The organism is Streptomyces silvae (assembly GCF_016745505.1).
Taxonomy (GTDB): Bacteria; Actinomycetota; Actinomycetes; order Streptomycetales; family Streptomycetaceae; genus Streptomyces; species Streptomyces silvae.
The window spans coordinates 1-43,957 of record NZ_JAERUC010000201.1 but is presented as its reverse complement, the minus strand read 5'-3'; the positions used below and the strand labels follow the sequence as shown (position 1 = coordinate 43,957).

Genomic DNA, 43,957 nt, shown 5'->3' with positions numbered 1-43,957 from the left:
AGGGCACGCCTGTGCAAGGGGTCAGAGACCCATACCCTGCATCGTCCGTTCCAGCGAGTCCGCGTACAGCCGGGCTCCGCCCACCTTCGGGTGGAAGGACTGCGCGGAGGCGCCGAGTTGAAGAATCGGCCAGTCGATCGCCGGCTCGTCGCTCTCCACCAGGTCCAGCACGATGCCGTGGACCTGCTCGGGGTCACCGCAGACGGCCTTGCCCGCGAAGTTCTGCGCGGGGTTGGAGTACCAGGCCTTGGTGCCGGCGGCCTTGGCGTCGTCCACGGCGCCCTGCATCTCGGTGGCGAGAGTGCCGGCCATGCTGTTCAGCCAGGGAGCCTCCGAGGTACCGATGCCGGGAATGCACTGCCCCGCGCCCTCCAGCAGCGGCGGGTAGCCCATCAGGACGATCTTGGCGTTGGGGGCCTTCGCCTGGATCTTCTTCAGCGCGGTCGTGATGGCCGGACGCACGCGCTCCTTGGCGAGACGCTCGGCCGCCACGCCGATGTCCAGGCCCTGGTAGGCCGCGTCGTCCACATGGGAGTCGTCGTCCTCGAACTTCTGGTCCTGGCACAGCGTCGGCCAGCCTATACCGCCGAAGATGCACTTCTGGATGATGTAGGCGAACCGTGCGTCGTTGCCGCCGATGGAGAGGGTCACCAGGGTGGTGTTCTGGTCGAGGTAGCCCTTGGACAGCTGGGGCAGCTCGCCGTTCTCGCCGACGTCGGCGATGTTGTAGGTGCGAGCACCGGAGCAGGCGATGAGGTGGTAGTCCATGGCCGCGGAGCGGTTGTCGTCCATCGAGCCCACGGACGCCGAGCGCCCCGGGATCGTGGCCTGGCGGGACCATGCCTGCTTCGAGCGGTGGCAGGCGTTCCGGGTCGAAGGGTTGCTGGTGTCCCGGTAGTTGGTCTCCTTGTAGTAGTCGACGCCGCCGGCGGCCGAGGCGCCCTCACCCGAGGAGTAGGAGTCGCCCATCGCGACCACCATGTCCTTGGGCTTGCCCGACAACGGCTGGAAGCCCGCCGCGTCCCACGCGACGTCCTCGGACCCGCTGCCGTCGGCCGCGTGCGTGGAGAGCGAGATCTTCGGTGTGGAGGTGAACTGGAACACCCCGAGGGAGACCCACTTGTTCTCCCCGACGCGCTGCGGGGTCACGCGGACCGGGCTGGTGCTGTTGGTCCCCGAGATGGTGTACGAAGCCTGCCGGGTGTGCGCCCCGTGGTCGGGGAGGTGTACCCAGACACGGGCCCAGCCGGTCATGCCGTTGGTGAGGGTCCAGGTGCCGGTGGTCTTCATCCGGGCGCCCTCGGCGGACGTCTGGTTCCGGGTGTGACCGAACCAGAAGTGGTTGCCGTAGCCGGCTCCGATCTGGTGGGTGTCGATCTTGCCCGGGTAGTTGGCGCCGTCCGCGGTGAAGGTGAAGCCGAAGGTCCCCGGAGAGGACGTCGACCCGCAGCTCCGGCCCGAGGAACCGGCGGGGGTGACCCCGGAGGCCACGTCGTCGATCACATAGGTTCCGGAGGGCAGTCCGCTGGAGCACCGGGGCGGGTAGGCGCTGCCGTCGGGTTGTTCGGGATAGGTGGCGTCGAAGCGGTGCAGGGCGAATCCGCACGTCGCCGCGGACGCGCAGTTCTTCCAGGTGGCCTTCTTGTTCCACCAGCAGTGCAGGAAGAACTCGTCGGAGGGGTTGTTGAGCTGGCAGGCACCGTTGGTGGAGGTGTCGTTCTCGGTGATCTTGCTGGGATCGCAGTTGTTGGAGCTGTCGCAGAACGTCCCGACCGGCGGCTTGGCCGACGTCCGGTAGAGCGGGTCGGTCCACCAGGCGGCGCGGTAGCCGGGCTGGAAGTCACCCGGGGAGAACATCGCGGAGATCGGACGGGCCGCCCAGCCGATCACCTTCTCCTGGTAGGGCCAGTCCTGGGGGTGGGCGGCGTGGGAGTAGTCGTCCCCGCCCGCCGCGTTCTCGAGGAACGGGGTGCGGTTGGCCTTCCAGAGGGCGTTGGCCGGGTTGTTGGTGAAGCCGACGCCCCAGTGACCGCCGTGCGAACCGGCGCTGGACTGGGGGTAGAAGCCGGAGTTGTACGCCCAGAGCGCGAAGAACCAGTTCTCGATGTACTCGGGGCCGCCGTCGTTGACGGTCATACCGGCGCTGTACGTCTGGTTCCACTTGTCCACGAGGATGTTGACACCCGCCGCGATGTTGGCGGTGTAGTCCAGGGCGACGGCCTCCTGCTTCTGCACGGAGAGCGCTGTCTCGCCCGGCTTCTCGTGACCGGCCTTGCGCATGCCGTCGGTCACCTGGACGATGCCGTAACCGCAGTCCGCGTCAGCCCAGTTGACCGCCCACGGGTCCGGGGTCTGGCCGTCGGAACCGTGACTGATGCCGTAGTAGTTGCCGATCAGCGTGTTCGCCGTGACCCCCGGCACCGCGAAGCGGGTGGCCTGCCACATGTTGGATTCCTGGGCGGTGACGCCCAGCATCACCTGTGCGGGGATGTGGTACCCGTCGGCCGCGTCAGGCGTCCCGTTGGGGTCGCCCGCCATGGTCTTGAGAGGGAAGAGGGACTGCGGCTGGTAGGCCGACATCCCGGTGTTCTTCCAGTTGGCGGCCCGCGAGACGTGGGCGTTGAGCTTCCCGACCACGGCCTGGTCCACCGCCCACTCGACCTGGCGGGGCGTCGGCTGGAACGCCTGCTTCTTCACGTCTCCGCGGGGCACCGAGCAGTAGCGCTCGTCCTCGACCGGGTTCGTCGGTGAAGCGGCGGCGAGCTTCGGCGCGGCCGCTGCCGAGCCACCGGTGAGCGCGGGCGAGGTGGCGAGCCCGTCCGCCGTCCGGGCGACGGAGCCGACCGTCGTGCCCGGCCGGGCGTCCAGGGTGACCTTGCGCCCGGTCCTGAGGATCTTCATCTCGGTCCGGGCGGTCCGTGCCGAGGCGGCTTCCTGGGGAGAGATCCTGGAGTCCTTGCCGTCGGCCCACGCCGTGGTGACGGCTGCCTCGCCCTTCGTGGACAGGACGGCGTCCTTGGCCACCCCCGACGGCATACGTACGGAGGCGGGCAGGGAGCCGGCGGCCTCGGCCGTGCCGGTGACGTAGACCGCGCCGGTACGGGCCGCGCGGGCCAGGTCGAAGTCGGTGAGCGCGCCGGTGGCCAGGCGCTGGGTGGCGCCGGCGGCCCCCGTGGCCCCGAGGAGAGCGGCCGGGGCCCGGCGGACCTCGGCCCGCTCGGTCGTGGCTTCGGTCTTCGACGCCTTCATGGCGGCACCGGGCCGGTCGATGTAGACGACCGAGCCGTCACCTGCCGCGGTGAGCTGGAAGGGGATACCGGCGGTGCGTGCCGCGACGCGTACGTCGCCGGTGGAACCGACCCGGACCAGCCGGGCACCCTGCGCGGCGGCGTATCCGTCCGCGACGGGGACGGCGGAGGTGACCTGGCCGGGCAGCTTCAGCGGCTTCGCGGCCTTGCCGCTCGCCGTGTCCACACCGATCAGACGCGTCTCGTTGCGCTTCGAGTCGTCGTCGGAGAACTGGGAGAACACCGCCTTCTCGGCGGTGCCGCAGCCCGGTGAGAAGTAGCTCAGGCTGGACTGGACGGGCAGCTTCGTGACCGCGCCGGTCGTCAGGTCGACGACCGCGGTGAAGGCACCACGGGTCATGAGCGCGGGCTTGTTGGTGAAGGTGCGGGGAGCGTACGTGACGGCGGCACGCTTGCCGGAGGCGGTGAGGCAGGCGTTCCCGATCCAGGTGTCGGTGTCGAAGCCGGGTTCGGACAGGGTCGCCGCGGTCCGCCAGCGGTAACCGTCGTCGGCGGCGGCCACCATCACGTGGAAACCGGTCGCGTCACCCGAGGTGGTCCACGCCAGGTCGTCCGAGGCACGGTGACCCGAGCCCAGGACGGCGGCGCGGTCCTCGGCGGGTACGGCCTCCGGCAGTTCGGCCGGGCCGGGCTTCTCGGCCTTCGCCTCGTCCTTCTGGGACCAGCCCTGCGCGGCACCGGGGGGAGGGGAGGGGGCCTTGGCCACCGACAGCGACGGGTAGCCCGCCAGGAGCGCTGTGGCGGCGACGGTTATGACAGGAATACGCCATCTATATCTTCGGGACACGTTCTGCTCGCCTCTCGTGCGTACGCCCCCCGCGTCGCGCGTCGGAGGAAGCGGACGTCCGCTTCGCGCGTGGGGGGACGCGAGCACATCACCCGGGGCTCTTCCTCCCCTCTCACCCTCCTCTTCGCTATACCGACCGGCCGCGGGCTATGCGCCCGTGCCCCCGCACACGGCCCGGAAGCCCCGGACGCCCGCAGAATGACGCGGAAATCACCGCGAGAAGGGCTGGGACATGGAGACCGAACAGTCGGGCACCACCGGCTTCGACGCCGCAGTCGACGGCGTGGTCGCCCCGACCGACAAGCTGGGCGGGACCCTCCGCCTGGTGCGCACCGACGACTTCGACTCGCTCGACCCCGGCAACACGTACTACGCCTACACCTGGAACTTCTTGCGCCTGATCGGCCGAACCCTGGTCACCTTCGACACCGCGCCGGGCAAGGCGGGCCAGAAGCTCGTACCCGATCTGGCGGAGTCGCTCGGCGAGAGCTCGGACGGCGGAAGGACCTGGACCTACCGGCTGCGTCCCGGGCTGCTCTACGAGGACGGCACCCCCGTCGTCTCCGCGGACGTCAAGTACGCGATCGCCAGGAGCAATTACGGTACGGACGTGCTGGGCGTCGGGCCCACCTACTTCCGCCACCTGCTGGGTACCGACTACGGAGGCCCGTGGCGCGAGCCCGAGGTGGACGGGCCGGTCACCGTCGAGACCCCCGACGACCGCACCCTCGTGCTCAGGCTGGCCGAACCCTTCGCCGGGATGGACCTGCTGGCCACCATGCCGAGCACCACGCCGGTTCCCCGCGACCGGGACACCGGCATCGGATACCGGCTCGGCCCCGTGGCCACCGGGCCGTACCGCGTCGCGTCGTACGAGCGTGGGCGTCTCGTGGTCCTGGAGCGCAACCCGCACTGGGACCCGGAGACCGACCCCGTGCGCCGGCAGCGGGCCGAACGCGTCGAGGTGCACCTGGGCAAGGACCCGCACGAGGTGGACCTGATGCTCCTCTCCGGCGAGGCGCACATCGACCTGGCGGGCTTCGGGGTCCAGCCCGCGGTCCAGGAACGCATCCTGGCCGACCCCGCGCTGCGGGCCAACGCGGACAACCCGCTGACCGGCTTCACCTGGATCTACTGCCTGTCCAGCCGGATCAAGCCGTTCGACAACGTGCACTGCCGGCGTGCGGTGCAGTTCGCCACGGACAAGGCCGCCATGCAGAAGGCGTACGGAGGGCCCGTCGGCGGCGACATCGCCACCACGATCCTCCCGCCCACCATCGACGGCTACCAGCCCTTCGACCGTTACCCGGTCGGCGAGGACGGCACCGGGGACCTGGAAGCGGCACGCGCCGAACTGGCCCTGGCCGGGATGCCGGACGGGTTCCGCACGAAGATCGCCGCCCGCAAGGACCGCCTCAAGGAGTACCGGGCGGCCGAGGCGCTGTCGGCGGGGCTCGCCCGTGTGGGCATCGAGGCCGAGGTGCTCGACTTCCCGTCGGGCGACTACTTCGACCGTTACGGCGGCAGCCCCGAGTACCTGCGCGACCACGGCATCGGGATCATCATGTTCGGGTGGGGGGCGGACTTCCCCGACGGGTACGGCTTCTTCCAGCAGATCGTCGACGGACGCGCGATCAAGGAGCGCGGCAACCAGAACATGGGCGAGCTGGACGATCCGGAGATCAACGGTCTCCTCGACCGGGGAGCCGTCAGCGCGGACCCCGCGGAACGTGCTGCCATCTGGCACCGGATCGACCGGCTCACCATGGACCACGCCGTGATCGTCCCGTACCTCTACCCCCGGTCGCTCCTCTACCGTCACCCCGACGCCCGCAACGTGTTCGTCACCGGATCCTTCGGGATGTACGACTACGTGGCGCTGGGCGCCGAGTGACCGGCCGGCGGGGCGGCGTGCGGGACTCCGTCCGGCGCCCCGCCGCCCCGCCGGCGTCAGCTCCTTCCGGCGACGGCACGACGTGCCGGGCCACGCCCGTCCCGCCCCGGCCGTTCCACGCCTGCCCGGTGTCCACGACGCTGCGGGCTGCCGCCCGGCTCCTTCGGCGGTACGGTCTCCCCCCGGCCCATGAGGCCTGCCGCCTGCAGCTCGGCCTCGAAGGCCGCCAGCCTGCCCAGGAACTGCCGGGTCGGCGCCGTCAGCTCCGTACCCCGTGAGCTGCGCAACAACAGCCGCGCCCCGAGCCGGAGTTCGAGCCGGTGGATACGCCGGGTGAGAGCGGACTGGCTGATCGAGAGAACCGCCGCGGCGCGGTTGATGCTGCCGTGGTCCGCCACGGCCCGCAACAGCCGGAGATCCTCGACGTCGACCTGGGCCGACTCGGCAGGGAGGGCCGGCGGGGTACGGAGACTGTGTGCGGCGTCCTCGGTGCGCCGGGCCAGCTCCGCCCGCTGCCCGCGCAGCCAGTCCGCCCACCACGGATCGCGCAGCATGTCCCCGTGGCGCTCGGTGAACCTGCTCAGGCAGCGGTCCGTCAGCAGCGCGGCCAGCTGCAGGGCCAGAGCGCCGGGGACGACGGCGGGATCGACCAGCAGGCCGGCCACCCTTCGGGGCCGTTCCCTCAGCGAGCGGCGCACCAGGGACGGGGCGAACACGGCCGGGCAGGCCGGGGAGCCCAGCCCGACGGCGTCACCGCGGCGCAGCATCCCGCGCGCCACCGACGCCTCGGCCACCTGGATGCGGTCGGGGGGAGTGAGCCCCGCCGACCGGTAGACCTGGCTCACCAGCACCTCCCCGCCGGGGCCGGCCTCCGAGACCCAGTTCTCGTCGCGCAGGTCGGAGAGGGAGACGGTGTCGCGGCCCGCCAGCGGATGCCCGAGCGGCAGGATCACCCAGAGCGGGTCGTCGAGGACGTCGTAGGCACGCACGGTGCGGTCGACCGTGTGCGACAGAGGCGCCAGGCCCCAGGTGTGCGCGGCGTCCACCCGGTAACCGTCGAGCTGCCTGAGCACCCGTAGAGGCGTGTCGTGACTGACCGACAGAAGGATGCCCAGGGTGTCGGCCGCGTCCTCGACCAGATCCTCGATCAGCGGTTCGGCGGTGGCGATGTCCAGGATGCGGGGCGCGTTGAGCGCCTCGGTGCCACGCCCGTATATCTCGGTCTGGACCGCGTGGTCGACCTGCCGGAAGAAGCGCCGCACCGCCACGAGCACCCGGGCACCGTCCGCGCTGAGACGGGCGGTGCGCGCGTCCCGGAGTGCCAGCCGCAACCCGGTCACCTGGTCCAGCCGGTCGAGCCGCCGCTCGGCGGCCGGTGCGCGCAGCCCCGCCCGGCGGGCCGCCTCGGCGAGGTCGCCGCACTGCCCGATCGCGTCGAGCAGCCGAAGGTCCGGACGTGTCAGGGGCAAGCGCTTCAACCGGTCGGGGGCGGAGGGCACATGTATCGCAGAAGGCACGGACGGCTTCCTTACGGTTATGGATGACGCCTCTTCTTCACCTGTGACGGCCTGATGCGGGTCACGTTAGGCAGGCGTTCTCTTCGCTCACTCCTCTCGCCCGGCGCGCACCCGGACAGCACGACGGCGGGCACTCCACTCGGGGGGTGCCCGCCGGACGGACGGCTCAGGCCTGGTCGGTGGGGCGGATGAGGATCTCGTTGACCGTCGCGTGCGGGGGAGCGGTCACCGCGTACAGCACCGCGGCGGCGATGTCCTCGCTCTGCAACTGCCGTATCTTCGCCACGCGTTCCGTGATCGCGGCCTTGGACTGCGCGTGCGTGATGTGTTCACGCAGTTCGGTCTCCACGGTGCCCGGCTCGATGACCACCACGCGCACCCCGCGCTCGGTCACCTCCTGGCGCAGCCCCTCGCTGAACCCGTTCACCGCGAACTTCGCCGCGTTGTAGACGGCGCTGCCGCGTCCGACGACCCGGGCGGCGACGGACGAGATCTGGACGACGGTCCCCTGGTTCCTGATCAGTTCGGGGAGGGCCGCGTGGGTCATGTACATCAGACCCATGACATTGGTGTCCATCATCCGGGTCCAGTCCGTGGTGTCGGCGTTCTCCACCGGCCCCAGCAGCATCAGCCCCGCGTTGTTCACCAGGATGTCGAGCCGGCCCAGCTGCTCCGTGGTGGACCGTACGGCGGCGGCCACGGCCCGCTCGTCGGTGACGTCCAACTCGAGTACGAGGATCTTGCGGCCCTCGGCCTCCAGCTCGTCGCGCAGTTCCTCCAGCCGGCCGAGGCGCCGCCCGGCGACGGCGACCGAGGCCCCTGCCTCGGCCAGGGCGCGTGCGGTGGCCCGGCCGATTCCTGAACCGGCTCCTGTGACGAGTGCGACGTGTCCCTCTAGCGATGAACTCATGTGGTCCTCGTTCCCGGGGTGGTGGGCCGGACCCGCAAATCCGGCCGGAAGGGCGTCCGACGGTACGGCGCGCCGAACGTATCAGCCGGTCCGACGGCCGGTGAACGGCTTCCGGGGCCGCGGTTATGTGCGTTCGTGGCTGGTTATGCGGGTCGGGCCGCGCCCGGCAGGAGGGCACGGGAAGGGCGGTGAGGATGGGGCCGCTACTTCACGTCGGCATGCCCGTGCAGCGATAGGTGGGACCCCATGACGCAGGACGCAGCATCCCCGAAGGTGACCGCCGCGCCGTCCTATCCGATGGAGCGCGTTTCCCCGATCGACCCTCCGCCGCCGCTCGCCCTGCTGAGGTCCGGTCCGGCCGCGAGCCGCATCACCATGTGGGACGGCAGCCCGGTCTGGCTGGTCACGGCGCATCCGCACGTCCGTTCGGTGCTCGGCGACCGCAGGTTCACCGCGGTGACCAGCGCGCCGGGCTTCCCGATGATGACGACCACGTCCGTCCTGGTCCGGGACAAGCCCCACACCGCGTCCTTCATCCGCATGGACGATCCCGACCACTCCCGGCTGCGCTCCATGCTCACCCGTGACTTCCTGCACGGCAGGGCCGAAGCCATGCGGCCCGTGCTGCGGGAGCACCTGGACGAGATGCTCGGCCGGCTGACCGCGGGCGAGCGCCCGGTGGATCTGGTGCGCGGGCTGACGATCCCCGTCCCCTCCCGGGTGATCGCCCTGCTCTTCGGTGTCTCCGACGAGCAGCGCGAGCTGATCGAGAACCGGGCCGGGATCCTCATCGACCGCGGCTACCGCCCCGAACAGGTCGCTGCCGCCCGCGACGAGCTGGACGGGCTGCTGCGCGAGGTGGTCGAGGAGCGCATGCGGATGTCCGAGCCGGGCGAGGACCTGCTGAGCCGTCTGGTCACCGACCAGGTGCGCACCGGGAAGCTGACCGTCGAGGAGATGGTCCCGATGTGCAGGCTGCTGCTCGTCGCGGGCCACGGGACGACGACCAGCCAGGCCAGTCTCAGTCTGCTGAGCCTGGTCACCGACCGGGACCTGGCCGACACGCTGGCCAAGGACCCCGAGCTGCTGCCGAAGGCCGTCGAGGAACTGCTGCGCTACCACTCGATCGTGCAGAACGGACTCGCCCGGGCTGCCCTGGAGGACGTGCAGCTGGGCGATGTGACGATCCGGGCGGGCGAGGGGGTGGTCGTGTCCCTGTCGGCCGGCAACCGCGACGCGTCGGTCTTCCCCGACCCCGACACCCTCGACCCGACCCGGGACGCGCGACGCCATCTGGCCTTCGGGCACGGCATCCACCAGTGTCTCGGCCAGTGGCTGGCCAAGGTGGAGCTGGAGGAGATGCTGGCCGCCGTCCTTCGGTGGATGCCGGGCGCCCGCCTCGCCGTCCCGTTCGCCGACCTCGACTTCCGCCACGAGGTGTCCAGTTACGGGCTCGGCGCGCTTCCGGTGACCTGGTGAACACCGGCCCGCTGCGCGTGAGCGTGGACACGGACGCCTGCTGCGCCATGGGCCGGTGCGCGGACACCGAGCCCCGGGTGTTCGACCAGGACGAGGACACCGGCACCGTGGTCCTGCTCCAGGCCGCACCCCCGCCCGAACTGCACGACACGGTCCGGCTGTGCGCCGAACTCTGCCCCTGCACGGCCATCACGGTCACCGAGGAATGACATCACCGGCCGCAACGGCCGTCGAGGAGCGATGATGATCGATCTGCCCGGTTCCGACGCCTCCGCCCGCTCCGGCGCGCGGGCCGCGCTCGACGGTGACGGCACCCTGCTCGGGCACCGTACCCGCTGGGCGGTGGAACTGCTGACCGCCCCCGAGCCGCCCCGGGACGAGGACCTGTCCGCACACTTCGTCCCCGTCTTCCTCGCCCGCCACCCGCAGGGCTTCGCCGCGACGCTCGAACAGTGGCGCGCCCTGGGCCCGTTCACCGTCACCGACTACCAGCCCGTGGCGCACAAGGCGTGGGTGACCCTCACGGGCCCGTCCGGCGCCCGCTCCACACTGTCGCTGACGCTCGACTCCACCGGGCCGATACGCGTCCTGCACCTGGGGCCGGAAGTGGCCGTTCCACCGGTACACGGGTGGGACGACCTGGAACGGGCCCTGGAACAGCCGGGGGTGACCTGGTCGGCCCTGGTGACCCGGGAGAAGGACGGGACGACGGACACGCTGTACGCCAAGGACGCCGAGCGGCCCATGCCCAACGGCTCCTCGTACAAGCTCTACCTCATGCGCGCCCTGGCGGACGCGGTCGCCTCCGGATCCGTGCGGTGGGACGACGAGGTCACCGTGACACCGGCCCTGCGCAGTCTCCCCACCGGGGACATGCAGGAACTGCCGGACGGCACGCGGGTCCCGGTGCGCGAGACGGCGTACAAGATGATCGCGATGAGTGACAACACCGCCGCCGACCTCGTCCAGGACCTCCTCGGCCGGGACGCCGTGGAGCGGGCCGTCGAGGAGGGCGGGCACACCGAACCCGCCCTGCTCCGGCCGTTCCTGTCGAGCCATGAGGTCTTCGAGATCGGCTGGGGCGCTCCCGAGCTGCGGTCCGAATGGGCGGCCGCGGACGAGGAGGGCCGCCGGCGCCTGCTGGCGCGGATCGCCGGCCCCCTGACCGTACGCGGCTCCGACCTCGGTCCGACCGTGCACCAGCAGGGGCTGGACTGGCACATGAGCGCCTGGGACGTCGCACGCGTGCTGGGCGCCCTGGCCGAGGACGGGACACGGGACGCGAGCGGGGTCGTCGAGGAGATCCTGACGGCGTACCCGGGGATCCCGGTCGACCCGGCCCGCTGGCCGCGAGTCGTGTTCAAGGGCGGCTCCTGCCCCGGCGTCATGATGTTCTGCTGGCTGCTCGAGGACCCCGACGGCGTCCGCTTCACCCTGGTGCTCCAACAGCGCGCTGACGACCAGAAGCTCATCGGCGACGGTCAGTTCCTACGCGGCATGGGCGGCCGCCTCATCGCGTCCGGTCTGCTCTCCGGCACCTCCCGATGACCGCCCGGGACCGGTCGCTGGCCGTGCTCGTGGCCGTGCTGTGGGGGCTGAACTTCCTCGCGGTCCGGGTCGGCCTCGACCACTTCCCGCCGTTCTTCCTGGCGGCCCTGCGCTACCTGGTGCTCGCGGTGCCGGTGATCCTGTTCGTACCCCGCCCGGGGGTGCCGCTGCGCTGGCTGCTCGGATACGGACTCGGCTTCGGTGTCGCCCAGTTCGGGCTGCTGTTCCTCGCCATCGAGCAGGGCATGCCGTCCGGCCTGGCGTCCGTCGTGGTGCAGGCGTCGGCGCCCTTCACGGTGCTGCTGGGTGCCCTGCTGCTGCGCGAGCGCGTCTCCGGGCGGCAGCTGGCGGGCATCGGCCTGGCGGTCCTGGGCATGGCGGTGATCGCGGTGGACCGGGCGCGCACCGCGCCGCTGCTGCCGCTGGTGCTGACCGTGCTGGCCGCGCTCGGCTGGGCGGTCGGCAACCTGGCCAGCCGGCAGGCGAGGCCGGAGTATCCGCTGCGGTTCGCGCTGTGGATGGCGGTGATCCCGCCGCTGCCGCTGCTGGCGCTGTCCGCGGTGAGGGAGGGGCCGGCCACGGGTTGGCGTGCGCTGGGTTCGGCCTTCGGCCCCGACGGCTGGCCGGGCCTGGTCGCGCTCGTCTACATCGCGGTGCTGGGCAGTGTCGTCGGCTCCGGGATCTGGACGGCGCTGCTCAAACGCTACCCGGCGGGGGTGGTCGCGCCGTTCTCCATGCTGGTGCCGGTCGTCGGCCTGGCCGGCGCCTGGCTGGCACTCGACGAGAGACCGACGCACTGGGCGCTGGCGGGGGGAGTCGCCGTGGTCGCCGGAGTGCTGCTGGGCAACGGCTGGCTGCCGCGCTTCGTCCGGGAACGCAAGGCCGCTCCCCGCGCCCTCGACGGGGGCGGGGAGCGGCCGACGGGCACTCAGACGGCGGGGGCGACCGGCGCCTCCCAGGAGACGAAGCGCTCCTGAGGCACGAAGCCCATCGCCTCGTTGAGAGCGATCATCGGACGGTTGCTGTCCGCGTTGGCCGTCTCGATCAGCCGCACGCGCGGCTCGTACTCACGCACGTGCGCGAGGTTCGCGAGCTTCAGCACGAGCCCCAGGCCATGACCGCGGTGCGCCGCGGCCACCACGGTCATGCCCTGGAGGAGGTGCTCCGGATTGCCGGTGGTCTTGGACGCGCTGGTGAATCCGGCGAGCCGGCCGGTCTCCTCGTGGACGGCGCCCACGTGGTAGGCCCGCCGTCCCCGGCCCACCCGCATCCGCTCGAACCTCCGCACATGGCTCGTGGCTATCGCCTCGGGCCCCTCACCCCAGGTCTCCGGCGCGCTCTCACCCAGCGAACGCTCGAGTTGGGACACGGCGATCGCGAACGCGTCGGGGGTGATGGTCCCCCACCGCTGGAGCCGGTAGCCCGCCGGGACCGCCGGGGCGCCGTCGGCCAACGGGTCGTGCGCGCCCAGGTCGAGCCACTGGTGAACGCCCTCGTGACTCCCGGCGGGGGAGGCGCCCAGCGCCGTCGCGAACGCGGCCGGTCCCTCGTCGCGCGCCGGCCCCCCGGGCAGAGCCTGGACCACGTCGAAGACCAGGCGGGTACGGCCGTGCCCGGCGGCCAGCGCGCGGGCACGGCGGAACAAGGCGGTCCCGATCCCCTGGCGCCGCTCCTTCGGGGCGGTGAGCAACTGGTCGACGACGGCGACCGGCGCCCCGTCGGGGAGCACGAGCCGGATGGCGCCGACCGCCTGCCCGCCGAGGACGGCGACCTCGCCGGCCAGGGCGGTTCCCGGCGGTGCGAAGCGCACCGAGCCGGTCAGGTCCGCCGCGCAGGGAGGGGCGGCGGACAGCGGGACGTCCTCGGCGCTGTCCAGGGTCAGTCGGAGCCAGGCGTCCAGCGTGGCCGGGTCGCCGGCGTCCAGCGGGACGAAGCGGAGGTCCGCTGCGGTGTCGTTCATACGGTGTCGTTCTCCCGGTCGGCGGTCTCGGTGACGCCCATGGCCTGGATGTCGTACAGGCCGAAGGCGGGATGGACGAAGACGTTGGTGGCGCGGGGCCCCCGGTAGTGCAGGGTCTTGTCGTGGACCAGCGGGAGGATGACCGCGTGGTCCATGACCCGGCGCTCCACCTCGCGCCAGAGGTCCGTACGGGTGGCGGGGTCGGCGGTGTGCAGCACGGTGTCGATCAGCCTGTTGACCTCCGGGTCGTCGAGCTCCGCGATGTTCCAGTTGCCGCCGCCGGGGCGGATCAGCCGGCCGTCCACCAGCGGCGCGAGGAAGCCGTACTCCGTGGGGAAGTCGGCTCCCCAGTCGGTCACGATCATGCCGAGGCCGTGCTTGCGGATCGTCTCGGGCGAGCCGGCGCCCTGGCTGAAGTACGTCGCCACGTCGAGCTCCTTGACGGTCAGCCGTATGCCGACCCGGGCGACGGACTCGACGACGGCGTCGGCGACCAGCCGGAACTTGCCGCGCTGGGTGCCGATGACGGCGTCGAAGCCGTCGGGCAGCCCCGCGGCCCGCAGTTCGGCGCGGGCGGCGTCGAGGTCGCCGCGCAGGCCTGGGCCGGTCGGATAGCGGTCCAGGTCCTGATGGGAGGGGAGCCCCGGCGGGAAGAGCGCCGTGGTCAGGTCGCCCCCGGTGACCGGACCGCCACGGGCCTCCTGCAACAGGACCTTGTCGGCCGCGTGGTGCACGGCCCGCCGTACGTGGACGTTGTCGAACGGCGGGATGTGCGGCTGGAGCGAGACGAAGTGCAGGAAGCTCGTCCTCGGGTTGTCGGTGCGCGACCGCAGGACGGGATCGCCGGCCAGCCGGTGCTGGGCGGCGTGCTGAAGGCCACGGCCCTCCAGGTTGATGTCGAACTCCCCGGCCGTCAGGCGCTCGTCCATGTCGTCCGGGTTCAGTCCGATCGTGACGTCCACCCGGTCCGGGAGCGCCGGGCGCACGGGGTCGGTCGCACGGTCCCAGTGGGGGTTGCGTTCCAGCAGGAGCCTGCTCCCCGGCCGGTGTCCGGCCACCCGGTAGGGCCCGGTGCAGCGGGGGTCCTCGCCGTAACGTGCCCCGGTGTCGGCGTGCCGCGGCACCGGGGAGACACAGGGCTGCGCCATCAGGTGGTCGAAGTCGGAGAACGGGGAACGCAGCCGGAACACGATCGTGCGCGGGTCGGGGGTCAGCACGGACGGCAGCCCGTCGACGCCGTCCCGGTAGGGCCCGGTGTACGGGCGGTCCGGGTCGTCCAGCAGCGGTACGAGATAGGTCGGCCCGCCCGGCAGGACGTCCTGCGCGAAGATCCGCTGCACCGCGTACCGGACGTCGGCCGAGGTCACCGGAGTGCCGTCGTCGAAGAGGACGCCCTCACGGAGCCGGTAGGTCCAGGTCCGGTTGCCGTCGCTCGCCACCCCGGGTCCCTCGGCGAGATCCGGCACCGGCACCAGGCCCGCGGGCCCGGGGTCCGTGGGGTACGCCATCAGCGTGCGGTTGAGGAGGCGCTGGAGCAGCCACACCCACACGTAGTACGTCCGTGCGGGGTCGAGGGAGTCGACATCGGCCGAGGAGACCAGCCGAAGGGTTCCCCCGCGCCGGTCGGACGGAGCGACCCTCGCCCCCACGCCGGCGTTCCAGCCGGCGCCTTCCTGGAGTTTCGGTGCGTCGCTCATCGCGTGGTCGTCTCCCGGTCGTCGGCGGGCGCGCCCGCGTTCCCCTCGGTGCGGTGTACCGGCAGCAGGTAGGAGCGCTGCTCGCTGACCTGGCAGCCCCGGGCCAGCTTCGCCTTGACGCTGCCGATCCCGGCGTGCAGGACGGTGGCGCCCTCCTTCGCCGCCGCGTCCAGCACCTGGTAGTACAGGACGTCGTAGTAGAGCGGCAGTTTGCCCTGGGCCTCGTAGTCGAACCCCGCGCGGTGGCCGTACCACTGCTCCTCGCCACGGGCCCGCGACCGCAGCACCATGCCGAAGCCGATGACGGTGCCGCGCTGCCGTGCCACGGACACCAGGACGTCCTCGCCCATGATCTCGGCGATCCGCCCGATCATCCGGGCGGAGCCCTCGTCGCTGGCCGGGTTCCCGTACTTGCGCAGGAGATTGGCGTCGAGCTGTCCGAGGCGGGTGCAGAGCGCCTGGGTCAGCGGCTCGACGTTCACCTCGACCCCGGCGTCCGCGAGCGCCCTGCCTTCCAGACGCACCCGGCGCCGGCGGTGGGCGCTCATCTCGTCGACGAACTGCTCGAAGCCACCGGGCGGGATGTCCAGCCAGGCGTAGTGGTCGGAGAGATGGTGACGGTACCCGCGGCGCTCCAGCAGGCCGGTCAGGGCGACATCACGCACATCGACGTGAGGGAAGCAGACGGTCGCCGCTCCCCGGCCGGCCGCCATCGCCTCCGCCTCCTCCAGCAGCGCGGCGAGATCCTCCGCCGTGGCCTCCGGGGAGGCGAGCGCCCTGGTCCGCCCCAGATGCCGTCCTCCGCACACCAGGGAGGGCAGCAGACGGTCCGGGTCACCCCCGGCGACGTCGCGCAGCACACCGGCCGCCTCGGGCACCTCCTGTTCCAGGGCGCGCCTCAGCATGGCGTCCGGCCGGGCGAGCAGCCAGGCGACGGAGGCGTCGGCCCACGCCGTCACCAGCCCGGCGACGGGCCGGCCGCCCCGCTCGCGCAGCAGGAAGTCCATGGCCGTACCCGAGTTGACCTCCTGCACGGCGAGCCACCGGGGAGTCTGGAAGAAGTCCTCCGCACCGAGCAGGGAGGGCCAGCCCGCCGCCTCCAGCCCGGAGGCGTTTGCCACCGCCCGTACGGCGTCCGGGGCCTGGGCGTCCGGGCCCTCGGTATACGGGGTCACCGGAGGTCTTCCTCGACGACGAAGTCCAGCAGCGCGGCGGCCTTGTCCGCGAGCTCCTGGGCGGCGACCCGGTCGGGGCCGTTGGAGTAGGTGAAGCCGACGCAGGAGGAGTTGTCCATGCGCTGCAGCAGGTGGTCGCCCTTCTCGACGTGCAGGAGCACCTGTACGTTCTCCACGGCCGCCGCGGCCTCCAGCCCGTCGACGCGTACGAGGGTTCCGCGCCGGGTGGGGTAGATCATGCGGACGGCGGCGCCGCCCCGGTGGACGACGGGCTCGATCGGCGGGGTGACACCGATGGTGAGCAGCCAGGCGTCCAGGATCGGACTGCGGCCGGTCACGTCGGTCACCAGCATCGTCATGCAGCTCGACGGGGTACGGGGGTTGGCCTCGATGATGCGCCAGCCGGACTCGGTGCGACGGACCTCGGTGTGGCAGGGGCCGTGCCGGTAGCCGATCATCTCCAGGGTCGTGCGGACCACGTGGTACAGCTCGTCGCGCTCCTCGTCGGGGAGCGGCACGGGGAAGGTGTGCCCGCACTCGATGTAGGCGGGGTCACCGAAGAGGTCCTTGGAGGTGACACCGAAGACGTGGGTGTGCCCGTCCACGGTCATCGTCTCGACACTGACCTCCTCGCCCTCGACGTACTGCTCCAGCAGGACGTCACCGCTGCGCGGCTGGCCCCGCAGGCTGTGCCGCACGGCGGAGAGTTCCTCGTACGCCTCGACGAGCCCGGCCATGTCGTCGACCCTGCGCACCCCGTAACTGATCGCCTCCGCAGGGGGCTTGGCGATCATCGGGAAGCCGAGCCTGCGGGCGGCCTCGTCGAGCTGACCGCGGTGGCCGACCAGCACATGAGGGATGTTGAACGGCTCGTCGCCGAGCGCGATCCGCAGACGGTCCTTGATGTTGGCGGTGCGCACGGCGGCCGGATCGGGGCCGGGCAGGCCGAGCCGGCGCGCGGCCTGCGCCGCGAGCTCGGTGTGGTAGTCGGAGAACGAGGTGAGCCCGTCCACCAGGGAAGCGCCGTCCCCGTCGGTGACGACGGCCAGCACCGCTTCCAGGTCGGTGGTGTCCACGTCGATCACCCGGTCCACGATGGCCAGGGGGTGCGTGTCCCAGTCGTGCCCGTGGGTGTACCAGGAACGGTCACCCGTCAGCAGCCACACTTCCAGGCCGTGTTCCTGAGCCTGCCGCAGCCCCAGCACGAAGGGGTGGTTCTGCATGTGCTCGACGATCGCGATCCGTTTGCCGGCGAACTGTGCGTAGTCGGCCAGAGGTGTGGTCATCGGACGCCTCCCGTGTGGTGATGTGCAATCGACCGGTTCCGGGTTCTCGGGGTTCAGTTGAACCGCACCCGGGCCGCCTGTGCCATGCATCGGGAGGCAGGACGCATAGGCGGCGGGCGGGGTGCATAGGAGCTGCGGCGGCGCTCCGTCCAGATCACTGCTCGCTGTCGCCGCGCGGATGCCCGGGGTTCAGAGACGCAGGTCGACGTCGTTCCAGGCTGCCCGCCCCGCGCTGCACGGGTCCTCCGCGACTCCGGTGGTCTCGTCGAAGACCATCGTCGGGCGAACGGGCGTCGTGTATTGCGGCCAGGTGGGTACGTGGCCGGTGGCAGCAGGGTCGCCGGTGGTGGCGAAGGAGGTCCAGGCCCCATGGCTGCGACGACGTTCCGCGGTGCCCGTTCCCCGACAAGGGTTCGGGTGCGGGGCAGCGCGAAGTCGTCGAAGACGAAAGGGCCTTCGATGCGGCACCCGCAGTTCACGGAGTGCGTCCGCGTGAACCGCTGAGGATCATCGCGCCGATTCGTCCCTTGCGGCGGCCGGTCGGGACGGGCAGGTCGGGCTGGATGTTCTCGCGCTCTGTCCGAACCTGTCTGAATCCTGCTCCGGGAAAGGGCCGTTCGTGGGAGCGCCGATCGCGTACGGGCGTGGGGGCGGGTCAGCGGTTGCGTTCGTAGTGGCGACGGGCTTTCTCGCGGTTGCCGCAGACGGCCATCGAGCACCAGCGGGCACGGTTGGCGCGGCTGCGGTCGAGCAGGAACAGCCGGCACTCGTCGTTGGAGCAGGGGCGTAGCCGACCGGGCATCTGCTTCTCGGTGGCGGCCCAGGCGAGAATCACCTCGACGGCCAGCCGGGCGGCCGGGGGAGTCCGGACCGTCCACTGGATACCCTCCGAAGTGATCTCCGGGATCTGGTGGACCCCTTCGAGCAGCGGGTTCAGCGCGGCGGGCGAGGTTTCTCCGCGCACGATGCCCTGCAGGATGTCCCGCGTCTCGCGCAGCAGCGCCAGTTCCGCGAGGCTGCCGTCACCGCCGTGCTCCCGCGCCCAGCGTCTGCCTTCGGCCGGGTCGCCGAGCGCGTCCCGTTCCTCGCCGTCGACCAGTGGCCGGCTGTTGAGCAGGTCCAGCAGTGTGTCCATCGGACACCACTCCCTTTCTAACCGCATTACATCGTTTGACAGGTTAGCTCATCCCGTGCTTGCGTGGAGCTAACCAGATCAAACGCGTGAAGGGGTTAGATATGAGCTCGGTTCACCACCGGACCGCCACCGTCGACGGCCACGAGATCTTCTACCGCGAAGCCGGCCCCGCCGACGCCCCCGCGATCGTCCTGCTGCACGGCTACCCGACCAGCTCGTTCATGTTCCGCGACCTCATCCCGCTGCTGGCCGACCGCTACCACGTCATCGCGCCGGATCACCTCGGCTTCGGCCACTCCGACGCCCCCCTCGTAGGGGAGTTCACCTACACCTTCGACGCCCTCGCCGAACTCACCTCGGGCCTGCTCGACCAACTGGGCCTGGAGCGCTACGCCCTCTACGTCCAGGATTACGGCGCCCCCATCGGATGGCGCCTCGCGCTCAAGCACCCCGAACGGATCTCCGCCCTCGTCACCCAGAACGGCAACGGCTACGAGGACGGTTTCGTCGAATCGTTCTGGACCGACGTCTGGGCCTACGGGGCGAACCCCGGCCCCGATACCGAACCCGCCGTCCGCGCCGCGCTGAGCGTCGATGCCATCCGCTGGCAGTACGTGCACGGGGTGCCCGACCCGAGCCTGGTCAACCCGGACACATGGGAGCACGACTTCGCCCTCGTCTCCCGCGAGGGCAACGACGAGGTCCAGCTGGCGCTGTTCCGCGACTACGCGAACAACCGTCCGCTCTACCCGCTGTTGCACGAATACCTGCGCACCAGCGAGGTCCCGGTGCTCGCCGTGTGGGGCCGTAACGACGAGATCTTCGGCCCGGACGGCGCGCGAGCCTTCGCCCGCGATGCCAAGGACGCGGAGGTGCACCTCATCGACGGCGGTCACTTCCTGCTGGAGAGCCACCTGGACGTCGTCGCGGGTTACCTGCGCGGCTTCCTCGGGCGGGTGCTGGCATAAGCGCGGGCGGGGGCTGGAAACGCCCCGCCCTCGACCGCTTTGCCCGACGAACCCTCGGTGCGGCGCTCAACGTGCCCCCACGCGGAGTCAGTTCTGGGCGGTGGGCCGCACGACGATCTCGTTCACGTCGACGGTCGCAGGCTGCTCGATGGCGAACGCGATGGCTCGGGCGATCGCGGCGGGCGGGATCGCGATCCGGTCCCGCATCTCCGTGATCTGCGTTCGGACCTGCGGATTGGTGGATGCCTCGGCGAAGTCGGTCGCGACCGCGCCGGGCGAGACGGTGGTCACCCGAAGGGAGTCACCGGCTTCCTGACGCAGGCCCTCGCAGATGGCACGGACCGCGAACTTCGTACCGGCGTACACCGCCATGGCCGGCGCGACGCGGAATGCGGCCGTGGAGGCGATGGTGATGAAGTGGCCCGTGCCCTGGGCCCGGAAGACCGGCAGCGCGGCACCGATTCCGTGCAGCACACCCTTCACGTTCACGTCGACCATCTGGTCCCACTCGTCGACCCGCAGATCGTCCAGTGGCGAGATCGTCCCGGACCCGGCGTTGTTGACCAGCACATCGAGCCGGCCGAACCGCTCGCCGGCCAGAGCCACCAGGGCATGCAGATCGTCCCGCCGGGTCACGTCCGTACGGGTCTGTACGGCCGTGCCACCCGCCTTCTCGATCCGGGCCACCAGCTCGGCCAGGCGCTCGGAGCGGCGCGCACCCAGAACGAGCCGCGCGCCCTTCTCGGCAAGGAGGAGCGCGGTCGCCTCGCCGATGCCGCCGCTGGCTCCCGTTATCGCCACAACCTTGCCGTCGATTCCCGACATGATGTCTTCCTCTGTCCTTCTCGGTACCGGTCGCCGGCCATGGTCCGGACGCGTGTGCTCGCCGGCCTGCCCGGCATCCGGATGCCCGTCCACCGGCCATCGGGCGAGTTCTGCGCCCGCTCGGACTTCAGTCTGCGATGCCTTCAACCTGGTATCCAGAGCGCGTTTATTCTGGAGCCTGAGGTGCCAGCCACCATGCAGCGGTCAGTGGGAGCGACGCCGTGAGCCGGCCCGCTCTCCTCCGCGGCCGCAGAGAGCGCATCACGTCTGACCAGGTGGGACTGTCCGTCGTCATGGTTCAGCCAGTGGCCGAAGCGCAGAGCCTTCACGCGACTCCGGTGAGTTCTGTCCGCAACACCGACAGCACCTCGCTGCCCACGACGTCGAGGACGTTGTGGACCCTGGATTCGGGCATGCCGCCGAAGCCGAAGCCGAACAGCACCCTGCGCAGCGTGCCGAAGTGCTCCGGGAACTTCATTACCTTCTCGACCACCTGCGCCGGCTGCCGACCGTCAGGCCGGTGACCGCGGCCTCTTCCTCCAGAGAGAAACGGGAGCGGGAGCGGATGGGATGTGCGTCGTATCAGGGGCGGTACTCCCGCACGGCCTCCTGCGAGTTCGCATGCACCCAGATCCCGGATCCTGCGCCGACGGCGCCGTCCTCGGGTGCACCGTCACCATGGTGGGTGAAGCGCCGGCGGTACAGCGCGACGGAACGGGCGTAATGCTCCATCGGCGCGAACATGTTGTTGACGAAGAATCCGTCGCCGTACCGTGGTGCCTGTTCGGCGATCTCGGGGGTGCGTACGGAGCCGTGCCATACGAACGGCGGAACGCCGTCCAGCGGCCGGGGCACCGACGTGAAGTCCGCCAGGGCCGCACGGAACCGCCCGGCCCAGTTCACGTTCTCCCCGCGCGCCACAGCAGGCGCAGCAGTGCGTGGTTCTCGACGGTGAGCGGAAGGCTGTCGGCGATGACCACGTCCGCCGTGCCGATCGCCGGGCACCGGTTGCCTCAGCTGCCGTCGCGCTCCGGGTCCCAGTCGAGCAGCCGGACCTTGGCGACCGTCCGTACGTGGCGCCGCATCGCCGCAGCTGCCGCCCGGCCGTTGCCCGCGTCGATCATCTCGAAGATGGCCATGTGCTGCGCGAACGACTTGGCGGGGCGGCCCCGTTGGCGCAGCGACTCGTGGCGGGACTCCGTGATCTGCTCGGCGATCGAGCGCATGAACTCCGCGAGGAGCGTGCTGTGGGCCGCCACCGTCACGGCGGCGTGGAAACGGCGGTCGCCCTCCACGCCGTGTTCGCCCCGCTCGATCTCCTCCGCCATGAACCCGAGGGCGTCGCGCAGCGCGGCGAGGTCCTCGTCCGTGCGCCGCTCCGCGGCGAGTTCGGCGAGCTTGGTCTCCAGGGCTTCGCGCGCTTCGAGTACGTCGGGGAGCCGGCGCCGGCGCTCCACGAGCCGCTCGACCGGCTCGGCCGAGTTCAGGCTGTCGCCGACCAGGTAGGTGCCGCCCCCGTGGCGCACGTCGACCAGGCCCTGGACTTCGAGGACGATGATCCCCTGCTTGATCGAGGCGCGGGAGACGCCGAGCCGCTGCGCCAGTTCGCGCTCGGCCGGGAGGCGGTCGCCGGACTTGAGGCCGGACTCGGTGGCGTAGGTGCGCAGGCGGTCGATGACCTGCTCGTAGAGGCGCGTACGCCCCATGGGCCGCAGTGCGTCGGACATGGCCAGCCCCTCCCCTGGATGCCCGCAGCGTAGCAGCGCCGGTGGACAAGTGGCTGAGCCAATCTGTGCGCACCCTCTTGACGGGGGTGGACATGCCATCGACTCTGTGGGTCACCAAGTGACCCAGTGGCTCAGCCACTTGGCCAATCCTGCACCCGGGGAGCCCCCCATGTCCGCAGAACTGATCTCGATCCTTGTCCTCGTGGTGGTCTTCGTGATCGCCACCACTCGCTCGATCAATATGGGGGCGCTGGCCTTCGCCGCAGCATTCGGCGTAGGTGAACTCGTTGCCGACCTTGACGCGGACGGCATCTTCGCCGGATTCCCGGGCGACCTCTTCGTCGTCCTGGTCGGCGTCACGTACCTCTTCGCCATCGCCCGCGCCAACGGCACCACGGACTGGCTGGTGCACGCCTCCATACGCCTGGTCGGCGGCCGGATCGCGCTGATCCCCTGGGTGATGTTCGTGATCACCGGCGCCCTCACCGCGATCGGCGCCGTCAGTCCGGCAGCGGTCGCGATCGTCGCGCCGATCGCCCTGAGTTTCGCCGCGCGGTACGGCATCAGCCCACTCCTCATGGGGGCGATGGTCGTCCACGGCGCGCAGGGCGGCGGCTTCTCGCCCATCAGCATCTACGGCTCGATCGTCAACGGGATCGTCGAGCGCGAGAACCTGCCGGGCAACGAACTCTTCCTGTTCCTCGCCTCCTTGGTCGCCAACCTGATCATCGCGGCCGTCGTCTTCGTCCTGTTCGGCGGCCTCAAGCTGTCCCGCCACCGTGCCGAAGTCAGCAGCTCCAACGGCAGCACCGACGGCAGCACCCGGGACGACGGGGGCAAGCGCACATCCCTGGAGTCCGAGGAGGACACCCGCCTCACCCCGCCCCGTATCGCCACCCTCATCGCCCTTGTCGCCCTGGTCGTGGCGGTCCTGGGCTTCGACCTCGACGCGGGTCTCACCGCCGTCACCCTCGCCGTCGTGCTCAGCGCCTTCTGGCCCGACACCAGCCGTAAGGCCGTCAGCGAGATCGCCTGGCCCACCGTGCTCCTCATCTGCGGTGTCATCACCTACGTAGGCGTCCTCGAGGAGATGGGCACCATCAAGTGGGCCGGCGAGGGCGTCGGCGACATCGGTGTCCCGCTCCTCGCGGCCGTACTGCTCTGCTACGTCGGCGCCATCGTCTCGGCCTTCGCCTCCTCGGTCGGCATCATGGGCGCCCTCATCCCGCTGGCCGTGCCGTTCCTCGTACAGGGCGAGATCGGCGCCGTCGGAATGATCGCCGCGCTTGCCGTGTCGGCGACGGTCGTGGACGTCAGCCCGTTCTCGACGAACGGCGCGCTCGTGCTCGCGGCGGCGCCGGATGTCGACCGCGAACGGTTCTTCCGGCAACTGATGATCTACGGCGGCGTCATCGTCGCCGTCGTGCCCGCGGTCGTCTGGCTGGTCCTGGTGGTACCAGGGTTCGGGTGACGCGCCCTGCGAAGCCCTGCCCGAGCCCGACGAAGGCCTGCCCGCGGTCCACGGATCCGCCCGCCGAACGACGGACGACGGACGGCGGGCGCTCCGTGCGCCTGAATTCCATGAATGGGAGTACGACACGTGAGTCACCGGACCACGCCCTTGTTCCCCGCCCTGGCCGAAGGTTCGACCCGGCCGGCCCTGACCTTCGGCGAGCGCACACTCTCGTACGGGGAACTGGCCGCGTCGGCCGGCTCTCTGGCCGCCCGGCTGGGCCAGGTCCCCGGCGTCGCCGTCTGGGCGACACCGACCCTGGAGACTGCGGTCGGCGTGGTCGCGGCGCTGCTCGCCGGTGTCCCCGCCATCCCGCTCAACCCCAAGGTCGGCGAGCGGGAGCTCGCCCATATCGTCAGCGACAGTCGGCCGCCACTGGTCATGGCAGCCCGGGGTGACGAACTGCCGCACGCACTGGCCGGGTTGTCCCGAATCGACGTAGAGGCAACGGCGGCCACGGACCACCAGCGCACCTGGCAGGAGCCCGCCCCCGACCATCCGGCCCTGATCGTCTACACCTCCGGCACCACGGGCCCGCCCAAGGGCGTCGTCCTCCCGCGCCGCGCGCTCGTCGCCACGCTGGACGCCCTTGAGGACGCCTGGCAGTGGACCTCCGAGGACGTGCTCGTGCACGGGCTGCCCCTGTTCCACGTCCACGGATTGATCCTCGGCGTTCTCGGCCCTCTGCGACGCGGTGGCACCGTGCGCCATCTGGGCCGTTTCAGTACGGAGGGGGTGACCAAGGAGCTGAGCACCGGGGCAACGATGTTGTTCGGCGTGCCGACGATGTATCACCGGATCGCCGAGCAGCTCCCCGAAGACCCGGCCCTGGCACAGGCGTTGGCGAGTGCGCGGCTGCTCGTCTCGGGGTCGGCGGCGCTGCAGGCCCGTGACCAGGAGCGGATCCGTACGGCGACGGGGCGTGCGGTCATCGAGCGGTACGGAATGACGGAGACGCTGATGAACACCAGTGTCCGAGCGGACGGCGAACCCCGTGCGGCCACCGTCGGCGTGCCGCTGCGCGGTGTCGAACTGCGCCTCGTCGACGAGACGGGCGGCGAACTGCCCGACGGCCCGGACCAGGTGGGCGAGATCCAGGTGCGCGGACCGAACCTGTTCCTCGAATACCTCAACCGCCCGGACGCCACCGCGGAGGCCTTCACCGAGGACGGTTTCTTCCGTACGGGCGATGTGGCGGTGCGCGAACCGGACGGTTATGTACGGATCGTGGGGCGCAAGGCCACCGACCTGATCAAGAGCGGTGGATACAAGATCGGTGCGGGCGAGATCGAGAACGTCCTCATGGACCACCCGGACGTCCGCGACGCCGCGGTGACGGGCGCACCCGACCCCGACCTGGGCGAACGCATCGTGGCGTGGATCGTGCCCGAGGATCCCGAGCGGCCGCCTACGGAGAAGGAACTGGCTGACCACGTCGCGGCGCAGCTCGCCCCGCACAAGCGGCCGCGCGTCGTCCATCACCTCGCCGAGCTGCCGCGCAACGACATGGGGAAGATCATGAAGAAGGCACTCCATGCCTGAGCCCGACTCCGGGCCCAGCCATGGGAGCTGCCCCGAGCCCGACCCCGGGCCCAGCCATGGGAACTGCCCCGAGCCCAGCCTCGCGAGCAACCGGCCGCCCGCTTCCCCCGCACCATCCGGCCCCCGCCTCACCGCCCGACAAGCCATCGCCCTCCTCACCGCCGACTTCACCGAACTCCCCACTCCGCAGGCCAAGTCACCGGCCGATGGCCCCCTCGACTGGCAGGGTTACGGCGCCTCGGTCGCCCGTGCCGTCGAGCACACCGGCGAGCAGGAGTCCGTGGTCTGCGGGCGGTCGGTGATCGGAGGGACCGCGGCGGTGGTGATCTCGTTCGAGTTCGGCTTCCTCGGGGGCTCGCTCGGCACCCGCACCGGCGCTCTGATCGAGGCGGCGCACGGACATGCCCGCGAGTACCGCCTCCCCGTGGTCTCGCTGATCGCCACGGGTGGCAGCCGGATGCAGGAGGGCACGCTCGCGCTCACCCAACTCCAGCGCGTGGTGCGCGAGTCGGCGCTGACAGCCGCCGCGGGCCTACCCCAGCTGGCGGTCCTGCGGGATCCGGCGACGGGCGGCGGCTGGGCGACCCTCGGCGCCGGCGCCGACATGATCGTGGCACTGCCGGGCGCGCAAGTGGGTTTCGCCGGGTCGCGGGTGCGGCCGGCCGACGCGGATCCGGCGGCGTACACGGCCGAGGCGCAGTTCGCGTCCGGGCATGTGGACGCGGTGGTACGGGCCGAGGACCTGCGCGCGGATGTGTCGCTCCGGCTGCGGCTGTTCACCTCGGCCGGATCCGGACTACGCGCTCCCGTCCCGCCCGCTCAGGGCGACACGAGGCTCCCGGAGTCCGGCTGGGACGCGGTCGAGGCCGCCCGCGCTCCCGGACGCCCCGTGCGGAGGCCTACGTGGATGCGTACTTCACCGAACGCACCACCGTCTCCGGCGACCGCTGCGTCGGACGCGACCCGGGCATGCTGTGCGGTTTCGGGCTGCGCGACGGGCGCACGATCGCGTACGCGGCGCAGCGCGGCACCGCGACCCGGCCGTCCGGCTACCGCACCGCGGTCCGCCTCATGCGGCTCGCCGACCGGCTCGGCCTGCCGGTCCTGACTCTGGTCGACACCCCGGGCGCCGCGAACGGCGCGGCGGCGGAGGCGGCCGGCGCGGCCTCTGCCGTCGCCGAGCTCTTCGCGGCCGTCGCCACGGCTCGCGTCCCGGTGACCACGCTGCTGATCGGCGAGGGAGGTTCGGGCGGCGCCCCGGCACTCGCGGCACCCGGCAACACCTGGGCCACTCCGTCCAGCTACTTCTCCGTCATCGCACCCGAGCTCGCCACCGCGATCCTCAAACGCCCCGCCGGCCCCGGCCACGTACGGGCGACGGTGGATGAACTGCGACTCAGCTCACAGGGCTTGATGGATCTCGGTGTCGTACGAGGAGTCGTGGGTGCGGTCAGGCGGCTGCCGCCACAACGGCCTCGCGAACCGGCCTGAGCGCGCGGGCCGGAGGAACCGGCACAAGCGGACCGCGCGTCGGGAGCCCACGCCGTCGGCACCTCCGCGTACCCGGGTCCGGAACCGCCAGCACCCCGGTAGTGCTGGACGATCGAGGCTTTGTCCTCCGTGGCGAACAGGCCGTCGCCGAGCTCCGCGGCGAACCGGGCGGAGAGCGGGCCGCTCGCGGCGACGGCGATGAGCGGAAGCTCCTCGGGCAGGTCGAACACGCGGGCATCCGACAGCCGTAGGTGCTTGCCGTGGTGGGAGCGGTAACCGCCGCGCCACAGCAGGCGGATGATCTCCAGCGCCTCACGGAGCAGCTCGTGTCGTTCGCGCACGTGGTCGGGGAAACCGCGCCCCACGACATGCTCGTTGAGCCGTTCACCGAAACCCACGCCCGGGACGAAACGGCCATCGGAGACCAGAGCGAGGGTGGCCGCGGCCTGCGCGATGATCTCCGAGTGGCAGCGGACCATAGGGCACGTCGCTCCGGTCACCAGCGCGACACGTTCCGTCCGGGCGGCGATCGCGCCCAGCACCGTCCAGGTGAAGGAGGAGTGCCCCTGGACGTCGAGCCACGGGGGGTGGTGATCGCTCATTCGACGAAGTCGAAACCCGCCGCCTCCGCACGGACCGCCTGCCGGATGAGTTCACGCGGGCCGAAGGCTTCCGACGCCAGTTTGTAGCCGATTTCCATGCGACGACCTGACCTCCCGCGTGTTCGGAGTTGGGCGAACCTCACCGAGCGAGCTTCCGCCTTCATCCGAATGGCGGACCTGCCGACTTCACTCCCCACGGGCAGCCCCATGGTCACCGGACAGTGCAGCACCAGGACGCATAGGCACACGCGGCGACACGGCACGCATCGTGCCCCGCCGTGATGTTCCTCGCGATGGCGGCAAGCGTGAATGTCGCCGCGAGCGCCGACGAATTCAGGCGCGACATCCCGGAGCGCGTCGCAGGCCTGCCGACACGCTGACGTCGGCTGCGCAGCTGACACTTCACGGACATGTGGCCCGGAACCGACTCGCGCCCGGTGGTGTCGGTGCGCCAGGAGCCGACGGCCTTCTCCCGCCACCTCTGCCTGGCCGCGAACGCCTCGGCGCCCACGCGTGCCGTCGGCGTACACCCGCACCGCCCCTTGATCAGCCTGCTTCCGCCAGGGCTGCGCGCGCGGCGTCAAGGATCTCTCGGGAGAGCGGGGAGTCCTTGGTGGCCCGGGCCAGGACCAGCGCACCGAACAGGGTACAGAGGCGGACGATGCCGTCCTGGTCGTCGGTGGCGAGGAAGCCGGCGAAGTCGGCCACCCCCTCGGCGTAGGCACGACGGGCCTCGCTACCCCCGCTCTCGCGCGCGACGTCCGTGGCGAGGGCTGCGACCGGACAGCCGTCCGCCGGGTCGTCACGGTGTTCGACGGAGAGGTAGGTGTCGATCAGTGCCTGCTGGGCGGCCCCGCGCTGCCCGTCGTGCCGTTCGAGCCCAGCGCTGTAGCGCTGGGCGAGCTCGGAGAAGGCATGGACGGTCGCCTCGTCGACGAGCGCCTCCTTGGAGGCGAACTGCTTGTAGAACGCGCCGTGGGTCAGACCGGCCGCCTTCATCAGGTCGGCGACGCTGACGTGGGTGCCCTGCTCCCGGAACAGCCGGGAGGCGGTGTCCACCACCCGCCTGCGATTTTCCTCCGCCTGCGCCTGCGATACGCGGCCCATGGCCACCTCCCACTTGGATGTCGACTGGCATCTATCGTAGACCCATGTTTAGATTGGAAGCGTAATCTAAATGTGTGCGGGTGCCGACGGTGCCCGCCAGGACGAGGAGCGAGCATGGAACTGAAGAACACGGTCGCGGTCGTCACCGGCGCCAACCGAGGCCTCGGGCGACACCTCGCAGCCCAGCTCGTCGAGCGCGGCGCGAAGGTCTACGCGGCGGCCCGCCGTCCCGAGGCGGTCGACCTGCCGGACGTCACGCCGCTGCGCCTCGACGTCACGGACCATGAGTCGATACGGGAGGCCGCCCGCGTGGCATCCGACGCGACACTGCTGATCAACAACGCGGGCATCTCCACAGGCGCGACGCTGGTCGGAGGCGGCCTGGACGAGGTGCGTCGCGAGATGGAGACCAACTTCTTCGGCCCGCTCGTCGCGACCCGCGCCTTCGCCCCTGTCATCGAGGGCAACGGCGGCGGTGCCGTACTCAACGTCCTGTCCGCCCTGTCGTGGTTCCACCCGGCCGCCCTCGGCTCCTACGCGGCCTCCAAGGCCGCGGCTTGGGCACTGAGCGACGCGACCCGTGAGGAGCTGGCGCCGCGCGGGATCACCGTCTCGGCGCTGCACGTCGGCTACATGGACACCGACATGGCCGCCGGCGTGCCCGCCGATCAGAAGGTCGCTGCCGCCGACGTCGCGGCCCAGGCCCTGGACGGGATCGAGGCCGGCCTGCCCGAGATGCTCGCCGATGAGACCAGCCGGTACGTCAAGCAGAGCCTGTCCGCGGCACCCCAGCCGACCGAGGGCTGACGCTCGCCCCTCCACCCCGACGCGACCGCCTTCCCGCCCCTGGATGAAGCACCCGCCTTGTCCTCGTTGCCATCGGGACATCGGCCTGCGCGCGCTGGTCCAGCCCGAAGTTGATGATCATCGGACCGTCATCGCCCAGGGTGTCGTTCTGCGGCTTCAGGTCTCGATGGAGCCACCCCGCTGCGTGGACTGCTGACAAGCCTTCGGCGAGCAACGTCCCGAGGCCGGCCGCCGGCGGCAGTGGAAGTGCACCATCGCTGTCCGCGCAGGCCGGCAGCGTGTGACCGGCCACGTACTCCATGGCAGCCGCGTACGGGGTGTCAGAATAGTCAGCGAGTGGTCAGCATGAGCCCTGAAGAACCTGGGGACAGCTCCCTGGACCTGCGACTCGTTGTAGAGTGTGGAAACAGCACTTGACCTGCAAAAACGCAGGCAGGGAGCCTAGCCCGGGAGTATCTCCATGATGCGTACGATGTTCAAGTCCAAGATCCACCGAGCCACCGTGACCCAGGCCGACCTGCACTATGTCGGCTCCGTGACGATCGACGCCGATCTGATGGACGCCGCCGACCTGCTGCCCGGCGAGCTCGTGCATATCGTGGACATCGACAACGGCGCCCGCCTGGAGACGTACGTCATCGAGGGCGAACGCGGTTCCGGCGTCATCGGGATCAACGGCGCCGCCGCTCACCTCGTGCACCCCGGTGACCTGGTCATTCTCATCAGTTACGCCCAGGTCGACGACGCCGAGGCGCGTGCCCTCGTGCCAAGTGTCGTGCACGTCGACGCGGCGAACCGCATCGTGGCCGTGGGTGCCGACGCATCGGAGCCCGTGCCGGGCTCGCGTACGGAGCGCAGTCCGCAGGCCGTTCCCGCACAGGGCTGATCCAGCCCGGAAGTTTCGCCGTACGAAGGAGTCCCGCCATGGCAGAGGAGCGCACCGCAGTGGAGATCAGGGACGACCGGGAGCACGGCAAGCTGGTGGCCCTCGACGAGGGCGGCTCGGTCGCGGGGACCATCGCGTACTTCGTGATGTATCCCGAGCCCGGCGCCCTCGTCGGCGTGCACACCGTCGTCCGGCCGGAGCACGAGGGCAAGGGAGTCGCCGGCGCCCTCGCGCGGGAGTTCTACGCGCTGGCGGCCCGGCAGGGGGTCCCCGTCGTCCCGCTCTGCCCGTACCTCGCCGCGTGGGCCGAGCGGCACCCCGAGCAGGCCCCGAAGGCCCCCGACGAGCTGGTGCGCGGGGCCGAGCGGCAGCTCGGGTCGCATCCCGAGCTGTTCTGAGGCGCGGCCCGGGGTCTCCCGGGCCAGGAGTCACAGCGCGTACGTATGGACTCGGCAGGCGAGGGAAGCCGCACGGGGAGACGGTGGAGAGAGATCCACTCGTCCCGTCCGTCGCACCAGGAGGACCGAGATGACTCACCCCAGTCCCGACCCCGTGCCCGTGCCGACGCCCCCGCCCGTGCCGGGACCGCCGACGCCGGTGCCCTCCCCGCCGCCCGTGCCGCCGGGCCCCGTGCCGCCCGGCCCCGCGCCCGACCCGATCCCGCAGCCGCCGGACCCGAACCCCGAACCGGTACCCGAGCCGGAGCCCTCGCCCCAGCCGACGGGGTGACCCGGAGTTCCTACGGCCGGCCGTGCAGCCCTGTCAGCGCCCCGGCGTGGCGCAGCCCGCTCTCCGCAGCCACCGAGTCCAGCGACTGCGCCTCGCGCACCGGGGCGAAGCGCAGGCTGCCGGTTTCCCCCGCGAAGCCGTACACGGCCGGCCGGGGCAGGCTGTTGTAGGCCCACGGGGTGGAGAAGTAGTACGCCCCCGTGTCGTACAGGACGACGAAGTCGCCCTCCCGTAGCTCGGGCAGCTCCCGGGCATGGGCCACGACGTCCCCCGCGAAGCAGCACGGCCCCGCGATGTCCTGCACCATCGGCGGCCCGCCGCGGGGGCGGCCCTCCCCGTCGAACGCGCCGATCCGCAGCGGCCACGCGTCGGGCATGAACACGGTACGGGTGGCGATCTGGGCCCCCGCGTGGGTGAGCGCGATGCGGCGCCCGCCCGCATCCTTCGTGTACTCCACGCGCGCCCCGATGAAGCCGTTCTTGGCGAGCAGGGACCTGCCGAACTCGGTGACCAGGTCGTAGCGCCCGTCGAAGAGGCCCGGAGCCGCGGAGCGGAGCGCCGCCACGTACTCCGCGAAGGCGGGGCGGGTCTCGTCGTCGTCGAAGTTGACCGGCAGCCCGCCCCCGATGTCGATCCCGGTGACCCGGCGCGTGCCCAGCATCCCGTTGATCTCCTCGGCGAGCCGGTACGTCTCGGCGATGCCCGCGGCGATGAGTTCCAGCGAGCACCCTTGCGAGCCGACATGGGCGTGCAGCCGGGTCAGCCAGGGACGCTTGACGAAGGTCTGGACGACCCGCTCACGGGCACCGGGGTCGCGCAGGGCCACCCCGAACTTCGAGGTGGCCGTCGCCGTGCTCATGGCGCCGATGGAACCGCCCCCCACCTGCGGATTCACCCGCAGCCCCAGGACGGAGGCCGAGCCGGGCGAGCGGAGTCCCTCGATACGGCGGATCTCGCCGAAGCTGTCCGCGTTCACGGCGACACCGAGCGCCAGGGCCAGCCGGAGCTCGTCCCGGGTCTTGGCGGGGGAGTCCAGGACGATCCGTGCCGGGGCGAAGCCGGCCTCGACCGCGAGCCTCAGCTCGCCCGGGCCGGCCACCTCGCACCCCATGCCGCAGTCGGCCAGCAGCCGCAGGACCGGGATCAGCGACGCGGCCTTCGCGGCGAAGGTGTGCAGCACCCGCACGCCCGGTTCGGCGGCGAACGCGTCGCGCAGCGCTTCGGCACTCTCGCGGATCCCGTCCGCGTCCAGGAAGCCCGCGAGGGGACGCTCCTCGCCCAGCAGCCCTTCCGCCACCGCGAGGCGCAGCACCTCGGCGAACCGGGCGGAGCGCGGTGGGCGGCCGGAAGGGCTTGCGGGACCGGGTGGCGGTGTGGGGCGGGTGGCGTCGATGGGAGCCTCGCAGGTCGGTGCCTTCAGGCGATGAGCGGGACCACGGCCTCGGGCGTCAGCATCCGGAAGGTGAACGCCTGGTGGAAGTAGAGCCTGATGCTGGTCGCGTCGTGGTCCAGATACCCGATGGACAGGTCCTGGCCCAGGCACAGCTCGAAGTCGCCGCCACGGGTGGACAGCAGGAGCCCTCCGGCGACGGCGGGCGCCCACAGGATGGACTCGTCGAGCTGCCGTGCCAGATGGGTGGCCACCGGATAACCGTGGTCGGAGGTCTCGGTGGCCTCGGTGTACGCGTCCGCGCCGAGCAGCAGCCGGTACGGCCCGTCGACCCCGGCGAGCCGCAGCCGGGTCAGCGCCTGGCTCACCGCCGTCGGGTAGTCCCGCGCGTCCGCCGGCAGCGGCAGCGGCGCGTGCGAGGAACCGCCCCGCAGCCCCGTGATGCCGGCCGCCGCGTACCCGTCGATGACCGCCATGTCCTCGGCGAACGCACAGGTGCGGGCCGCGTCCTTGACCGGCTGCCAGTCGCTGTCCTCGGAGCCGCGCTCCACGTCGTCGACGGCGGCCCGGGTCACCGTGAACGGCACCCGCCACTCGATGACCGGCCGCGCCGTGCGGGCCCGGGCGATCACATCGGGGGTGGGAGGGTCGATGTCGCGCAGATGCCCGTCGCCGATCGCCGACAGCTCCGGGCCCTGCGGGTCGCTGACGTCGACGACCCGGCGGCCCGCCACATGCCGGCTGAAGGTGCGTCTGGCCTCCTCCTCGATCTGCTCCCAGGCGGAATCGGTGACAGGGGCGAGTTCACGGTGCAGGTTGTTCATCGCGGGGCGCTTTCTTGCAGGCTGCCGATACGCAGCGAACCGTCGCGGACCACCGGCGCCGGCGTGGCCGTGGAGCGCTGCTCCGAGGGCTGCGGCTCCGGGACGGCTGTGGTCCCGGCGGGGGAGGGCGGCGGCGGAGGCGCGTCGAGGAAGTCGGCGCTGGGGGCGTGGAAGAGCGTGCCGGTGACTGCCGTGGAGAAGTCGAGGATGCGGTCGTGGGTGCCGGGCGGGCTCCCCAGGAACATGTTGCGGAGCATCTGTTCGGTGACCGACGGATCGGCCGCGTAACCGATGAAGTACGTCCCGAACTCGCCCTGTTCGAAGCTGCCGAAGGGCATGTTGGCGCGCAGGATGTCGCGTTCGGCGCCGTCGTCGCCGGTGACGGTGTTCAGGGCGATGTGCGAATCGGCCGGCTTGACGTCGTCGGCGAGCTCCATGTCCGTGAACTTCGTACGGCCGATGACCCGTTCCTGCTCCTCGGTGCTCAGCCTGTTCCAGCCCGCCAGATCGTGCAGGTACTTCTGCACCACGACGTAGCTGCCGCCCTCGAAGGCCGGGTCCTCCGGACCGACGATGGCCGCGGCCCTCGCGTCGTCGCCCACCGGGTTCTCCGTACCGTCGACGAAACCGAGCAGGTCCCGGTGGTCGAAGTAGCGGAATCCGTGGGTCTCGTCGACCACCTTCACCGCACCGCCGAGCCGTCCGAGGAGCTGGGAGGCCCACTCGTAGCAGACGTCCATCCGTCCGGCGCGCACATGGAACAGCAGGTCGCCCGGTGTGGCCGGGGCGCGGTGGACGGGGCCCCGGAGCTCCTGGAACGGGTGGAGACGGGCCGGCCGCGGCCCCGCGAACAGCCGGTCCCACGCCTCGGAGCCGAAGCCCGTCACACAGGCGAGCCCGGCGCTCGGCACCCGGAAGCCGATCGACCGCGCGAACGCGGCGAGATCGGGCAGCACCTCGCGCACGGCCGACTCGCCGCCCGGCTCGATCGTCGCGACCAGCACCACCGCGGCGCTGGTCAGCGGTGCCACGACGGGCTGGACCACAACGGGCTCCGGTACGGCGTCGGACATGCGCGCACTCCGTGGGTGGTGGACAGGGCTCCCTGCCACTTATCCACACGACGCCCCCGGCCGCACCCCGGCCCGGCCCGGCCGGGCGACGTACTGCCTGCCGTGCCGGCCTTCACGGCATCAGCCGGGTGCCGCCCCGTGCGGGGCCCGTCCGCGGACCAGGGGCAGGAAGACCTCGTCGACGATCTCGACGAGGACGGTGTCGGGCACGGCCGGGACGCCGAGCATCACGTACTCGTTGCGCAGCAGCGCCATGGGCGTGTACGCGACCCGGGGGTGCAGCGCCTCGGGGGCGGCGTCACCACGGGCCACCGCCCGGCCCAGCACGGTCAGCCAGGCCGCCTTGTGCGCGCTCTCGCCGGACGGGTCGCGCAGCTCGGCCAGCAGCTCCGGGGCGCTGCCCGCCGCAGCGATCAGGCCGCGCAGGATCTCGCCGTACGGCGACGACCAGGTGCTGTTCGCGCGGCGCAGCATCTCCAGGGTGTCCCCGCGCAACGAGCCGGTGTCGGGCAGCACGGTCTCCGCCGCGGCCAGCCGGCGGTACGCCGCCACGCCGAGCGCGACGCGGTTGGGCCAACGCCGGTACAGCGCGTTCTTGTTGGTCCCGGCCCGCCGGGCCACCTCGTCCATCGTCAGGGCCTGGACGCCGGACTCCTTCAGCACCTCGGCGGCGGCCCGCAGGATGGCCTCCTCCAGTTCGGCCCCGCGTCGCCGCGTCCCCGGGGTCCGCGGCGGTTCCTGCGCTTGTGCCACCGGCTGTCCTCTCTCGCTCCACGGATCCACGGCACGCATCGTACGTTCCGGTATCGCGACGAGTCCCACGTCGGACTGCATTCAGGGTACGGTGCGTACCGTATAAGGTACGTCGCGTACCTTGAATCGTGAGGAGAGCACCTTCCATGCGCACCTTCGGCATCACGTACGACACCGGCTTCACCACTCCGGGAACCGCTGGAGGAACGGGAACCGCAGGGGCTGCGGGAAGCGCGGGAACCATCACCCGTGAGGTCTTCGACCCCGCAGTCGTCCGACGCGAGATGCAGATCATCCGCGACGAGCTGGGCTGTGACGCCGTGCGCGTCACCGGCGGCGACCGCGACCGGCTCGAGACGGCCGCGCGCCATGCGGCCGACGCCGGACTGGAGGTGTGGTACTCGCCGTTCACCAACGGACTCACCACCGGAGAGCTCCTCGACTTCCTCACCGACAGCGCCGAACGCGCCGAACGGCTGCGCCGTGAGGGCGCCGAGGTCGTCTTCCTCACCGGCTCGGAGATCTCCCTCTTCACCGTCGGCATGCTCCCCGGCGACACCTTCGAGGAACGCGCCGCCGTCCTCGCCGACCCGCAGCGGCTGCGGGCCGCGCTGCCCGGGCTCCCCGCCCAGGTCAACGCCTTCCTCTGCACGGCGGTCGCCGCGGTGCGGGCCCGGTTCGGCGGCCGGGTCGGGTACGCCTCACTTCCGTTCGAGGGCGTCGACTGGGCGCCGTTCGACCTGGTCGCCACCGACGCCGGCTACCGCGACGCGCGGACCGCCGACCGGCTCGCCGACGGACTACGGGCACTGACCGCACACGGAAAGCCGGCCGCCGTCACCGAGTTCGGCTGCACCACCTACCGCGGGGCCGCAGACGCCGGCGGCCGGGGGGACGCCGTCATCGCGTGGGACGAGCGCGCCCGTCCGGTGCGGTTCACCACGCCCGTCGCACGGGACGAACAGGAGCAAGCCGACTACCTGCGGGAACTCATCGACATCTTCGACGGGTCCGCCGTCGACGCGGCCTTCGTGAACACCTTCGCCCGCTACGACCTCCCGCACGCGCCCGCCGACGACGACCGGGACTTCGACAAAGCGTCGTTCGGCGTGGTCAAGGTCCTCGACGACGGCCGCACCGGTACCGCGTACCCGGGCCTGCCGTGGGAGCCCAAAGCGGCCTTCCACGCGCTCGCGGCGTACGGCCGGAGCCGGGCAGAGGGGGTGGTGCGCTCACTCCACTCCTCGTAGGAGGTGACCACTAGGGGCTGCGTACCACGGTCGCGGGCAGGGCACGGGCCGAGCACGAGTGCCGGAGCAGGGCGCAAGCACCCTTGCCCCGGCGTCGGTCAGCTCTCGACCTCGGTCCTGTCGCCGCCCCAGAGGGTGTGGAACGTGCCCTTGCGGTCGGTGCGGTGGTAGGTGTGTGCGCCGAAGTAGTCGCGCTGGCCCTGGGTGAGGGCGGCGGGGAGGCGCTCGGCGCGCAGGGAGTCGTAGTAGGCGAGGGTGGCGGCGAAGGCAGGGGTGGGGACGCCCTGGGTGACGGCGGTGGCGATCACGGAGCGCCAGTCGTCCTGGGCGGCGGTGATCTCCTGCGCGAAGCTCTTGTCGGCGAGGAGGCTCGGCATGTCGGGCTGGGCCTCGTAGGCGCTGGTGATCCGGTCGAGGAACGCGGCGCGGATGATGCATCCGCCGCGCCAGATCGCGGCGACCTTGCCGAGGTCGATGTTCCAGTCGTACTGCTCGCTGCCGGCCGCGATCTCGTGGAAGCCCTGGGTGTAGGCGACGATCTTCGAGGCGTACAGGGCCTGTTCGACCTGGTCGGCGAAGGCTGCCGCCTCGTCCGTGCCGAGTGTGCGGGGGGTCGGTCCGGTCAGGTGGCGTGAGGCGTCGCGGAGGTCGGAGTGGCCGGAGACGGAGCGGGCGAAGACGGCCTCGGCGATGCCGGAGACGGGGACGCCCAGGTCGAGGGCGATCTGCACGGTCCAGCGGCCGGTCCCCTTCTGCTCGGCCTGGTCGAGCACCACGTCCACGAAGGGCTTCCCGGTGGCCTCGTCGACGTGCGAGAGGACCTCGGCGGTGATCTCGATGAGGTAGGAGTCCAGGCGCCCGGTGTTCCAGGTGCGGAAGACGTCCGCGATCTGCGCGGGGGAGTAGCCGGCGACGTCACGGAGCAGCTGGTACGCCTCGCCGATGAGCTGCATGTCGGCGTACTCGATGCCGTTGTGCACCATCTTCACGAAGTGCCCGGCGCCGTCCGGCCCGATGTGGGTGCAGCAGGGCGCCCCGTCGTCGGCCTTGGCGGCGATGCTCTCGAGGAGAGGCCCCAGCGAGGTGTACGACTCCACCGATCCGCCGGGCATCATGCTCGGCCCGTTCAGCGCCCCCTCCTCGCCCCCGGAGATGCCGGTGCCGACGAAGTGGATGCCCCGCTCCCGCAGCGCCTTCTCGCGGCGCCGGGTGTCCTGGAAATGTGCGTTGCCGCCGTCGATGAGGACGTCGCCGTCCTCCAGAAGCGCGGCGAACTCCTCGATGACGGCGTCCGTCGCCTCACCGGCCTTGACCATGATGACGATGCGGCGCGGCTTCTCGAGGGAGGCGACGAACTCCTCGGCGCTCTCGGCGGGGACGAAGGTCCCCTCCTCGCCGTACGTGTCGACGAGAGACCTGGTGCGGGCCGCGGTGCGGTTGTGCACGGCGACGGTGTGGCCGTGACGGGCGAAGTTACGGGCGAGATTGCTGCCCATGACGGCGAGTCCGGTGACGCCGATCTGTGCGGTGGGTCCGGACGAGGGGGTGGTGGGCATGGCGGTGGTCCACTCCTGTTGCGATCGACGAGCTCTTGCACCGGGGGCCCGTGCCGGGGACGGACGGGCGGCGCCCGGGCCGGTATCCGTACGCAGCCCGGCCATGTTCGCATGCCCGGCCCGGGTGAGCCCGATGCGCGCGGGGAGTGGGCAGGGGCGTGTCACACCGCCGCGCCGTGCGGTGCGACACGCCCCCGTGACCTGGTCAGCGGCCGGGCGCACCGCGGCGACGGGTGGACGCCTCGGTCAGGGACGGGGGCCGGTAGCCCTCGTCGGCCGGGCTGATCGTGACTCCCGGGGCCACGATCTCGTCGATCCGGTCCAGCACGTCCTGCGACAGGCGTACGTCCGCGGCGCCGAGCTGGCTCGCCAGGTGCTCCTGGGTACGCGGGCCGATGATCACGGTCGACACGGCCGGGTGCTCCAGGACGAACGCCAGCGCCAGGTGGATCAGGGACAGGCCCGCCTCGTCCGCGAGTTCCCCGAGCTGCTCCGCCGCCTCGCGCTTGCGCCGGTTGGCCTCCAGCGCGGGGTCGTGGCGGTGCGGCTGGCGTTCCAGGCGGCTGGACTCGGCGTGCGCCGGGTCGCCCGTGCGGTACCGGCCGGACAGCCAGCCGCCGGCCAGCGGACTCCAGGGCAGCACGCCCAGTCCGTACCGCTCGGCGACGGGCAGTACGGCTCGTTCGGCCGCCCGGGCCAGCAGGGAGTACGGCGGCTGCTCGGTGACGGGGCGTTGCAGACGGAGGCGCTCGGCGGCCCACTGCCCCTCGACGAGCTGGTGGGGCTCGAAGGTGGTCGTACCGAAGTAGCGGATCTTCCCCTGGTGCACGAGGTCGTCGAGGGCGCGAGGGTCTCCTCGAAGTCGGTGGAGGGGTCGGGCCGGTGGACCTGGTACAGGTCGATGTGGTCGGTGCCGCGGCGCCGCAGGCTGTTCTCGACGGCCTGGAGGATCCAGCGCCGGGAGTTGCCCTGGTGGTGCGGGTTGTCGTCCACCCGGCCGTGGAACTTGGTCGCCAGGAACACGTCGTCGCGGCGGCCGTCGGCGAGGGCCTTGCCGACGATCTCCTCGTTCTCGCCCCGCGAGTAGACGTCCGCGTGTCGATGACGTTGATGCCCGAGTCCAGCGCCTGTTGGATGATCTTGACGGCGTCGTCGTGGTCACGGTTGGCCCAGGCGCCGAAGTTCATGGCACCGAGTGTCAGCGGGCTGACCTTCACACCCGTACGGCCGAGGGTCCGGTAGGTCGTCATGGTGGTGCTGCCTTTCAGGGCGGGGGCACGGGCGGGGTCCGTACGGACACGGCTCCCGGCGTGCGTGCGTGCGTGCGTGTGTGCGTGGGTCGGTGGGGCGGGCGCGGGCCGTCAGGCGGACGGTTCGCGCAGCAGGGGGAGCAGTTGGTCGCCGACGCGGCCGATCTCCTGCTTGTAGGGGGTGTCGGAGAGGACGAAGTGCGTGATGCCGAGCTTGCGGTAGTTCTCCAGGGCCGTGGCGACATCGGTGGGGGAGCCGACCAGCCAGGTGGTCGCAGCCCCGCCGGCCCCGAGGGTGCCCGGAGTGGTGTAGAGGAGGGAGTCGAGCACCTCGCCCCGCGCCGCGAGGGCGAAGAGCCGCTGCTGCCCGACCGCCGTCCGGCGGTTTGCCGCCCAGGTGGCCCCGTCGGCGGTCGCCATCGCGGCGACCTTCTCCTCCGCCGCCTGCCAGGCCTCCTCGGTGGTGTCGCGCACCAGCGTGGTGATGCGCAGCCCGAACTCCAGCGGCTTGTGGCGGCGGTCCACCTGCTCGCTCAGCGCCTTGAGGCGGTCGATGCGTTCGGCCACCCCGTCGAGGGGTTCGCCCCAGAAGAGCTGGACGTCCGCCTCGGCCGCCGCCACCCGTTCGGCGGCCGGCGAGGCGCCGCCGAAGTAGAGCGTGGGATGCGCCCGTCCCTCGGTCGCGTACGGGCGTGGGGCGACCGTGGAGCCGGTGACCTGGAAGTACTCCCCGCCGAAGGTGACGTCCTCCTCGGTCCACAGCCGCCGCAGGAGATACAGGAACTCCTGGGTGCGGGCGTACCGTCGGGCCGGGTCGACGTTCGTGTCCCCGTACGCGTCCAGGTTGTCCAGCCCGCTGACGATGTTGAACAGGACCCGCCCGCGGCTGAGCTGGTCGAGGGTGGCTGCCGCGCTCGCGAGGTGGGCCGGCTGCCAGTAGCCGGGGCGGACCGCGATCAGGGGCTCGAAGGTCGTGGTGCGCGCGGCCAGCGCCTTGGCCACGGTGAACGTGTCGGGGCGCCCCCAGCCGGTGCCGAGGAGTGCGCCGCTCCAGCCGTGCGCCTCCGCCGTACGGGCGAGGTCGGTCGAGTACTCGATGGCCCCCCAGCCGGTGGTGGTGTCGTCACCCCGGTGGCCGGGCTCGACGGTGTTGGGGATGTACCAGAGGAACTTCGGACTCATCGTCCCTTCCGATCACTGACGGGCCCGCACGCCGGAGCTCGGCAGGCCGGGACGAGGGTGGGGAGGGCGCCGGCCGGTCCGTGCCGACGGGCTCGGTCTGGGGGCGGCCGGAACGGGCCGCACCGTGCAGGTCAGGCCTCGGAGGAAGACGTACGGGTGTCGTCGGTGCCCGGGCCGGACGGCAACCCGCCGTGCCCGGACGGCACATGAGGCCGTGGCCGGATCAGGTGCGGGTGTACGGGAGCAGCGGGGCGAGGGGTGGAGTGAAGATCAACACCCGGCGCTGGAGGCGCGGACAGGACGGGGACAGCGCTCGCTGGGAAGGGGCTGGACCTCGTACATGCGACCGAGTCTCAAGCTGATCGTTCGGAATGTCAATGATCCGGAACGTCGGCGGGACGCCTCCCGCCGCGCACACCGGCGCCGGGAAGCGTCCTGGCGGCGGGAGCCGGAAGGCCCGTGCCGTCCGCGGTGGGCCCCCGGCGCACGCGGCGCCGGGGGCCCACCGTCACCGGATCTGCTCGGCCGCGGCGGCGGGCGCGCCGTTGGCGGTGTCGACGAGGAAGCCGCCGGACTGGTGGTGCCAGAGCTTGGCGTACGCCCCGTCGGTGAGCAGGAGCTGTTGGTGCGTGCCCTGCTCGACGATGCGGCCGTGGTCGAGCACGATCAGGTGGTCCATGGCCGCGACCGTGCTCAGACGGTGCGCGACGACCAGCGCGGTCCGGCCCTCCATCAGCTGCCACAGGGCCTGCTGGACGAGGGTCTCGCTCTCGGAGTCCAGGGCGCTGGTCGCCTCGTCCAGCAGCAGGATCGGCGCGTCGCGCAGGATCGCCCGGGCCAGGGCCACCCGCTGGCGCTGCCCGCCGGAGAGCTTGACGCCGCGTTCCCCGACCATGGTGTCGAAGCCCGCCGGGAGCTGGTCGGCGAACTCGGTGACGTGCGCCGCGTCCGCGGCGGCCCGGACCTCGGCGTCGGTGGCGTCCGGCCGGGCGAACTGGATGTTATCGCGCAGGGTGCGGTGGAACATGGCCGGTTCCTGCGGGACGTACGCGATGAGGCTCCGCAGGTCGGACTGGCGCAGCCTGCTGATGTCCTGACCCCCGATCAGGATGCGCCCGGAGCGGACGTCGGCCATCCGCAGCAGCAGCCGGGTCAGCGTGGTCTTGCCGCCGCCGGACCGCCCGACGAGACCGATCCTCGCCCCGCTCGGCACGTCCAGCTCCAGGCCCTCGAAGATCGGGTCGCCTCCGTCGTGGGCGAAGGTGACGTTCTCGAAGCGGACGTCGGCGGAGCCCGGGGCCAGCGGCTCGGGCGTCGCAGGGTCGAGCACGGTGGGGGAGGTGAGGAGCAGCTCGGTGAACTGCGCGGCCTCCGTCATCGAGCTCTCGAGGCGCCGGTAGATCTGGTTGAACTCGAACATGATGCGGGTCGAACCGGTGTAGTACGTGAACGCGACCACGATCGCCTCCACGCTGCCGCCACCGGCGCCGATACCGACGGCGAGGAGCAGCCCCAGCGCGTTGGTGAGCACGGACAGCGGTGCGACCAGGGTGTCGATGCGGAGGTTGCCGTAGTCCCAGGAGTGCAGCGTCAGCCGCCTGGACTCCGCGACCCGTGACCGGTGTTCGGCGGCCTCACGCTCCTCCGCCGCGAACGCGCGCACGGTGTCCATGTTCATCAGGGCGTCGGAGACATGGCCCGAGACCCGGGCGATCGCCTCCTCGCGCCGGTTGACCAGCTTCTGCCGGCGGCGGATGAGGGGCGCGGCGCACACGGCGGTCAGTGTGATCATCGTCAGCAGGCCGGCCACCAGCAGGGGGTCGTAGCTCCAGAGGATCACCGTGCCGAACAGCAGCGGGGCGAGGCTTCCGACGACGTTGAAGGTGAGGGTGTCGACGAACTCCTCGAAGCGGGAGGCGAAACTCAGCACCCGCTTGGTCAGTGATCCCGCGAAGTTGTCCTGGAAGAACGAGGCGTCCTTGGCGAAGAGTTCGTCCATGCCGGTGACGTAGAGGTGCTCGATGCCGCGCGCGTCGACGCGGTTGAGGCAGTGCAGTCCCGCCCGCCACATGGCTTCCGCCAGGAGCAGCACCCCCGCGAACACACCGACGTACGGGAGCGCCTCACGGATGCCTATGGCACCGTCCTCGGCGATCCGGCCGACCAGTTTGGCCACGACCAGGGGGGCGACGTACGTGATGCCGATGTTGCCGAGGGCCGGGAGCGCGAGCGCGGGAATGGAGAGTCCACGCTGGCGGGTCAGCTCCCGAAGGTAGTGGCGGAGGGCGAGCCTGACCGGGCCGCTGCCCGTTCCGGTGCCGTGAGAGTGCTGCGATCCCATGCCGACCTCGTGTCGTTGCGCGGGCAGTTGCGCCGGATCCGCCGTGACGCGAGGACTCCGCCCCGAGGGGCGCAGCACCGTACGGGCGGCTGGTGCCGCCGCGTGTCCATGGCAGGAGATCCGGGAGAGAGGAGTCTTTCGCGCCCCGGTGCTCGGCGTCCAAGCGTTTTCCGGGGTACGGGCAGCACAGCGGCAGGTTTCGGCCGCCCCCGGCCGCTGATGTGCTGCACGTTCCCCTGCCGCGCCTTACGATGCAGAAACCGGCGCCGAGCGCATATCCAGGGGCCCCGGGTCCACCAGAAGGAGTGTCATGGTTCGCGCTGCCCTGTTCGACGTGGACGGAACGCTCGTGGACACCAACTACCTCCACGTCACCGCCTGGTGGGAGGCGTTCCGGCAGGCCGGTCACACGGTCCCGATGACCGCCGTGCACCAGGCCATCGGCCTGGGCTCCACCGACCTGATCGAACACCTTCTCGGAGCCGCGCGGGACGGACGGCAGGACGAGCAGATCAGCGGCACGCACGCGGCCCTCTACGCGACGTACTTCGAGCGGCTGAGCGCGGTGGAGGGAGCCGCCGACCTGCTGCGGGCCCTGGCGGCCCGGGGGTGGAAGGTGGTGCTCGCCACCTCCGCGTCCGGTCCCGAGCTCGAGGCGCTGCGGCGGGTGCTGGACGCCGACGACGTCATCACCGACACGGCGAGTGCGGACGACGTGGAAGAGGGGAAGCCGGCTCCCGCACCGGTGCTGCACGCGATGGAGCTCGCCGGTGCGACGAGCGGGGAGACGGTGTACGTGGGTGACTCGGTCTGGGACATGAAGTCCGCGACCGGTGCGTCCGTGACCGCGGTGGGGCTCCTGTCAGGGGGGATCGCCCGACAGGAGCTGGTGGAGGCCGGGGCCGTCGAGGTCTACCGGAACCCGGCCGATCTCCTCGCCCTCCTGGACAGCAGCGCCTTCTCCCGGGTCGGCAGCGGCGGCTGACGTACGCAGGTGCGGCGGGGGCCGGCCCGAGCAGATGCCGCCGTCGTCGTGATGCTTCGGGTCACGGATGGTCCGGCCGCTGTTCCGGCGGTGTCGCCCCGCCCCGCCCGCCGCCCTTGCGGCCCTTGTCCGTCCCGTGGGCCCGGCCTCCGGGACCGTGCCAGGACTGGCGCGCCTTCATCGCGGCGCTGTCCTCCGGCGTGGAACCGCCCCTGTCGCTTCTGCGCTGTTCGGGCAGCTGCGGATTCGACATGCTGACTCCCGGATAGTGCCGGTGGCGGGCTTGCCTCGCTCCGGACAGTGCCGGTGGCGGGCCTGCCGCGCTCAAAGCTCACCCACCATTGTCCTCCCGTCCGCAGACGGCCGCCCGGCCGGCAGGCTGCACGCGGCGCTAGGGCGTGTTTTGAAAGTCCCGCCTGCCCGCCGGGCCCGCCCTCCGGGCGGACGGCGCTACTTTCAA

35 protein-coding genes and 3 pseudogenes are annotated in these 43,957 nt (G+C 71.5%); 15 read left to right on the top strand and 23 right to left on the bottom strand.

What is annotated here, in order from left to right; all coding sequences use genetic code 11:
• Positions 1-21: 21 nt before the first annotated feature.
• Positions 22-4,095, bottom strand: a complete 4,074-nt coding sequence (locus JKV81_RS33750; protein ID WP_307820660.1) for a golvesin C-terminal-like domain-containing protein — start codon at positions 4,093-4,095, stop codon at positions 22-24.
• A 232-nt stretch (positions 4,096-4,327) separates the two neighbouring features.
• On the opposite strand from JKV81_RS33750, the gene JKV81_RS33745 reads away from it, so the two are divergent.
• A complete protein-coding gene (locus JKV81_RS33745; protein ID WP_202079437.1) occupies positions 4,328-5,989 on the top strand; it encodes an ABC transporter substrate-binding protein in 1,662 nt (553 codons plus the stop codon).
• A 56-nt stretch (positions 5,990-6,045) separates the two neighbouring features.
• Here the strand turns inward: JKV81_RS33745 and JKV81_RS33740 are convergent, their stop codons facing one another.
• Together JKV81_RS33740 and JKV81_RS33735 are read right to left on the bottom strand one after the other, a co-directional pair.
• Positions 6,046-7,506, bottom strand: a complete 1,461-nt coding sequence (locus tag JKV81_RS33740; protein ID WP_124279102.1) for a LysR family transcriptional regulator — start codon at positions 7,504-7,506, stop codon at positions 6,046-6,048.
• Between the two features lie 166 nt (positions 7,507-7,672).
• Positions 7,673-8,416: an SDR family oxidoreductase gene (locus JKV81_RS33735; protein ID WP_202079435.1), complete on the bottom strand. Its 744-nt coding sequence runs from the start codon at positions 8,414-8,416 to the stop codon at positions 7,673-7,675.
• A gap of 246 nt (positions 8,417-8,662) precedes the next feature.
• On the opposite strand from JKV81_RS33735, the gene JKV81_RS33730 reads away from it, so the two are divergent.
• Genes JKV81_RS33730 through JKV81_RS33715 form a run of 4 tightly spaced genes read left to right on the top strand, consistent with a single transcriptional unit; the run spans position 8,663 to position 12,420 of the window.
• The gene (locus JKV81_RS33730; protein ID WP_129259847.1) at positions 8,663-9,895 is read left to right on the top strand and encodes a cytochrome P450; all 1,233 of its coding nucleotides are present in this window, start codon (positions 8,663-8,665) and stop codon (positions 9,893-9,895) included.
• Positions 9,892-10,104: a ferredoxin gene (locus JKV81_RS33725; protein ID WP_129259848.1), complete on the top strand. Its 213-nt coding sequence runs from the start codon at positions 9,892-9,894 to the stop codon at positions 10,102-10,104. The genes JKV81_RS33730 and JKV81_RS33725 overlap by 4 nt, the downstream gene beginning before the upstream one ends.
• Before the next feature lie 34 nt (positions 10,105-10,138).
• The gene (locus tag JKV81_RS33720; RefSeq protein WP_202079433.1) at positions 10,139-11,443 is read left to right on the top strand and encodes a Cpe/LpqF family protein; all 1,305 of its coding nucleotides are present in this window, start codon (positions 10,139-10,141) and stop codon (positions 11,441-11,443) included.
• Positions 11,440-12,420, top strand: coding sequence for an EamA family transporter (locus JKV81_RS33715; RefSeq protein ID WP_099175641.1), 981 nt, complete (start codon positions 11,440-11,442; stop codon positions 12,418-12,420). Before JKV81_RS33720 ends, JKV81_RS33715 begins: the two co-directional genes overlap by 4 nt.
• On the opposite strand, the gene JKV81_RS33710 is transcribed toward JKV81_RS33715, so the two are convergent.
• The 5 genes from JKV81_RS33710 to JKV81_RS33690 form a co-directional block, all read right to left on the bottom strand.
• Complete coding sequence (locus tag JKV81_RS33710; RefSeq protein ID WP_129259850.1) at positions 12,372-13,403, bottom strand: GNAT family N-acetyltransferase; 1,032 nt, start codon at positions 13,401-13,403, stop codon at positions 12,372-12,374. The two genes, JKV81_RS33715 and JKV81_RS33710, sit on opposite strands and share 49 nt — an antisense overlap.
• A complete protein-coding gene (locus tag JKV81_RS33705) occupies positions 13,400-15,100 on the bottom strand; it encodes an ABC transporter substrate-binding protein (RefSeq protein ID WP_202079431.1) in 1,701 nt (566 codons plus the stop codon). The genes JKV81_RS33710 and JKV81_RS33705 overlap by 4 nt, the downstream gene beginning before the upstream one ends.
• On the bottom strand, positions 15,097-16,275 hold the full coding sequence (locus JKV81_RS33700; RefSeq protein WP_129259852.1) for a peptidogalycan biosysnthesis protein: 1,179 nt from the start codon (positions 16,273-16,275) through the stop codon (positions 15,097-15,099). The genes JKV81_RS33705 and JKV81_RS33700 overlap by 4 nt, the downstream gene beginning before the upstream one ends.
• Positions 16,272-17,561 carry an ATP-grasp domain-containing protein gene (locus JKV81_RS33695; protein WP_099175645.1) on the bottom strand — a complete coding sequence of 430 codons (1,290 nt, stop codon included), beginning with the start codon at positions 17,559-17,561 and terminating at the stop codon, positions 16,272-16,274. The genes JKV81_RS33700 and JKV81_RS33695 overlap by 4 nt, the downstream gene beginning before the upstream one ends.
• Before the next feature lie 655 nt (positions 17,562-18,216).
• Complete coding sequence (locus JKV81_RS33690; protein ID WP_124279112.1) at positions 18,217-18,696, bottom strand: CGNR zinc finger domain-containing protein; 480 nt, start codon at positions 18,694-18,696, stop codon at positions 18,217-18,219.
• A gap of 101 nt (positions 18,697-18,797) precedes the next feature.
• Here JKV81_RS33690 and JKV81_RS33685 point away from each other — a divergent pair, with 101 nt between their 5' ends.
• Complete coding sequence (locus JKV81_RS33685) at positions 18,798-19,664, top strand: alpha/beta fold hydrolase (RefSeq protein ID WP_129259853.1); 867 nt, start codon at positions 18,798-18,800, stop codon at positions 19,662-19,664.
• Positions 19,665-19,751: 87 nt separating this feature from the next.
• Here JKV81_RS33685 and JKV81_RS33680 read toward each other — a convergent pair whose 3' ends face one another.
• The 4 genes from JKV81_RS33680 to JKV81_RS33665 all read right to left on the bottom strand — a co-directional run bounded on the left by JKV81_RS33680 (position 19,752) and on the right by JKV81_RS33665 (position 22,216).
• Positions 19,752-20,489, bottom strand: coding sequence for an SDR family oxidoreductase (locus JKV81_RS33680; protein WP_124279114.1), 738 nt, complete (start codon positions 20,487-20,489; stop codon positions 19,752-19,754).
• A 325-nt stretch (positions 20,490-20,814) separates the two neighbouring features.
• The gene (locus JKV81_RS33675) at positions 20,815-20,982 is read right to left on the bottom strand and encodes a hypothetical protein (RefSeq protein WP_164992611.1); all 168 of its coding nucleotides are present in this window, start codon (positions 20,980-20,982) and stop codon (positions 20,815-20,817) included.
• Between the two features lie 89 nt (positions 20,983-21,071).
• A complete protein-coding gene (locus tag JKV81_RS33670) occupies positions 21,072-21,392 on the bottom strand; it encodes an LLM class flavin-dependent oxidoreductase (RefSeq protein WP_129259855.1) in 321 nt (106 codons plus the stop codon).
• A gap of 110 nt (positions 21,393-21,502) precedes the next feature.
• Positions 21,503-22,216 (bottom strand): FadR/GntR family transcriptional regulator, encoded by a 714-nt coding sequence (locus JKV81_RS33665; protein WP_124279116.1) that lies wholly within the window; start codon positions 22,214-22,216, stop codon positions 21,503-21,505.
• Positions 22,217-22,385: 169 nt separating this feature from the next.
• Between JKV81_RS33665 and JKV81_RS33660 the strand changes: the two genes are divergently transcribed.
• From JKV81_RS33660 to JKV81_RS33650, 3 genes and pseudogenes are all read left to right on the top strand, one after another.
• Complete coding sequence (locus tag JKV81_RS33660; protein WP_202079429.1) at positions 22,386-23,687, top strand: SLC13 family permease; 1,302 nt, start codon at positions 22,386-22,388, stop codon at positions 23,685-23,687.
• Positions 23,688-23,816: 129 nt separating this feature from the next.
• A complete protein-coding gene (locus tag JKV81_RS33655; protein WP_241748340.1) occupies positions 23,817-25,271 on the top strand; it encodes an acyl-CoA synthetase in 1,455 nt (484 codons plus the stop codon).
• A gap of 145 nt (positions 25,272-25,416) precedes the next feature.
• A pseudogene (locus JKV81_RS33650) lies at positions 25,417-26,762 on the top strand (carboxyl transferase domain-containing protein).
• Between the two features lie 26 nt (positions 26,763-26,788).
• Here the strand turns inward: JKV81_RS33650 and JKV81_RS33645 are convergent.
• Both JKV81_RS33645 and JKV81_RS33640 read right to left on the bottom strand, forming a co-directional pair.
• Positions 26,789-27,462, bottom strand: a pseudogene (locus JKV81_RS33645) (TIGR03557 family F420-dependent LLM class oxidoreductase); the annotation flags it as partial.
• A gap of 448 nt (positions 27,463-27,910) precedes the next feature.
• A complete protein-coding gene (locus JKV81_RS33640) occupies positions 27,911-28,471 on the bottom strand; it encodes a TetR/AcrR family transcriptional regulator (protein ID WP_129259858.1) in 561 nt (186 codons plus the stop codon).
• Positions 28,472-28,585: 114 nt separating this feature from the next.
• On the opposite strand from JKV81_RS33640, the gene JKV81_RS33635 reads away from it, so the two are divergent.
• The 4 genes from JKV81_RS33635 (at position 28,586) to JKV81_RS33620 (ending at position 30,893) form a co-directional block, all read left to right on the top strand.
• Entirely contained in the window at positions 28,586-29,278 is a 693-nt protein-coding gene (locus JKV81_RS33635; protein WP_129259859.1) for an SDR family oxidoreductase, read from the top strand.
• A 460-nt stretch (positions 29,279-29,738) separates the two neighbouring features.
• A complete protein-coding gene (gene panD, locus JKV81_RS33630) occupies positions 29,739-30,164 on the top strand; it encodes an aspartate 1-decarboxylase (protein WP_099175690.1) in 426 nt (141 codons plus the stop codon).
• 38 nt (positions 30,165-30,202) lie between these two features.
• Positions 30,203-30,562: a GNAT family N-acetyltransferase gene (locus JKV81_RS33625; protein WP_129259861.1), complete on the top strand. Its 360-nt coding sequence runs from the start codon at positions 30,203-30,205 to the stop codon at positions 30,560-30,562.
• 130 nt (positions 30,563-30,692) lie between these two features.
• Positions 30,693-30,893: a hypothetical protein gene (locus JKV81_RS33620; RefSeq protein ID WP_129259862.1), complete on the top strand. Its 201-nt coding sequence runs from the start codon at positions 30,693-30,695 to the stop codon at positions 30,891-30,893.
• Positions 30,894-30,903: 10 nt separating this feature from the next.
• Here JKV81_RS33620 and JKV81_RS33615 read toward each other — a convergent pair whose 3' ends face one another.
• From JKV81_RS33615 to JKV81_RS33600, 4 genes are all read right to left on the bottom strand, one after another.
• A complete protein-coding gene (locus JKV81_RS33615) occupies positions 30,904-32,190 on the bottom strand; it encodes a type III PLP-dependent enzyme domain-containing protein (RefSeq protein ID WP_372444273.1) in 1,287 nt (428 codons plus the stop codon).
• 119 nt (positions 32,191-32,309) lie between these two features.
• Positions 32,310-33,107 carry a family 1 encapsulin nanocompartment shell protein gene (locus JKV81_RS33610; protein WP_202079427.1) on the bottom strand — a complete coding sequence of 266 codons (798 nt, stop codon included), beginning with the start codon at positions 33,105-33,107 and terminating at the stop codon, positions 32,310-32,312.
• Entirely contained in the window at positions 33,104-34,180 is a 1,077-nt protein-coding gene (locus JKV81_RS33605) for a Dyp-type peroxidase (protein WP_129259864.1), read from the bottom strand. Before JKV81_RS33605 ends, JKV81_RS33610 begins: the two co-directional genes overlap by 4 nt.
• 120 nt (positions 34,181-34,300) lie before the next feature.
• Positions 34,301-34,933: a TetR/AcrR family transcriptional regulator gene (locus JKV81_RS33600; RefSeq protein ID WP_307820658.1), complete on the bottom strand. Its 633-nt coding sequence runs from the start codon at positions 34,931-34,933 to the stop codon at positions 34,301-34,303.
• A 146-nt stretch (positions 34,934-35,079) separates the two neighbouring features.
• Here JKV81_RS33600 and JKV81_RS33595 point away from each other — a divergent pair, with 146 nt between their 5' ends.
• Positions 35,080-36,183 (top strand): glycoside hydrolase family 113 protein, encoded by a 1,104-nt coding sequence (locus JKV81_RS33595; protein ID WP_129259865.1) that lies wholly within the window; start codon positions 35,080-35,082, stop codon positions 36,181-36,183.
• A gap of 98 nt (positions 36,184-36,281) precedes the next feature.
• On the opposite strand, the gene gnd is transcribed toward JKV81_RS33595, so the two are convergent.
• The 4 genes and pseudogenes from gnd to JKV81_RS33575 form a co-directional block, all read right to left on the bottom strand.
• Positions 36,282-37,739 carry an NADP-dependent phosphogluconate dehydrogenase gene (gnd, locus tag JKV81_RS33590; RefSeq protein ID WP_202079425.1) on the bottom strand — a complete coding sequence of 486 codons (1,458 nt, stop codon included), beginning with the start codon at positions 37,737-37,739 and terminating at the stop codon, positions 36,282-36,284.
• Positions 37,740-37,944: 205 nt separating this feature from the next.
• A pseudogene (locus tag JKV81_RS33585) lies at positions 37,945-38,989 on the bottom strand (aldo/keto reductase).
• A gap of 111 nt (positions 38,990-39,100) precedes the next feature.
• Positions 39,101-40,171: an LLM class flavin-dependent oxidoreductase gene (locus JKV81_RS33580; RefSeq protein WP_202079423.1), complete on the bottom strand. Its 1,071-nt coding sequence runs from the start codon at positions 40,169-40,171 to the stop codon at positions 39,101-39,103.
• 508 nt (positions 40,172-40,679) lie between these two features.
• Positions 40,680-42,512 carry an ABC transporter ATP-binding protein gene (locus JKV81_RS33575; RefSeq protein ID WP_202079421.1) on the bottom strand — a complete coding sequence of 611 codons (1,833 nt, stop codon included), beginning with the start codon at positions 42,510-42,512 and terminating at the stop codon, positions 40,680-40,682.
• Positions 42,513-42,822: 310 nt separating this feature from the next.
• On the opposite strand from JKV81_RS33575, the gene JKV81_RS33570 reads away from it, so the two are divergent.
• Positions 42,823-43,497 carry an HAD family hydrolase gene (locus JKV81_RS33570; RefSeq protein ID WP_129259870.1) on the top strand — a complete coding sequence of 225 codons (675 nt, stop codon included), beginning with the start codon at positions 42,823-42,825 and terminating at the stop codon, positions 43,495-43,497.
• Positions 43,498-43,558: 61 nt separating this feature from the next.
• Here JKV81_RS33570 and JKV81_RS33565 read toward each other — a convergent pair whose 3' ends face one another.
• A complete protein-coding gene (locus JKV81_RS33565; RefSeq protein WP_202079418.1) occupies positions 43,559-43,750 on the bottom strand; it encodes a hypothetical protein in 192 nt (63 codons plus the stop codon).
• Between the last annotated feature and the right edge of the window lie 207 nt (positions 43,751-43,957).

Bases quoted from the DNA above. Each gene is read 5' to 3' on its own strand.
- JKV81_RS33635 (WP_129259859.1), top strand. From the start codon at position 28,586: ATGGAACTGAAGAACACGGTCGCGGTCGTCACCGGCGCCAACCGAGGC.
- JKV81_RS33610 (WP_202079427.1), bottom strand. From the start codon at position 33,107: ATGAACAACCTGCACCGTGAACTCGCCCCTGTCACCGATTCCGCCTGG.
- JKV81_RS33685 (WP_129259853.1), top strand. From the start codon at position 18,798: ATGAGCTCGGTTCACCACCGGACCGCCACCGTCGACGGCCACGAGATC.
- JKV81_RS33745 (WP_202079437.1), top strand. From the start codon at position 4,328: ATGGAGACCGAACAGTCGGGCACCACCGGCTTCGACGCCGCAGTCGAC.
- JKV81_RS33680 (WP_124279114.1), bottom strand. From the start codon at position 20,489: ATGTCGGGAATCGACGGCAAGGTTGTGGCGATAACGGGAGCCAGCGGC.
- panD (WP_099175690.1), top strand. From the start codon at position 29,739: ATGATGCGTACGATGTTCAAGTCCAAGATCCACCGAGCCACCGTGACC.
- JKV81_RS33695 (WP_099175645.1), bottom strand. From the start codon at position 17,561: ATGACCACACCTCTGGCCGACTACGCACAGTTCGCCGGCAAACGGATC.
- JKV81_RS33705 (WP_202079431.1), bottom strand. From the start codon at position 15,100: ATGAGCGACGCACCGAAACTCCAGGAAGGCGCCGGCTGGAACGCCGGC.
- JKV81_RS33665 (WP_124279116.1), bottom strand. From the start codon at position 22,216: ATGTCCGACGCACTGCGGCCCATGGGGCGTACGCGCCTCTACGAGCAG.
- gnd (WP_202079425.1), bottom strand. From the start codon at position 37,739: ATGCCCACCACCCCCTCGTCCGGACCCACCGCACAGATCGGCGTCACC.
- JKV81_RS33715 (WP_099175641.1), top strand. From the start codon at position 11,440: ATGACCGCCCGGGACCGGTCGCTGGCCGTGCTCGTGGCCGTGCTGTGG.
- JKV81_RS33580 (WP_202079423.1), bottom strand. From the start codon at position 40,171: ATGAGTCCGAAGTTCCTCTGGTACATCCCCAACACCGTCGAGCCCGGC.
- JKV81_RS33730 (WP_129259847.1), top strand. From the start codon at position 8,663: ATGACGCAGGACGCAGCATCCCCGAAGGTGACCGCCGCGCCGTCCTAT.
- JKV81_RS33690 (WP_124279112.1), bottom strand. From the start codon at position 18,696: ATGGACACACTGCTGGACCTGCTCAACAGCCGGCCACTGGTCGACGGC.
- JKV81_RS33620 (WP_129259862.1), top strand. From the start codon at position 30,693: ATGACTCACCCCAGTCCCGACCCCGTGCCCGTGCCGACGCCCCCGCCC.
- JKV81_RS33605 (WP_129259864.1), bottom strand. From the start codon at position 34,180: ATGTCCGACGCCGTACCGGAGCCCGTTGTGGTCCAGCCCGTCGTGGCA.
- JKV81_RS33640 (WP_129259858.1), bottom strand. From the start codon at position 28,471: ATGGGCCGCGTATCGCAGGCGCAGGCGGAGGAAAATCGCAGGCGGGTG.
- JKV81_RS33570 (WP_129259870.1), top strand. From the start codon at position 42,823: ATGGTTCGCGCTGCCCTGTTCGACGTGGACGGAACGCTCGTGGACACC.
- JKV81_RS33735 (WP_202079435.1), bottom strand. From the start codon at position 8,416: ATGAGTTCATCGCTAGAGGGACACGTCGCACTCGTCACAGGAGCCGGT.
- JKV81_RS33575 (WP_202079421.1), bottom strand. From the start codon at position 42,512: ATGGGATCGCAGCACTCTCACGGCACCGGAACGGGCAGCGGCCCGGTC.
- JKV81_RS33595 (WP_129259865.1), top strand. From the start codon at position 35,080: ATGCGCACCTTCGGCATCACGTACGACACCGGCTTCACCACTCCGGGA.
- JKV81_RS33720 (WP_202079433.1), top strand. From the start codon at position 10,139: ATGATCGATCTGCCCGGTTCCGACGCCTCCGCCCGCTCCGGCGCGCGG.
- JKV81_RS33710 (WP_129259850.1), bottom strand. From the start codon at position 13,403: ATGAACGACACCGCAGCGGACCTCCGCTTCGTCCCGCTGGACGCCGGC.
- JKV81_RS33565 (WP_202079418.1), bottom strand. From the start codon at position 43,750: ATGTCGAATCCGCAGCTGCCCGAACAGCGCAGAAGCGACAGGGGCGGT.
- JKV81_RS33625 (WP_129259861.1), top strand. From the start codon at position 30,203: ATGGCAGAGGAGCGCACCGCAGTGGAGATCAGGGACGACCGGGAGCAC.
- JKV81_RS33660 (WP_202079429.1), top strand. From the start codon at position 22,386: ATGTCCGCAGAACTGATCTCGATCCTTGTCCTCGTGGTGGTCTTCGTG.